49 protein-coding genes and 3 pseudogenes (1 of these 52 running past the window's edge) are annotated in these 57,551 nt (G+C 62.1%); 20 read left to right on the forward strand and 32 right to left on the reverse strand.

The features are described from left to right. Window positions 1-184 (forward strand): aldehyde dehydrogenase family protein (locus ASE71_RS26990; protein ID WP_156411761.1); only part of this gene is annotated, 184 nt, incomplete at its 5' end. Window positions 185-255: 71 nt separating this feature from the next. Here ASE71_RS26990 and ASE71_RS26995 read toward each other — a convergent pair. Together ASE71_RS26995 and ASE71_RS27000 are read right to left on the reverse strand one after the other, a co-directional pair. Next, window positions 256-549 (reverse strand): type II toxin-antitoxin system RelE/ParE family toxin, encoded by a 294-nt coding sequence (locus ASE71_RS26995; protein WP_034798189.1) that lies wholly within the window; start codon window positions 547-549, stop codon window positions 256-258. After that, window positions 549-797: a type II toxin-antitoxin system ParD family antitoxin gene (locus ASE71_RS27000; RefSeq protein WP_034798187.1), complete on the reverse strand. Its 249-nt coding sequence runs from the start codon at window positions 795-797 to the stop codon at window positions 549-551. Before ASE71_RS27000 ends, ASE71_RS26995 begins: the two co-directional genes overlap by 1 nt. 270 nt (window positions 798-1,067) lie before the next feature. Between ASE71_RS27000 and ASE71_RS27005 the strand changes: the two genes are divergently transcribed. Then, window positions 1,068-2,525 carry an MDR family MFS transporter gene (locus ASE71_RS27005; protein WP_244496897.1) on the forward strand — a complete coding sequence of 486 codons (1,458 nt, stop codon included), beginning with the start codon at window positions 1,068-1,070 and terminating at the stop codon, window positions 2,523-2,525. 50 nt (window positions 2,526-2,575) lie between these two features. Here ASE71_RS27005 and ASE71_RS27010 read toward each other — a convergent pair whose 3' ends face one another. The 4 genes from ASE71_RS27010 to ASE71_RS27025 all read right to left on the reverse strand — a co-directional run bounded on the left by ASE71_RS27010 (window position 2,576) and on the right by ASE71_RS27025 (window position 8,005). Beyond that, window positions 2,576-5,269, reverse strand: coding sequence for a TonB-dependent receptor (locus ASE71_RS27010; RefSeq protein WP_060520273.1), 2,694 nt, complete (start codon window positions 5,267-5,269; stop codon window positions 2,576-2,578). 125 nt (window positions 5,270-5,394) lie between these two features. Beyond that, window positions 5,395-6,378 (reverse strand): FecR family protein, encoded by a 984-nt coding sequence (locus ASE71_RS27015; protein WP_060520274.1) that lies wholly within the window; start codon window positions 6,376-6,378, stop codon window positions 5,395-5,397. A 12-nt stretch (window positions 6,379-6,390) separates the two neighbouring features. After that, a complete protein-coding gene (locus tag ASE71_RS27020; protein ID WP_060520275.1) occupies window positions 6,391-6,903 on the reverse strand; it encodes a sigma-70 family RNA polymerase sigma factor in 513 nt (170 codons plus the stop codon). A 265-nt stretch (window positions 6,904-7,168) separates the two neighbouring features. Continuing rightward, entirely contained in the window at window positions 7,169-8,005 is an 837-nt protein-coding gene (locus tag ASE71_RS27025; RefSeq protein WP_060520276.1) for an oxidoreductase, read from the reverse strand. A 116-nt stretch (window positions 8,006-8,121) separates the two neighbouring features. Between ASE71_RS27025 and ASE71_RS27030 the strand changes: the two genes are divergently transcribed. The 4 genes from ASE71_RS27030 (at window position 8,122) to ASE71_RS27045 (ending at window position 12,546) form a co-directional block, all read left to right on the forward strand. Next, the gene (locus tag ASE71_RS27030) at window positions 8,122-9,024 is read left to right on the forward strand and encodes a LysR family transcriptional regulator (protein WP_060520277.1); all 903 of its coding nucleotides are present in this window, start codon (window positions 8,122-8,124) and stop codon (window positions 9,022-9,024) included. 217 nt (window positions 9,025-9,241) lie between these two features. Continuing rightward, window positions 9,242-10,546 carry a sensor histidine kinase gene (locus ASE71_RS27035; RefSeq protein ID WP_063891202.1) on the forward strand — a complete coding sequence of 435 codons (1,305 nt, stop codon included), beginning with the start codon at window positions 9,242-9,244 and terminating at the stop codon, window positions 10,544-10,546. Between the two features lie 259 nt (window positions 10,547-10,805). Next, window positions 10,806-12,158, forward strand: coding sequence for a DUF2778 domain-containing protein (locus ASE71_RS27040; protein ID WP_244496898.1), 1,353 nt, complete (start codon window positions 10,806-10,808; stop codon window positions 12,156-12,158). 121 nt (window positions 12,159-12,279) lie between these two features. Next, entirely contained in the window at window positions 12,280-12,546 is a 267-nt protein-coding gene (locus ASE71_RS27045) for a DUF2277 domain-containing protein (RefSeq protein ID WP_034798165.1), read from the forward strand. Between the two features lie 30 nt (window positions 12,547-12,576). Here the strand turns inward: ASE71_RS27045 and ASE71_RS27050 are convergent, their stop codons facing one another. The 6 genes and pseudogenes from ASE71_RS27050 to ASE71_RS27070 form a co-directional block, all read right to left on the reverse strand. Then, window positions 12,577-13,596 (reverse strand): sulfate/molybdate ABC transporter ATP-binding protein, encoded by a 1,020-nt coding sequence (locus tag ASE71_RS27050; protein ID WP_034798163.1) that lies wholly within the window; start codon window positions 13,594-13,596, stop codon window positions 12,577-12,579. Next, window positions 13,593-14,471 carry a sulfate ABC transporter permease subunit CysW gene (gene cysW, locus ASE71_RS27055; protein WP_060520278.1) on the reverse strand — a complete coding sequence of 293 codons (879 nt, stop codon included), beginning with the start codon at window positions 14,469-14,471 and terminating at the stop codon, window positions 13,593-13,595. Before cysW ends, ASE71_RS27050 begins: the two co-directional genes overlap by 4 nt. Window positions 14,472-14,473: 2 nt before the next feature. Beyond that, window positions 14,474-15,295, reverse strand: a complete 822-nt coding sequence (gene cysT / locus ASE71_RS27060; RefSeq protein WP_060520279.1) for a sulfate ABC transporter permease subunit CysT — start codon at window positions 15,293-15,295, stop codon at window positions 14,474-14,476. A gap of 83 nt (window positions 15,296-15,378) precedes the next feature. Next, window positions 15,379-16,365 carry a thiosulfate ABC transporter substrate-binding protein CysP gene (gene cysP / locus ASE71_RS27065; protein WP_060520280.1) on the reverse strand — a complete coding sequence of 329 codons (987 nt, stop codon included), beginning with the start codon at window positions 16,363-16,365 and terminating at the stop codon, window positions 15,379-15,381. A gap of 165 nt (window positions 16,366-16,530) precedes the next feature. Further along, window positions 16,531-16,821, reverse strand: a pseudogene (locus tag ASE71_RS35275) (type II toxin-antitoxin system RelE/ParE family toxin). Beyond that, a complete protein-coding gene (locus tag ASE71_RS27070) occupies window positions 16,818-17,093 on the reverse strand; it encodes a type II toxin-antitoxin system ParD family antitoxin (RefSeq protein ID WP_060530497.1) in 276 nt (91 codons plus the stop codon). Before ASE71_RS27070 ends, ASE71_RS35275 begins: the two are co-directional and overlap by 4 nt. Window positions 17,094-17,228: 135 nt before the next feature. On the opposite strand from ASE71_RS27070, the gene ASE71_RS27075 reads away from it, so the two are divergent. Both ASE71_RS27075 and ASE71_RS27080 read left to right on the forward strand, forming a co-directional pair. Beyond that, a complete protein-coding gene (locus ASE71_RS27075; RefSeq protein ID WP_034798155.1) occupies window positions 17,229-17,681 on the forward strand; it encodes a hypothetical protein in 453 nt (150 codons plus the stop codon). 33 nt (window positions 17,682-17,714) lie between these two features. Continuing rightward, window positions 17,715-18,161 carry an MEKHLA domain-containing protein gene (locus tag ASE71_RS27080; RefSeq protein ID WP_060520281.1) on the forward strand — a complete coding sequence of 149 codons (447 nt, stop codon included), beginning with the start codon at window positions 17,715-17,717 and terminating at the stop codon, window positions 18,159-18,161. A gap of 42 nt (window positions 18,162-18,203) precedes the next feature. On the opposite strand, the gene ASE71_RS27085 is transcribed toward ASE71_RS27080, so the two are convergent. From ASE71_RS27085 to ASE71_RS27100, 4 genes are all read right to left on the reverse strand, one after another. Further along, window positions 18,204-19,646, reverse strand: coding sequence for a TRAP transporter large permease (locus ASE71_RS27085; protein WP_060520282.1), 1,443 nt, complete (start codon window positions 19,644-19,646; stop codon window positions 18,204-18,206). Continuing rightward, on the reverse strand, window positions 19,643-20,182 hold the full coding sequence (locus tag ASE71_RS27090; protein ID WP_060539291.1) for a TRAP transporter small permease: 540 nt from the start codon (window positions 20,180-20,182) through the stop codon (window positions 19,643-19,645). Before ASE71_RS27090 ends, ASE71_RS27085 begins: the two co-directional genes overlap by 4 nt. 51 nt (window positions 20,183-20,233) lie before the next feature. Next, window positions 20,234-21,289, reverse strand: a complete 1,056-nt coding sequence (locus ASE71_RS27095; RefSeq protein WP_060520284.1) for a TRAP transporter substrate-binding protein — start codon at window positions 21,287-21,289, stop codon at window positions 20,234-20,236. A gap of 299 nt (window positions 21,290-21,588) precedes the next feature. Then, window positions 21,589-27,291 (reverse strand): alpha/beta fold hydrolase, encoded by a 5,703-nt coding sequence (locus ASE71_RS27100; RefSeq protein WP_060520285.1) that lies wholly within the window; start codon window positions 27,289-27,291, stop codon window positions 21,589-21,591. Window positions 27,292-27,637: 346 nt separating this feature from the next. Here ASE71_RS27100 and ASE71_RS27105 point away from each other — a divergent pair, with 346 nt between their 5' ends. Continuing rightward, complete coding sequence (locus tag ASE71_RS27105; protein ID WP_060520286.1) at window positions 27,638-31,651, forward strand: AAA family ATPase; 4,014 nt, start codon at window positions 27,638-27,640, stop codon at window positions 31,649-31,651. 8 nt (window positions 31,652-31,659) lie between these two features. On the opposite strand, the gene ASE71_RS27110 is transcribed toward ASE71_RS27105, so the two are convergent. From ASE71_RS27110 to ASE71_RS27125, 4 genes are all read right to left on the reverse strand, one after another. After that, window positions 31,660-32,160 (reverse strand): NUDIX hydrolase, encoded by a 501-nt coding sequence (locus ASE71_RS27110; protein ID WP_060530503.1) that lies wholly within the window; start codon window positions 32,158-32,160, stop codon window positions 31,660-31,662. A 205-nt stretch (window positions 32,161-32,365) separates the two neighbouring features. Next, window positions 32,366-33,319 (reverse strand): substrate-binding domain-containing protein, encoded by a 954-nt coding sequence (locus ASE71_RS27115; RefSeq protein ID WP_034798145.1) that lies wholly within the window; start codon window positions 33,317-33,319, stop codon window positions 32,366-32,368. A 63-nt stretch (window positions 33,320-33,382) separates the two neighbouring features. Beyond that, window positions 33,383-34,393: an ABC transporter permease gene (locus ASE71_RS27120; RefSeq protein WP_034798144.1), complete on the reverse strand. Its 1,011-nt coding sequence runs from the start codon at window positions 34,391-34,393 to the stop codon at window positions 33,383-33,385. 70 nt (window positions 34,394-34,463) lie between these two features. Then, window positions 34,464-35,990, reverse strand: a complete 1,527-nt coding sequence (locus tag ASE71_RS27125; protein WP_060520288.1) for a sugar ABC transporter ATP-binding protein — start codon at window positions 35,988-35,990, stop codon at window positions 34,464-34,466. 161 nt (window positions 35,991-36,151) lie between these two features. On the opposite strand from ASE71_RS27125, the gene ASE71_RS27130 reads away from it, so the two are divergent. Beyond that, a complete protein-coding gene (locus tag ASE71_RS27130; RefSeq protein ID WP_060520289.1) occupies window positions 36,152-37,174 on the forward strand; it encodes a LacI family DNA-binding transcriptional regulator in 1,023 nt (340 codons plus the stop codon). 116 nt (window positions 37,175-37,290) lie between these two features. Further along, window positions 37,291-37,590: a PRC-barrel domain-containing protein gene (locus ASE71_RS27135; protein WP_034798138.1), complete on the forward strand. Its 300-nt coding sequence runs from the start codon at window positions 37,291-37,293 to the stop codon at window positions 37,588-37,590. 167 nt (window positions 37,591-37,757) lie between these two features. On the opposite strand, the gene ASE71_RS27140 is transcribed toward ASE71_RS27135, so the two are convergent. Further along, window positions 37,758-38,120, reverse strand: a complete 363-nt coding sequence (locus ASE71_RS27140) for a winged helix-turn-helix transcriptional regulator (protein ID WP_060520290.1) — start codon at window positions 38,118-38,120, stop codon at window positions 37,758-37,760. A gap of 337 nt (window positions 38,121-38,457) precedes the next feature. On the opposite strand from ASE71_RS27140, the gene ASE71_RS27145 reads away from it, so the two are divergent. Further along, window positions 38,458-38,808, forward strand: a complete 351-nt coding sequence (locus ASE71_RS27145) for a GFA family protein (protein WP_234852828.1) — start codon at window positions 38,458-38,460, stop codon at window positions 38,806-38,808. A gap of 81 nt (window positions 38,809-38,889) precedes the next feature. Here ASE71_RS27145 and ASE71_RS27150 read toward each other — a convergent pair whose 3' ends face one another. Further along, window positions 38,890-39,792, reverse strand: a complete 903-nt coding sequence (locus ASE71_RS27150) for a TolC family protein (RefSeq protein WP_162251867.1) — start codon at window positions 39,790-39,792, stop codon at window positions 38,890-38,892. A 13-nt stretch (window positions 39,793-39,805) separates the two neighbouring features. Then, window positions 39,806-40,189: pseudogene (locus tag ASE71_RS37660) on the reverse strand (TolC family protein); the annotation flags it as partial. Window positions 40,190-40,455: 266 nt separating this feature from the next. Here ASE71_RS37660 and ASE71_RS27160 point away from each other — a divergent pair. Next, the gene (locus ASE71_RS27160; RefSeq protein ID WP_060520293.1) at window positions 40,456-40,665 is read left to right on the forward strand and encodes a DUF2892 domain-containing protein; all 210 of its coding nucleotides are present in this window, start codon (window positions 40,456-40,458) and stop codon (window positions 40,663-40,665) included. Continuing rightward, entirely contained in the window at window positions 40,662-41,180 is a 519-nt protein-coding gene (locus ASE71_RS27165) for an RNA polymerase sigma factor (protein WP_034798132.1), read from the forward strand. Before ASE71_RS27160 ends, ASE71_RS27165 begins: the two co-directional genes overlap by 4 nt. 52 nt (window positions 41,181-41,232) lie before the next feature. Here the strand turns inward: ASE71_RS27165 and ASE71_RS27170 are convergent, their stop codons facing one another. From ASE71_RS27170 to ASE71_RS37150, 6 genes and pseudogenes are all read right to left on the reverse strand, one after another. Beyond that, window positions 41,233-42,618, reverse strand: a complete 1,386-nt coding sequence (locus ASE71_RS27170; RefSeq protein WP_060520294.1) for a sensor histidine kinase — start codon at window positions 42,616-42,618, stop codon at window positions 41,233-41,235. After that, entirely contained in the window at window positions 42,618-43,289 is a 672-nt protein-coding gene (locus ASE71_RS27175; RefSeq protein ID WP_060520295.1) for a response regulator transcription factor, read from the reverse strand. The genes ASE71_RS27170 and ASE71_RS27175 overlap by 1 nt, the downstream gene beginning before the upstream one ends. A gap of 436 nt (window positions 43,290-43,725) precedes the next feature. After that, window positions 43,726-44,571: a DUF3313 domain-containing protein gene (locus ASE71_RS27185; RefSeq protein ID WP_244496902.1), complete on the reverse strand. Its 846-nt coding sequence runs from the start codon at window positions 44,569-44,571 to the stop codon at window positions 43,726-43,728. Between the two features lie 476 nt (window positions 44,572-45,047). Further along, window positions 45,048-47,165, reverse strand: coding sequence for a carboxy terminal-processing peptidase (locus ASE71_RS27190; protein WP_060520297.1), 2,118 nt, complete (start codon window positions 47,163-47,165; stop codon window positions 45,048-45,050). Window positions 47,166-47,294: 129 nt separating this feature from the next. Continuing rightward, window positions 47,295-47,648 carry a helix-turn-helix transcriptional regulator gene (locus ASE71_RS27195; protein ID WP_082566415.1) on the reverse strand — a complete coding sequence of 118 codons (354 nt, stop codon included), beginning with the start codon at window positions 47,646-47,648 and terminating at the stop codon, window positions 47,295-47,297. After that, window positions 47,640-47,958: pseudogene (locus tag ASE71_RS37150) on the reverse strand (ArsR/SmtB family transcription factor); the annotation flags it as partial. The gene ASE71_RS27195 and the pseudogene ASE71_RS37150, both read right to left, overlap by 9 nt. 176 nt (window positions 47,959-48,134) lie before the next feature. Here ASE71_RS37150 and ASE71_RS27200 point away from each other — a divergent pair. Together ASE71_RS27200 and ASE71_RS27205 are read left to right on the forward strand one after the other, a co-directional pair. Further along, a complete protein-coding gene (locus ASE71_RS27200) occupies window positions 48,135-48,836 on the forward strand; it encodes a DUF899 domain-containing protein (protein ID WP_060520299.1) in 702 nt (233 codons plus the stop codon). 199 nt (window positions 48,837-49,035) lie between these two features. Continuing rightward, window positions 49,036-50,514, forward strand: a complete 1,479-nt coding sequence (locus ASE71_RS27205; protein WP_060520300.1) for a hypothetical protein — start codon at window positions 49,036-49,038, stop codon at window positions 50,512-50,514. A 103-nt stretch (window positions 50,515-50,617) separates the two neighbouring features. On the opposite strand, the gene ASE71_RS27210 is transcribed toward ASE71_RS27205, so the two are convergent. Beyond that, window positions 50,618-51,202 (reverse strand): DUF1801 domain-containing protein, encoded by a 585-nt coding sequence (locus tag ASE71_RS27210; RefSeq protein WP_244496899.1) that lies wholly within the window; start codon window positions 51,200-51,202, stop codon window positions 50,618-50,620. 581 nt (window positions 51,203-51,783) lie between these two features. Here ASE71_RS27210 and ASE71_RS27215 point away from each other — a divergent pair. Beyond that, on the forward strand, window positions 51,784-52,413 hold the full coding sequence (locus ASE71_RS27215; RefSeq protein WP_034798119.1) for a flavodoxin family protein: 630 nt from the start codon (window positions 51,784-51,786) through the stop codon (window positions 52,411-52,413). 30 nt (window positions 52,414-52,443) lie between these two features. On the opposite strand, the gene ASE71_RS27220 is transcribed toward ASE71_RS27215, so the two are convergent. After that, window positions 52,444-52,878, reverse strand: a complete 435-nt coding sequence (locus ASE71_RS27220; RefSeq protein WP_051659405.1) for a winged helix-turn-helix transcriptional regulator — start codon at window positions 52,876-52,878, stop codon at window positions 52,444-52,446. Between the two features lie 116 nt (window positions 52,879-52,994). After that, complete coding sequence (locus ASE71_RS27225; RefSeq protein WP_060520301.1) at window positions 52,995-53,897, reverse strand: LysR family transcriptional regulator; 903 nt, start codon at window positions 53,895-53,897, stop codon at window positions 52,995-52,997. A 166-nt stretch (window positions 53,898-54,063) separates the two neighbouring features. Here ASE71_RS27225 and ASE71_RS27230 point away from each other — a divergent pair, with 166 nt between their 5' ends. The 3 genes from ASE71_RS27230 to ASE71_RS27240 all read left to right on the forward strand — a co-directional run. Then, window positions 54,064-55,269 carry an MFS transporter gene (locus ASE71_RS27230; RefSeq protein ID WP_060520302.1) on the forward strand — a complete coding sequence of 402 codons (1,206 nt, stop codon included), beginning with the start codon at window positions 54,064-54,066 and terminating at the stop codon, window positions 55,267-55,269. A 291-nt stretch (window positions 55,270-55,560) separates the two neighbouring features. Further along, window positions 55,561-56,901, forward strand: coding sequence for an ABC transporter substrate-binding protein (locus ASE71_RS27235; RefSeq protein ID WP_060520303.1), 1,341 nt, complete (start codon window positions 55,561-55,563; stop codon window positions 56,899-56,901). A 67-nt stretch (window positions 56,902-56,968) separates the two neighbouring features. Next, window positions 56,969-57,551, forward strand: partial view of an aldo/keto reductase gene (locus tag ASE71_RS27240; protein WP_034798112.1) — the 5' portion only. Its footprint extends 449 nt past the window's final position; the window shows 583 of its 1,032 coding nt (coding positions 1-583); it begins with the start codon at window positions 56,969-56,971; its stop codon lies beyond the right edge, outside the window.

Consider the following 57,551-nt stretch of genomic DNA (forward strand, 5'->3'; position numbering starts at 1 on the left):
GCGCAGCGCCCACCGCCTGGCAAGCGAGGTCGAAAGCGGAATGATTTCGATCAACCATCTGGGTCTGGCGCTCCCCGAAGTCCCCTTCGGCGGCATCAAGGATTCCGGCTACGGCACCGAGGGCGGATCCGAAGCGATCGAGGCCTATCTGGAAACACGCTTCGTCACGCGAAAGAGCGTCTGACACCGGCCGCAGGCAACTGCCTCGCGACCGAGAAGCAACAGGGGACGGCGCCCGATGGCGCCGTCCCCTGCTTAAAATGCGTTGCTGATCCAGTCCTCATGCCCATGACGGACGCGAACGACGAGGATGTCGCCGTCCGCCTCGACCCGGTAGACGACCAGATGCGCCTTGAACGGATGGATGCGCATCGGCGGCGACAGCTCCGTGCGTTCGCGCGCCATGCGCGGGTTGGCGGCAATCAAGGCGAATACGGCGAAGAGTTCATCGTGATATCGCCGCGCCTGGGCGGAGCCGAAAAGGCGCACCCCATCTGCGGCGATCGCGATGATGTCTTCTTCTGCCGCGACGGAAAGCCGAAACGCCATTATCCGCGCGGCACTTCAGCGCGCGTAAGCGCCGCGGAAAAGAGCTCGTCCTTGGAGCGGGACCCGACGCCGCTCTTCAGACCGTCGTCGACAAAGCGTTGCATCACCGCAACCTTGTCATTTCGCTCCTGATCCCTGCGGATGAGGTCGCGCACATAATCGCTGGCGTTGGCATAACGGCCCGTGCGCGTTTGCGCTTCCACCCAATCCTTCATCGGGTCGGGCAAGGATACGTTCATCGTCGCCATGTCGGTCTCCATTTCCTGCGGGCAAGCATGGCATACTTTGGCAAAGTTTGTCAAATCAGCAAGCCCAGGCTGCAGGTTTTCGCCCCGCACAGCCCCGCATCCTGCTACGCTCGTGCAGACCATCGTGCGGTGCATCGGAGGCGCCGGTCCGGTCTGATCGCCAAGGCGGTTGACTATCGGCATGCCAGCCTTTCTGAATGCCGTCGGCACTACTAAACGTCGGATTGCAATCAGGCCGCAAGAATGACTGAGACGCTTCATCGAAATGCAATGGCAGCAACGGGGTCCGCCCTTTCCGAGCCGGAAAAGAACGTCATCATCGGCGGCGTTCTTCTCTCCATGCTTCTGGCAGCACTCGACCAGACGATCGTGGCGCCGGCGATGCCGACCATCGGCAAGGCGCTGGGACATAGCGACTACCTGCCCTGGGTCGTGACCGGCTACCTCCTGACCGCGACGGCCATGGCGCCGCTTTACGGCAAGATCTCGGATATCTACGGACGGCGGCCGACGATCTTTGCGGCCATCATCATTTTCCTTGCGGGATCGCTGATAAGCGCGCTGGCGCCCAACATGCTGACACTGATCGTAGGCCGTGCGGTGCAGGGTCTTGGTGGCGGCGGCCTGTTTGCGCTGGCGCAGACCGTCATCGGCGATCTCGTACCGCCCAAGGAACGGGCGCGTTACGCCGCCTGGATATCGGGAACCTGGGCGGTCGCGAGCATCGCCGGGCCGCTGCTCGGCGGCACCTTCGCCGAGCATCTGCACTGGTCGCTGATCTTCTGGATCAATATCCCGCTGGGGCTGGTGGCGATGGCGATCATCAACAAGCCGCTGAGGAAGCTGCCGACCGTCGCCCGCGCGCATCGTATCGACGGGGCCGGAGCTCTATTGCTCGTCGCTGCGACTTCGCTATTGCTGCTTGCGCTCAACTGGGGCGGCAGCCGCTATCCATGGCTTTCCGCCGTCATACTCGGCTTGCTTGGCGCTTCCGTCGTGCTCTGGTTCGCCTTTGCCTTGCGGCTGCGCAGGGCGAGCGAACCGCTGATCTCGCTGGAAGTGCTTGCCAATCCCATCGTACGCTACGGAACGCTCGCCATGTTCCTGGCGCAGGGCGCCAATGTCGGGCTCTCGGTCTATATCCCCGTCTATGCGCAAACGTTCCATGGCCTGTCGGCCAGCAGTTCGGGCGTGGTGATGCTCGGCCTGCTGCTTGGGACCGTCTGTGGAGCGACGACCAGCGGGCGGACGATACCGCGCATCGTTCACTATAAGAGGATGGCGCTGGTCGGCGGCGCGCTGGCCTTGCTTTGCCTGGCGGCCCTTGCTGCTCTCGCCGGTCGGACCTCGCTCGTCGTCCTCGAAATGCTGACATTCGCCGCCGGTTTCGGCTCGGGCATGACCTTTCCGGTGGCGACGATTTCGGTCCAGAACGCCGTCGACCAGGCGCATCTTGGCGTCGCAACCGGTGTTCTGACGTTCCTGCGATCGCTCGGTGGCGCCCTCGGCGTCGCGGCATTCGGCGCGATCGCTCTTGGCAACGGACTGCCGCTTGCTGGCGAAGGGGTGGAACCGCTCGGCACGACGGTTACCTCGGCCGTGCCCTTCACCTATATCTTCATCGCGAGCGCCGCAGCGATGGCGGCGGCGCTCATCTTCTTTCATCTCATGCCGGAAAAACCACTGCGAGGCCGCGACGAAAATCCCGTCGCCGCAGTCGTCGAATAGCTGGCCGCGCCGGCGCCGGGGCGGTCATGAACGGCATGCGGTTCGCGGGCTCAGAACTCCGCCTTCAGCGACGCGTAGAAGGTACGTCCCGGGCCGGGCTGCTGCACCAGGCTCAAGGGATCGACATAATAGGCGTCGGTCAGGTTCTCGATGCGGAAGCTCGCCGTCAGGGTCTCGTTGATCCGGTACTCGGCGAACGCGTCCACCAGCGTATAGGGCTTCCAGTCGATCAGCGAGATGAACTGGGAAGCGCCCTGCGCGGTCACGTCGCCATGACCGATCGCGCGCGATCCTGTACGAGAAATCCGCCCGCCAACCGTCAAGGCGTCGTCGAGGAATGTCTGCGACAGCGTCAGCGCGACCGTGTATTCCGGCGGCACCTGGTTGGTGGCGTAGTCGGCATAGAGCGACTTGTGTCCGCAAGTGGTCGCTGTTCGGCAAAACTCGACGTCAGTGTAGTAGTTGGCGGCGAGCTCGGCGGTAAAGCCGCCGCGTTCATAACGACCGGACAGTTCTATGCCCTGGAAGTGCGCGCCGGCAATGTTGTGAATGCGCATGCCGGAGATCCCGCGCGGATCGGTATACCATTCGCGCGAGATGTAGTTGTCGACATTCCAGTCGAAGAAGCCGAGCTTCATCATCGCCTGGTCGTCGGCCGAAAATACGCCTTCGCGCCTCAGGTTGGTGCCCACTTCCCAATTGCTCGACCGTTCCGGCCGCAGGTTGGAATTGACGTTCATGGTGAAGGCCGAAACGCCCTCGAAGATGCTCGGCGAGCGCAGTGCGCTCGAGTAGTTCACATAAAATTGAGTGCCGTCGAAAGGCTCCAACGTCACGCCCACCGAGGGGCTGAAGCCGCCGTCGCTGAGGGCTGTGTCGTAGGTGTAGCCCGGTCGGGCCTGTTCGGGGGCATTTCGATCCTCGGTCCAGTAGTGCTGGTAGCGCAGGCCACCATTGATCGTCAGCCAATCGGTGGCTTTCCAGGCAGCCTTAGTGAAGGCCGCCGCCTCCTGCCGCGTGCCATCGCGAAGGTCGAGCCAGGTCTCCAGTTCCGGTGTGAACTTGCTCGGTCGCGTATCCTCGCTCAGGAACGACAGGCCGTAGGTCAGGTCGAGCCCGCCGTAGTCGGTCGTCAAAACCGACGTGTTTGCGACATCGGCGCCCCACATGAAGGTGTCGGAGCCGGTGCGGAAATCGGCCGGCAGGCCGAAATCTCCGGGCTGCGGATAGAGCACGCCGCTCCGCCGGGGATTGCGCAGCTCCAGCCGCGTGGCCCAGAGATTGGCCTTGAGATCGATGAGGTCGTTGTCGTCAGGCTTCCAGCCGTATCGAAGCGTGCCGGCATCGACCTTCGTTCCCGCCGTCTGGCCCTGCTGCATCGCCTGACCCCGATCCGAGGTCAGGCGCGACGCCAGGAGGTCGCCGGCCTCGCTGCGAAAACCATTGTAGCCGAACTGCAGGCTGTGACCGTTCTCGAAGCGAACTGTGCCCTTGGCGAGATAGGACTTTGTCTGGAGCTGGGTGTTCAGCACCTCCTCGCCGGCGCGGTAGTTGGCGATGCCAATATTGTCGATATAGTCTTTCCAGCCCCGGGCGGGCGGCAGGCATACGCCGCTCTCATAGCAGAAGGGTCGCGGTCCCATGCTGACCGGTACTGCCGAGGGTCCGTTGGTGCCCGCGTGATAGTTGCCCTGCCGGCGATAGGCGTAACCGGCAAGGAGGTCGACGTTTTCTTCCTGCATCGCACCGACGATGCTGCCCGAGCCGCTGGTCGGATCGAAGAACGAGGGGCGGTCCATTCCGTCGCTTTTTGCCGTTGCGACCGGAGGCGCCCAGGTGCCCCCCGGCCAGGCATAGCCCGCCGTGGTGCCGGCCGGCGGCGGCGTGGATGTGTTGGTGCCAAAGCCGCCTTTGACCCGAAGGCCGAATGTGTGCCCCTCCTTCACGATGTCGCCGGCGTCCAGCGTGCGCATCGCCACCGTGCCGGAGATACCGCTCGATGCGACGTCCGATCCCTTGGTGATATCGACGCCCCCCAGGAAATCCGGATCGACGAAGGTCCGGTTGGAGATGCCCTGATAGCCCTGATAGACCGTGGCCGAATTGCTGGCTCCGTCGACGGTGACGGCAACGCGGCCCATACCCTGCATGCCGCGGATGTTGACGTCGACGGCGCCGGCGCCGTTGCGCGCTTCGCCGGAAAGCACGCCCGGCGTGCCGCGGAAAATGTCGGCCGGGCTCGAGCCGCGGAAGCGGTCGATATTTTCTTGCGAGATGTAGGCGGTCGGCGCAGCCGTTTCATAGGGCGCATCCACCGGATTGATGATGCCGCCGCCGGCGACGATCGGCGCAAGCATCGTCTCGCCGTTGGCCGCACCGACCGCGTGCGCACCGGAAACGCGCTCGGTGATCGTGACGGTCCCGCCGTTCAGGCTATAGGAGAGGCCGCTGCCGGACAAAAGCTGGGAGAGCGCCTCTGCCGGGGGGATCGGTCCGCTGACGGCAGGCGCGGATTTCCCCTGGGTCAGCGATGCCGAATAGGCAAGTCTCAGCCCCGACTGCCGCGCAAATGCCGTAAGCGCCGCGGTCAGGGACTGCGCCGGTATGTCGAAGGTGGTGGCGCCGGAACGGGCAGACCGTTCCTGTTGTGCCAGAGCCGGCATTGCCGTTTGAAGTGAACCGACCGCCGTGGTTGCGACCACGACCGCGCCAAGAAGTTTGTTTCGCCCCGTTTGTCTGGACATCTGATCCCTATTCCCATGCTGTGAGCGAGGGATCGTTCTTCCTGCTGGCAGGACACACCCCTCAAAAGCCGAGACGAGGCGTCACCCAAAAACCCGCAACGATGTTCGAAAAAAAATGAAACCGGCTAGACCGCCGAGATCAATGTCACGAAGCGCGTCATGCGCGTGACCCGGATCGGCAGGCCGGACGCAAGTGCTGAAAGCGAGGCGTCAGGGGTTCTGAGATCCAGCACCGCGCTGACCAATGTCGACTTCAAGCGGTCGTGGCTGAAGACGATCCAGCCGCCGTGATAGCGGCTAAGGGCAGCGACGACGTCGCCGAGCCTGCGGTTTTCGGCGACATACATGCCGGACTGCCATGCGAGTGCGATTGCCGGATCCTGCACGACAGGGTTACCGATGGCGCCGTCACTCCCGACCGACACGCGCTCTCCCTCGGCGATCGTAACGCCCATGAGGTCCCCGCCTGCCATTGGCGATACGCGAACGGAATGGCGGGTGACAGCAATGCCGAGCGAACCATCGGCGGCATTGGCGTCCACGTCGAAGGCGGTTCCAAGGGCCTTGACGATGGTTTCACCTGAGGCAACCTGAAAGGGTCGTGCGTCCGCCGCCACGTCGAAGAATGCCTGGCCTTCCTTCAGAACCACCCGGCGCGCCCGTTCGTCGAAATCCACGTCCATCGCAGTGCGCGCGTTGAGGACCACCCGTGACCCGTCGGGCAGGTTGATCGAACGCGTCTCTGCCGTGGTGGTCGCATAGTCGGAGCCGAGGATGCGCAGCCAGGGGCGCGAAGCGGCAAGCCCGCCTCCCAGAACAGCGATGCCGAACGCGCCGGTCAGAAGACGGCGGCGCGAAAGGAGCGCGGTGTCGCGGCCGGGATAGACGAGACCGGTTTGGCGATCGCGGCGCAGGTGTGCCGCATCGTCCCACAAGGCTTCCGCTTCGATCGCCGCCGCCTCGTGCTCGGCACTTTGTCCGCGCCACGCATCATAGGCGCGTTGATCCTCGCTGGTCGCCTCGCCGGAATGCAGCCGGACGACCCAGGCGAGCGCCGCGTCGGAGATGTCCCTTGCGGGACATTGCGTTGTCGCTGATGCCGGTTTCATCGCCGCCCCTTGTCAGACATGGTCCAGCTCGCGTCGCACGTCGCGGCATTGGCTGAGGGCACGCAGCATATGCTTTTCGACCATGCTGACCGAGATGCCCAGCGTTTCGGCTATTTCGCGGTGCGAAAGGCCCTCGACCTTGTTCATGATGAAGGCCGTTCGGCAGGCCACCGGCAACTCGTTCAAGAGAACGGAAAGGGCTGCGACCTTGTCGCGAAATTCCAGCCGCAACGCAAAATCGTCCGACGATGACAGACGGTCTGCCTGGTCCAATTCGACCCGGCGCGACCACTCCCGCTCGAGCTTGATGCGAAAGTCGATCGCCGCATTTCGCGCTGCCCTGAACAGGTAGGAACGCGGGTGCTCGACGCTGCGGCGGTCTACCCTCACCATGCGCAGATAGGCGTTCTGCACAACTTCCTCACCGTCATCCCGATTGCCGATCAGGCGCGATGCGTAGCGCACCACCTCCTTGTGGTGACGCCTGAAGAGCAGACCGAGCCAGTGATTGAGAGAGCTTGCCATCAGCCACCCTTCCTAGCGAAGCGCGCCACGGCGGTCTTGGGGGTGGATTTCTTCAGACATGATGCAAACTTCGCGGGAAAACCTGCGGCTCGTCCGATGCCGCACGCCAATACTTGTCTCTTATACTCATGTTTTAGAGCCCGACAAGCGCCTTTGCGCGAAAACGCGGGGATTGGATCGCCGGCACCGAACCCCGGATGGTTCCGGGCAGTCGGTACCGGCGGCATCTATTGCTGATCAGAAGAAAATCGATCCAGGCTCTGTTTCAAACGGCCTGTTCGAAGTCTGTCGAAACGGAAACCGTGTGCCACTGGGCAAGAAGAGCGCGATCCGAAGCGTGCTTGGCCTCGATCGCAGCCACCGTGTCGCTGCCAAGCGGAAGCCGGACCGGCGGCTGCTCCGCATCGACGAACGCAATCAGTACGTTCGCAAGCGTGTCGGGGTTGCCCGGCTGGTTGTGGCTGATCTCCTTCGCCTTGCTGCGAACGGCACCTGCGGTCTCCGCATAGTCGCTGATCTCGATCGGGCTGATGCTCAGTGACGTCGAGTCGAGAAAATCCGTGCGGAAATAACCGGGCTCGATCGCCGTCGCGTAGATTCCGAGGGGCGCGAGTTCCGCCGCCAAAGCCTCGGTCAGTCCCTCGACGGCAAACTTCGTCGAGCAGTAAACGCCGAAACCAGGTCCGCTGCGGTAGCCGCCGACGGATGAGAAGTTGAGGATCCGCCCATGGCGTTGGCGGCGCATGTGCGGCAGCACCGCGCGGGTCACGGCCAGAAGTCCGAAGACGTTGGTCCGATAGAGCGCTTCAATCTCGGGACCTGTCGCTTCCTCGACCGCGCCCAGGAGACCGTAGCCGGCGTTGTTGACCAGGATGTCGATGCGCCCGAAGCGCGCGATCGCCTGGCCCACAGCCTGATGCGCCTGGGCCTCGTCAGTGACGTCGAGCGCGACGGCCAGGAGATTGGGATGATCCCCGAAGCGGTCCGCGATCGCCCTGGGATTGCGCGCCGTCGCGACCACCTGATCACCCTTCGCCAGGGCCTTTTCAACGATAAGAGCACCAAATCCACGGGATGCGCCAGTGATGAACCACGTATGCATGTGAACCTCCGGTTTGTTTCGCCGCTCCATCGTCGGCGGCTGGGAAGGTTGTACTGCGAGACGTCTGCTGAGATAATCGACTGGATTCTTGTTGAGTTGTTGAATATCATTCATCAATGCGAACCATATCGCCGTCCGACCTGTCGCCTTTCCTTGCGCTCGCCCGCCACCAGAGCTTCCGCCGTGCCGCCGACGAGATCGGCTGCACGCCGTCCGCACTCAGCCACGCCTTGAAGGCGCTTGAGGAGCGCCTGGACCTTAGGCTCTTCAACCGGACCACCCGCAGCGTTGCGCTGACCGAGGCGGGAGAACTTCTGCTCGCCCGCGTGGCGCCCGCCTTCCGCGACATCGAGGACGCCCTTGACGATCTCAACAATTTCCGGGGAGCGCCGATCGGACGGTTGAGGTTCAACACGGCGCGCGCTTCGGCAAAAATGGTTCTCCTGCCAATCGTTGCGCGGTTTCTCGAAAGTCATCCGAAGGTCAACATCGAGATCGTCGTCGATAACGACCTTGTCGACATGGTGTCGGAGGGTTTCGATGCGGGTGTTCGCTTTGGCGAGATCGTCGCGCAGGACATGATCGCCGTCCCGATCGGTCCGCGCCAGCGTACCGCGATCGTGGCAACACCTTCCTTCTTCGAGCGCCACGCAAGGCCGACCGCTCCCGAGCATCTGAAGGCGCTGTCCTGCATCGGACTGCGCTTCGGCAGCGGAAGGCTCTATGCCTGGGAGTTCGAGCGCGGCGGTGTCGAAGTTCAGGTCGAGGTGACCAGTGCCCTGATCGTCGATGACCAGGACATGATGGTCGATGCGGCCCTTCTCGGCGCGGGGATCGCCTTTGCCTTCGAGGACCAGGTGCGCGCGCTCATCGACGAGGGCAAGCTGGTCCGCGTCCTTGAAGACTGGTGCCCCTATTATGGTGGCTTCTATCTCTATTATCCGGGCCGACGCCAGATGCCGGCGGCGCTCAGGGCATTCGTCGATTTCGCCAGGGTCTGGGACAAGTCAACGCCTTGAGCCGTAACGGCGCAAGCGATCGTCGAGCCCGCTCGCTGCCCCCCCCCTTTCCGCGTAATGTCCGTGCAACCTCGCGTTTACAATCGTCTCGGCAAGGTTTTACTGACACCGGTCTATGCCGCCTCAATAAAAGCGTCAGCCGAACGGCGTTGCCGGTCCAACAACATGGTGCGGATAGTGTGGAAGCTCTGGCCACGGTCTCTCAAGCAACGTCTCATTGCACTTGCTGGTTCTGCAGCTGGCGGTGCTTCTTGCGTTCGGCCTATCCTTCGTCACGCTGCTCGTCGTCGCTGACGAAGGCGGCGCGCTCGTCAGTCCCGCCCCGGTCGAGACGGCGTTCCGCGCGATCAAGCGGAGTGCCAGCGGCAAGCTCGAACTCGCTGACACCGCGGAACTGGCACGCGTTCGTCGCGAGCAACCGCATTTCTGGTTCATCGCGCGCAGCGACGGGGGCGAGATCGTTCAGTCCGGCGACGTACCGGACATCTACCGCGGCATGACCGTGGCCCTCGACCGAATGACCTATTCGGACATCCGCGACGACGGCCCGCCATCGAACTATCTCGCCGTCATCCGGCGCATGACAAACGAGGAAGGCAGCTTCACCGTATTCGGACAGGGAACGCTTCTGAGCCAACCTTCGCTCATCCTCTCGTTCTCACGCCTGTTCGTCGCGCCGATGCTGGTGCTGCTCGCGCTCGTCACGATCTTCGCGGTGCCCCGCATCGTCAACCGGGCGATCCGGGGCATCTCCGATCTCGCCCGCGAAACGGATGAGATCAACATTACGCACCGGAGCCACCGGCTGGCCGAAACGGCGGTTCCGAGCGAGGTCCGCCCGCTCGTGCGCGGCATCAACAGCGCCCTTCACCGGCTCGATCAATCCTATGGCCAACATCAGCGCTTCATTCTCGACGCCGCCCATGAGCTGCGGACGCCTGTGGCCATTCTTCAGGCGCGGCTCGACTTGCTCGCCTCAGGGCCGGAGCGCGACCGGTTGATCTCCGACTGCGAAAGGATTTCAGCGCTTGCCGAGCAGTTGCTCGATCTGCAACGGCTGGAAGCCGACGCCAGGCCCTTCACCGCCGTGGACCTCGTCGCGCTCTGCCGCAACGTCGTTGCCGACCTTGCTCCGCTCGCCATCGACGAAGGCTACGACCTGTCGTTTGAACAAAACACCGAGCAGTCGCTGATACAGGGCGACGCAGTCTCGCTTGAACGGACGGTTACCAATCTCGTCCAGAACGCGATCGAGCATGCCGGAAACCAGGGCGTGATCCTCGTACGGGTCGAGCCGGACGGCGTGATCGAAGTCAGCGACGACGGCCCGGGCATCCCGGAGGGGGAACGCGAGCGCGTCTTCGAGGCTTTTTACCGCCTCAAGCCGCGCGAACGTGGCGCTGGTCTCGGCCTCAATCTCGTTCTGCAGATCGCGCAGCGACACAAAGGCCGCGTGAGCATCCTCACCTCACAGAGCGGCGGTGCCTGCTTCCGGCTGGCCTTTGAGAACGGACGCATCTGAGCTGCAATCCGTAGTACCCCAACAGGCAAGTGTGAGCGTAGTCCGAGTACTAGTCGCCCGGAAAGCGGCCGAAATGGGCCTTTTCGGCGGAAAAAAATCGATCCGGGATCTATTTCGGCGGTTGGAAAGCAAAATTTAACCATACTTCTCCATCTTTTGTCCATCAGTCGTCAAGAAGGGGACAATCCAGAAATCGCGCAGCGGCGTTCGCTCGCCGGGCTGAGAGCCTTTGTGAGATTATCTGGCTTGATTTGCGTTGTTGAGTAAGATCATTCGCCCACAGTCTTTGCACCGTCTGTTGCGCCCATTGCTGATCGCTTGCTGCGGCACCGCCCTCGTCGGCGCGGCTGCGTGGTCGCTTGTCGGCATGGCCGCGATCGGCAGTTCCTACGCGCATGGTTCCGGCCGCCTGCTGCCGAAGCCGCAGCTGCATTTGGCCGAGACGACCAAAGAGCGCGCCTGGGACAAGCACGCCAGAACCAACCAGGCGACGCGGCTCGTGGCCGCCGCCGCGGCGCAGCCCGTCATGGTCGCAAGCCTCGCTCCCAGCGAGGCGAGGTTCGGGCACGATGCCCTGTTCCCGATAGATGCGGAAACGATCGGCAAGAGCGCCCGGATTGCAGCCGCGGTGAAAAAGGCTGTTCTCTCGTCCGAGAAAGTCGCGAGCAACCCCGTTCCCGCTACCCAGGTTCACCATCAGATCGCAACGGTAAAGCTCCCGGCGCCAGAACGCTTCGCGCCGGTGGCGTCTGTTGCCATTGCCAAGAACCCGGTCCAGCTCGCCTACGCCACCCTCTCACAGAGCCACGTGGAAGGCAGCGCCTTTTCGGCTCTGTTGACGGCGCCGTCCGAGGACGATCTCGCCGAACAACCGGACCAGGACCAGGCTGAAGACACGGCCGCCCTGCCGAGCCATGAGGACACGCCCTCGGTCGGTCCCATGCCGCAATTCCGCCCCCGCACCGCGCAAGCGGAAAAGCCGCCCGCCGAAGACGAAAAACCTGCGACCAAGCAGGCGGAAGACGCAGCGGTGAAAAAGGAAGAAGAGACAGCCAAGGCAGACGCGGACGAAGCGCCGAAGAAGCAGAAACTTGCCTATGCACGGCCGGAAGATCCGACCGAGAACAGTGCCGGCACCGGTTTCGGCCAGGCGTTGCGTAACATGTTTGGCGGCGGAGCGAAGGCCGGCAACGGGGTCGCCGTCTACGACATCACCGCTGCCAAGGTCTATATGCCTGACGGCAGTGTGCTCGAGGCGCATTCCGGTATCGGCAAGATGGCCGACAACCCGCGCTACGTCGACGTCAAAATGACCGGACCGACCCCGCCGCACACCTACAATCTCAGGATGCGCGAAACGCGTTTCCACGGGGTCGAGGCAATCCGCATGCTGCCGGTCGACGGAAGGAACAAGCACGGCCGCGACGGCTTCCTGACGCATAGCTACCTGCTGCGCGGCAAGCGCGCGGAATCCCATGGCTGCGTCGCCTTCGCCGACTATCCGCGATTCCTGACCGCCTTCAAGCAGGGCAAGGTCAAGCAGATCGTCGTGGTGCCGAGCGGCGGACGCGCGGCCGGCATGCGCCTGGCACAGAACGGCCGGAACTCCTGAGCGGAGCCGGCCAACGGTCGGATTGCAGGCAGCGGACGGTAAAGGTCTTTCGCTGACGAGGAACGGGCACTAAGATCCGGCCCTCGACAGGAGCGAGAACGAAGAGGACCGGGAGCCCGTCATGTGCCGAAACATCAAACCCCTGTTCAATTTCGAGCCGCCGGCGACGAACGCCGAGATCCATGACGCTGCGCTGCAGTTCGTGCGCAAGCTAAGCGGAACGAGCAAGCCGTCCAAGCGGAACGAAGCGGCGTTCGAGCACGCGGTCAATTCGATTGCGGCATGCGCGCAAGAACTGCTCGATGCGCTCGAGACGTCACAGCCCCCACGCAACCGGGAAGAAGAAGCAGCCAAGGCGCGCGCTCGGTCCGCCCTCCGCTTCGCCTGACGGCGGCAAGAGGCTGGCCGCGCGCTCAGCCTAAATCGCAAATACCGTTGCCCGGCGCAGCGTCACGTAACCGGTGTCGCCGGCCTTCACGATCCGCTCCGGCTCCAGGTCCAACTCCAGCGGCACGCCACGCTCCGTCGTCGCGACCACCCGGCGGCCGCCAGGGCGATCCATCACCCGGCTGATATTGGCCGCGATACCCGGGCCTCCCGCCGCCCAGTCGAGATCGACCGGCCGGGCGTAAAGCTCGGCCTTGCCGTCGGCGATCCCTGCGGCATCGATGACCGCGCCATCGGCATAGGCCCGACCATCGCGCACCTCGGCGGGAAGCATGTTGGCATCGCCGAGGAACTTCATGACGAAGGCCGATTTCGGCTCGCGGCAGACCTCCTCCGGCGTCCCCTGTTGAACGATATGGCCATCCTTCAGGATCACCACGCGGTCGGCGAGATCGAGCGCCTCTTCCTGGTCGTGCGTGACGAAGAGCGTGGTGATGCCGAGCTCACTATGGATTTCGCGCAGCCAGCGTCGCAGCTCACGCCGGACATTGGCATCAAGCGCGCCGAAAGGCTCGTCCAGCAGCAGGACCTTTGGATCGACGGCAAGCGCGCGGGCAAGTGCGACGCGCTGGCGCTGACCGCCGGAGATCTGCGCCGGAAACCGTTCGCCGAGCCCTTCGAGGCGAACCAGGCGCAACAGTTCAGCGACCCGCGCATGGATGGCCGCCTTGTCGCGCTTGACCTTCGAGACCTCCATGCCGAAGGCGATGTTCTGCGCCACGGTCATATGCGGGAAAAGCGCGTAGTGCTGGAACACGAAGCCGACGCCGCGGTCGCGCACAGGGATGTCGGTTGCATCCTGGTCGCCGAAATAGATGTGACCGCCATCGGCGAATTCGAGGCCGGCAACCATGCGCAATATCGTCGTCTTGCCAGAACCGGAGGGCCCAAGCAGCGCGACGAGCTCGCCGCTTTCGATCTCCAGGGAGACGTCCTTGACGGCACGGAAGGTTTGGAAAGTCTTGACGACGTGGTCAAGGCGGATCTTCATGATGCATTCTCCGCGGAATTGGCAACTGGGCGGACGCGGCCCGCCCCTTGGCGCTCCAGAGCGACCTTGGCGATGATGGTGAAGACGGCGATGAGCGCCAGAATGGACGCCGACGCAAAAGCGCCCGCCGCCTGATAGTCGTGATAGAGCAGTTCGATATGGAGCGGCAGGGTGTTGGTCTGGCCACGGATGTTACCAGAGACGACCGAAACCGCGCCGAACTCGCCCATCACGCGCGCATTACAAAGGACGACGCCGTAGAGCAGCGCCCACTTGATGTTGGGCAACGTCACCGAAAAGAAGGTGCGGAAGCCGGAAGCGCCGAGGGAAACGGCCGCCTCTTCGAGATCGCGCCCCTGGGCCTGCATCAGCGGAATGAGCTCCCGGGCGACAAACGGCGCGGTGACGAACATCGAGGCGAGCACGATGCCTGGAATGGCAAACAGGATCTTGATGCCATAGGCATCAAGTGTCGGACCAAACAGGCCCTGCAGCCCGTAGACGAAGAGATAGGCAACACCCGCGACGATCGGTGAAACCGAGAACGGGATCTCGATCACCACCAGCAGGAAGTCCTTGCCGCGGAAATCGAATTTGGTGATCGCCCAGGCGGCGGCCACGCCGAAGGCGGTGTTGATGGGTACGGCGATCAGCGCCGCAAGCACGGTCAGCATGATCGCATGGCGCGTGTCGGGATGCAGGATCGTGTCGCGATAGACCTGCCAGCCTTTGGCAAAGGCTTCGACGCCGATGATCAGCAGCGGCGCGAGAATGAGGAATGCGCCGATGATCAGCACGATACCGATAAGGGCGCGGCGGAACACGGGGCCGTCACCGACCCGCGGCAGCGTGCGTACGGTCTTTTTGAAACTCATGGTCAAGACCTCCGCGTGTAGCGCAGCGCCCGCGCCTGCAGCCAGTTGGTTACCGCGAGCATGAGGAAGGCCGTGAGCAGCAGGACAGACGCGATCGCCGCCGCTGCCTGATAGTCGTATTCCTCAAGCCGGATGAAGATCAGCAGCGCGGTGATCTCGGTCGACATCGGCTGGTTGCCGGCGATGAAGATGATCGCGCCGAATTCGCCGAGCGAGCGGGCGAAGGACAAAGAGACGCCGGCGAGAAGCGCCGGTGTCAGCAGCGGCAGAATGACCTTGCGGAAGATTGCGAGGTCCGAGCCGCCAAGCGACTGGGCTGCCTCCTCCAGCGCCGGATCGAGATCCTCCAGTACCGGTTGCACCGTGCGCACGATGAAGGGCAGCGAGGTGAAGCACATGGCGATCATGATGCCGATAGGCGTATAGGCAACCTTGATGCCGTAGTTTTCGATGATTGAGCCAAACACGCCGTTGGTCGTGAAAAGTGCGGTCAGCGAAATGCCGGCAACGGCCGTCGGCAAGGCAAACGGCAGGTCGACCATGGCATCGACGATGCGGCGCCCCGGAAAGCGGTAGCGCACCAGCACCCAGGCGAGCGCCAGGCCGAAGAAGAGATTGAAGAGCGTCGCGCCAAGGGCGGCCGTCACGGTGACGCGATAGCTTGCGAGTGCCCGCGGCGACGAGACGATCTGCCAGTAGTCGAGAGGGCCGAGGCTTGCGGCCTTGAACACGAGGGCTGCCAGCGGCAGAACGACGATCAGGCTCACATAGAGCAGCGTCACCCCCAGCGACAGGCGTAACCCGGGCAGGACATTGCGTCTCAAGCGTTCATTTCCTTGTCATGTCATGGTGAAACCCGGCAGACGGTTCGTCTGCCGGGCTGACTGAATGCGAGTTTAAAGAGCGATCAGCGGCTGCCGTAGAGCTTGTCCAGAATGCCGTCGGAGGCGAAGTGCTCTGCCTGGATCTCGCTCCAGCCGCCAAAGACGTCGTCGACATTGACGAGGCGAATGTCGGGGAACTGTTCCTTGAATTCCCCGGCAACCTTTTCGTTGCGGACGCGGTGGCCGAACTCGGCGGCGATGCGCTGGCCTTCCTCGGTATAGAGGAAATCGAGATAGGTCTTGGCGAGCGCCTGAGTGCCGTGCTTCTCGGCGACCTTGTCGACGACCGCGACTGGGAACTCGGCGAGCAGGCTGACCGACGGGATGACGGCCTCGACCTTGTCGGCGCCATACTGCTTGGCGATGCTGCGGGTCTCTGCCTCGAAGGTGATCAGGACGTCGCCGGTTTCGCGCTCGACGAAGGTGGTTGTCGAGGCGCGGCCGCCGGTGTCGAACACCGGAACGTTGTCGAAGATCTTGGTAATGTAGGCTTCGATCTTCGCCTCGTCGCCTTCATAGGCCTCCTTGGCCCAGGCATAGGCCGCCAGATAGGTGTAGCGCGCATTGCCCGACGTTTTCGGATTGGGGAAGACAGCGTGAACATCGTCACGGGCGAGATCGGACCAGTCCTTGATGTTCTTCGGGTTGCCCTTGCGCACCAGGAAGGACGGGAAGGAATAGAAAGGCGAGGCATTGTTCGGGAACGCCTTCGCCCAATCCTTGGAGACAAAGCCGTTCTTGGCCAGGAACTCGATATCGGTGGTCTGGTTGAAGGTGACGACGTCGGCTTCCAGGCCTTCGAGGATCGAGCGGGCCTGCTTCGACGTGCCGGCATGCGACTGGTCGATGGTCACGCCCGGATGCTGCTTGATGAAGGCCTCGTTCTCGGCAACGAAGAGCTCGCGGGAAACGTCGTAGGAGGCGTTGAGAAGCTTCGTCGGCTCCTGTGCCAGCGCAGGGGTCACAAAGTGCGCGACAAGGGTGGCGCCGAGAATGAGGAGGCGTTTCATGCGGTTCTCCGGTGTTGATGCTGACCCAGAACCTATCGGCAGGCGTGTGGGAGCGCGAGGGAACGCGGACCCTGGTTGTGCCAAGCCTTAGAAATTTCGTCTCGTTTCCGCTCAGTTTCGCGGAGTTTTTGCCTCAGCTTTCCCAAGGCAACCAATAGCTTACAGTCAGGGCTTATTCAGCACGCGCCACACGTCGATATGGTCGGCCCGTTGACGATAGAACACGAGGTATGGGTACCTCTTCAGACCGACACTTCGCCAATGAGGGAGCGCCAGTTCGTAGGCAAAGCGCAACGAACCGGATTCCGGACGCGCAACAATCAACGCATAGGCAGCCTGAAACGCGTCGCCAAAAGCGTGAGCGACGTCAGCCCCAGCCTACGTTGCATAACACTCGATCGCCGCCTCGACGTCGCTGCTGGCCGGTTGACGCGAAATGACCGGCTTGTTGCTCACTTGGCCGATCGACCACGAACCCGGTCACGCAAATCGGCGAAGTAGCCAGCGTCGGTCGGGTCGGCTTGTGCGGAAGAGGCACCATCGAGCAATAGCCGACGCAGATTGAGCCAGTCCTGATCCCGGCGGATCAACTCCCGGATAGACTCGCTGCTCGTACCATAGCCTCGCCGGGCGACCTGCTCGTCGACGAAGCTTTTGAGAGAGTCCGGGAGGGAAATGTTCATGGTGTTCATGGGTGGCAGAATAGCGCATTCGGCAAAAACTGGCATGAATGGTGATCTTTAACACCAGAGCCGATCGCCTTACGCGGGGAACCTCTCGGCCGCAGCATTATGACAATCGGGGACTAGATACATCCTTGGCGCTTTGACTAGATAGGCGTTCAAGGCAGGGTTGGCGATTCGATGACGATATACTTCAAGGCAGGAATTTCCGATGAAATGGCGCTCGGGATGATCGAGCGTTGTTTCTCCGATGCGAACGACTATGACGGCTATCTCGACATTTTTGCCGACTACACCGAAAAGACCGTCTCGTGGAGCAAGGGCAGATCCGTCGAGGAGTTCAAGGACCAGATCACCGAGGCGCTGCGCGCGGCCTGGGAAGCTTCGCCCTTCTGGCAGGTCTATGAGCGCCGCGAAGAGCGGGACGACGCCGGCACCAACGAAATTCGAAGGGCAGCGATCGCCCTGACCCGCACCTATGGCGGCGTGGTCGTGATCACGCTCAGCCTGCTTGGAAGGCGCAGCAGCGCAAATGACCTCGAGCTGGTGTTCGTCTGCTTCCAGGAAGATGCGCAACGCCGGAATTTCCGCGTGCGTTATGACGGGAAGTTCATTCCGTCCTTGAACGCCTGACGCCCCTACCCTGGGCCATGGAGTCGAAGGGCGATGACAACCGAATATGATGCCGATGACGCCTTCGCCCTGATCGTTGCAAGTTTCCGCAAGGTGATCGGCAAGGAGCTGGTCGACCATCCGTTCGACGGCCGCTGGCTTTACGAGAACGCACCCTTTGCGCTTTTGGCGCACGACCGGTCGGACGACCCGCGTTTCTTCTACGCGAACAAAACCGCCCAGGCCTGCTTCGGCTACAGTTGGCAGGAGTTCATCGGCATGCCGTCGCGCCTCTCGGCCGAGGCGCCGAACCGTGAGGAACGGCAGCGTCTTTTAGACAGTGTCTCCACCAAGGGCTTCATCGACAGCTATCGTGGGCTTCGGATCGCAAAATCCGGACGCCGTTTCTGGATCGAGAACGCCATCGTGTGGCAGTTGGTGCGCGCCAACGGCGAACATGCCGGCCAGGCCGCCATGTTCCATAGCTGGAAGGATCTGTGAGCGCGACGTCCAAGGCGGAGGTCGCGCCCTGCCAGCTTCTTCTCAATTCAACAACCGGACGAGCGCCAGAGCGACGCCGGGTGACAGCGTGATGATCACCAGCCTGATGAGGTCGGCGATCACGAATGGCATCACGCCACGATAGGTCTCAACGATCGGAACGTCGGTCGCCAGCTTGTTGATGATGAAGACGTTGAGGCCGATCGGCGGGGCGGAAAGGCCGATGCCGACGACGATGAGCACGAGAATGCCGAACCAGATGGCAACGTCCTCGGTCGGCATGCCCAAGTCCAGCGTCAGGATGATCGGAATGAAGACCGGCAACGTCAGCAGGATCATCGCCAACTCGTCCATGACGGCGCCGAGCACCAAATAGGTGACGAGCATTCCGCAAATGACGACATAGGGCGGCAGCCCCGACTGTCCGACCATTGAAGCCAGCGTCGCCGGCATCTGCGTTAGCGCCAGAAACGCGCCAAAGACCTCGGCGCCGAGCAGGATCAGGAAGATCATCCCGCTCGTTTCAGCCGTCTGCAGCAGCGCGTTTTTCAGGGCGCCAAGGCTCAGGGTCCGTTGCAGCAGCCCCACCAGCAGCGTTACGGCGGCACCCACCGCGGCACCTTCCGTCGGTGTGAACACTTCGCCATAGATGCCGCCGACCACCGTGACGGCAACCGCCGCCGCGGGCACGATCGCAAAGTCCGCAGCCAGCAGCAGCAGGCCGAATATCGCCAGCAATACGCCCCCTACCGTCCCGAGCGAGCCGAGCAGCCAGCCGATCGCGCCACCGGCAAAGATGATCAGCCCTAGGGGCCTCGCCCAGAAAGGACGGGGGGTTCGAACCGCCTCGGTCGCCGTGACCGGCGGCGCGAGATCGGGTTTGCGCCGGACGACGACGGCGATCGCGATCAGATAGAAGGCGGCCGCCAGCAGCCCCGGCACCAGGGCGGCCTGAAACAGCTTGGCGATGTTCTGCTCGGCGGTGATCGCATAGATCACCAGAATGACGGATGGGGGAATGAGGATGCCGAGCGTGCCACCAGCGGCAATCGTCCCGGTGCCAAGACCGACATCGACGCGCGCCCGGCGCAGTTCCGGCAGGGCCGCACGCCCGAAGGTCGCCGTGGTTGCGACCGACGAGCCGCAGATCGCGCCGAATCCGGTGCAGGCGGCGATGACCGCCATTGGCATTCCGCCCTTGAACCGTCCGAAGCCTCGCTCGGCGACGCGAAAGAGCGTTGCGGCGATGCCCGATTGCTCGGCAAGCGCGCCCATCAGGATGAAGAGCGGTATGACCGAAAGCGTGTAGCTGGCAAACTGGCTGTAGGTGTTGGTCTGCAGATAGTAGACCAGCGCATGCGGGCCAGAGAGATAGGCATAACCGGCAGCGCCCACCGCAAGCATGGCAAGGGCGATCGGCATCCGGATGGCGATCAAGAGCAGCATGGCTGCGAATCCGACGAAGGCAATGGCAAAACCGCTCATCGGCCGCCTCCGATTTTCAAGAGGGAAACGGAAACTCCGATGACGGCTGCGAGCGCCGCCAGCGCCGCACAGGTCAGATAGACTGGCCAGATCGGCCAGGGCAGCTGGATCAGCGTCGTCCCGTATCCCCTCGCCTCCAGGCCACCGATAAACAGACCCCAGGCAAAAAACGCCAGGCAGCCGGCCAAAAGCAGGTCCCACAGGCCGTCGATGACCCGCGTGACGCGTGCGGGGAGAGCCAACGTGAAGGTATCGACGGCAATATGGCCGTTGCGGGCCTGTGTGTATGCGAGAAAGGAGAAGGCGGCGACGCCGACCGCCACCTCCACCAGCTCGTAGTCGGCCGGCACCGGCCGATTGAACAGCCATCGGCCCAGCACGCTGACGGTGACCAATCCCGCCGCAAGGCAAAGAAGCGTGCCGCCGATCAGTGCCAAACCGGCCGCGAGGCGTTCGACCTCCCTGCGGCGCGGCACCCTCACCGCGTCCTCGTATCCTACGTCTTCCATTGTTGAGGCCTCGAGCTGTTGGTTCATGCAGCGGCGCGTTCAGGCGCCACGTTCAGGCGAGTACGGCCGGCAGTGCGCTCAGGCGCCCGAATATTTCTGCACAAGCGCCTGCGCCGTGGCGATCAGCGCCTTGCCGTCGAGGTCCTTGGCCTTCATGTCCTCGATCCACTTGTCGTGGACGGGCCTGGTTGCCTCCACCCACTTCGCCTTTTCGTCCTCGCTGATCGTGCTGATTGTTCCTTCTCCTGATGTCTCGATTGCCGCGCGCACTTCGGCACCGACGCTGTCCCACATCTCGCCGGCCTTCTTGGCGAACGCCATGCCGCTGTTGGCGTCCAGCACGTCCTTGAGGTCGGCCGGCAACCCGTCGTACTTGCCCTTGTTCATCGCCAGGAAGAAGGTTGCGGTATAGAGCGTCGGCGAGCCGGGGATTTCGGTATGGAACTTGGTGAGCTCGTTCACCTTGATCGAGGGAACCACTTCCCACGGGAGCACGCAGCCGTCGATCGACCGCTGGGCCAGTGCTTCGGGCACCTGCGGAATGGGCATGCCGACCGGCGTCGCCCCCAGTGCCGCCAGCGCCTCACCGGCAAGGCGCGTCGGATTGCGAAGCTTCAGCCCGGCGAGGTCCGCTCCGGCCTTCACTTCCTTATTGGTGTGGATCAGGCCCTGATCATGCGCCCAGAAGCACAAGAGCTGGGTATCGCCAGTTTCCTTCAGTACGTGCGTCTGGCCATATTCCTGGCAGGCTTGCGCGTTGACGGTCGCCTCCTTGGCGGCGACGAATGGCAGTTCGAACACTTCCGTGGACGGGAAACGTCCGGGAGTGTTGCCGGGCAAGGTCCAGACGATATCGACGACGCCGTTCGACGCCTGATCGTAGAGCTGCGGCGGCTTTCCGCCGAGTTGCATGGCCGGGAAGATGTCGACCTTCAGCCCACCGCCGCTTTGTTCTGCCAGCAATTTCGCCCATGGCGTCAACAGCCGCTGATGAACGTTGGATGCCGGCGGCAGGAAATGGTGCAGCTTCAGCGTGACTGTTTCCTGGGCGCGCGCCGCACCCATTTTCAGAACGAAGGGCGCTGCAAGCAGAGCGCCGCCGGTCTTCATCAAATTCCGTCTGCTCAGTTTCATAGGTTCCTCCCTGTCGACCCCACATTCACGCGCGGCGAACATCGCATGCACGCACCTGATCCTTCACGGCCCATGAAGGTTATCCGGCGGGCAGATCTCCCCGGTCGCTTGAAACTTCCCTTTGCTCCTCATCGGAAAGCTTCAATCCATTAACATGTTAAGTTTATTTTGAACCGACTGTCAAGCGACGGCATCGGGCGACAAAACGGCATGGCGGATCACCCGGACACGTCCTCGTGAACGGGCCCGCTCGAGCCTTCCCGTAAGGATTTGAACCAGTAACGCGCCAGGAGATGGGATCAGAGCGTGAGCGTCTGCACAGTCCCCGCATATTCGCAGTCGAGCTTCCAATCGGCGCCATCCTGCCGGACGTGGAGAAAAGTCGCACCGTCGCCGGGAGCCGGCCGGGTCGCGTCGACGATGCAGTGATAGCGCTTGGCCTTGTAGTCGAACTCGAACGTCTCCTGCTCGACGATATCCTCGTCGATCCCGTTTGCAAAAGGATAAGGCGCATACATTGCCGCGGTGTGGATCGAATGCACGGTCGTGATCGGCGTGCCGTCCATTTCCGTCAGAAGCGCCGTTGCAATGCAGCCCCGGTGTTCATCACCGGAGAGGAGCACGACATGCTTGATCTTTCCGGCGGCGATGGCGCCGAGAACATCACGCAGACTGTTCGGATAGCCATCCCAGCCATCGGAACGTAGCGCACTCAGGTTGTCCGGGCTGAGGCTGGCATCGCGCTGGATCGCCCGGCGATGACGCGGGAGAAACATCGATGGCGACGCTATGAACTTCGGGCCATTTTTTAAAAGCCACGTCTCCAGGTCGCTCATCGTCTCGCCGACGCCCGTCTTGAACAGGGTCGCATTGGCAAGCCCGGCGCCGATCTTGCGGTGCGTCCTTTCGCTGCGCGTGTCGAGCAGGAAGAAATGGAAGCCCTCGTAGTCGAACGTCTTCAGCTTGGGATCCACTCCACGCTGGTATTTCTCGAAGGCCGCGAAGCCCTCCTTCTTCAGCTTGGCATTCGTATCGATATCGTTCGGAGAGGCAAGCGGCTCCCAGTTGTCGTCGATCTCATGGTCGTCGAGCAGCATGAACGACGGTATGCGGCGCAGGACCTCGCGCACGCTGCGTTCCTGCAACCAAGCTTCGTAAGGGAGGCGATACCTGTCATCGCTCGCGGCCGGATCGTAGAGCCCTGCGGTCGGATCCACATAGACCTGATCGCCGACGAGGAGCGCGAACTTCGGCTGGATACCCACCCCCGCCCCTATTCTGTCAGCGACCTCGGCATAGGAGCGATAGGCAACCTTCCTGTCGATGAACCCGGCCGGGTACTGGCACGAAGCCAGGATGAAGCTGGTGCCGGCGGGCGAAGGCTGAACAGGAGGAGCGAGCGGGGAATCGTAGGGGATAACGCCGTCCATCATTGCCCGGTCCTGCTCGACCAGATTTTCCAGAACCGACGCTCCCATAAGGAAGTTGAGGTTCATCGAGGAACTTGCAGGCGTCGCCGTCTGCGGAGCGGCGCCGACCGTCAGGTTGGTCGTCGGGGTCGTGTCCTTGTAGACGAGGCGGTTCGGCGAAAATTTCACAGCCTTGCCCGGATTGATGTCGGGCTGCGGCGCATCCATCATCCGCGAGGCGGCCTGCGAGATCCGCTCGAAACGCTGATAGGGAAGTACCTCCAGCACCCTCTCCGGGTTCTCGTTCGACTCGCGAAGCAGCGCCCGATAGACGACGCCATTCTTGGCGAGCGCGTAGTATGTCTCCTCAATGAACGGCGGCAGAAGCTTGTCTTCCGCGTAGGCAAGCAAGACGAGCAACGCGTTTCCCGGGAAGTTCGGATCATACCCCGGCATTGATGTCGGGAGCGGCGCCTTGAACGCATCCCAGTGGTTGTCGCGCAACGCCGGGGACCAGTAGACCATCATGTGGCTGACGATGTAAGGCAGATCCCAGGGCTGGCCATCCGGACGCTGGATGTCGTCGCCGTTTACCAGCACGCGCAGCATGATCACGCCCTCGGTCTGGCGGATCGACGGCAGCGTGCCAAGGCGAATGGTCAGCTCGCCGTTCTCCTCGGTAATGATCGGCCCGATCCAGGGCGGGTAGGCCGTCATCTCGGTGTCTGCGGCCACAGGCTGGCGTTGGATGTTCTGGTCGAGGAAAGCTTCGATTTTCTGCAAGGTCGCATGCCGGGTCGTCCCGATAAGGGCGTCCTGGTGACCGGCGCCAGGGTTGAGATAGGGTTCCAGGTAGACACGACCTGCATCGTCGAAGACGCGGCGCATGCGGTCGACGGTGGCAGGATCCGTGAGACCGTTGCCCGATCCATGGACGCTAAAGGTGGGGAACTTCCACTTATCCTGCAGGACTTCTCGTGACACCAGTCGGTTTTGCCCCCGGAAGTCGGTGAGCATGGCATTACGCACGAAATGCACCGTCGTGGAAACCGTATTAAGGCTGAGCGCGCCGAAATGCTCGTTGATGAAGCGCAGCATTTCAGGCTCCATGTTGGCGACGTTGAAGTCGCGTCCATAGAGCGCGTCCATCCGGTGCCGGGTTCTTGTCCACGGCGTCCGCTTCCATGGCCAGATCGGATTTTCCACGTCGAACTCCTCGACCGGGTAAGGAAGCGTCGAAAGCACGCGGTCCCAAAGGTCATCGGCGAGCGTCGGCTTATCCGGATTGAAGCTGTAGCTGTCGGGCAGGAAGCCGAGAAGGTAACGCACCGCATAGGCGCGGAAGATGTTGGCAGGCGTAAAGACCACCAGCGGACCGACCTGCGTGAAGGCCACCCGGTCGACGAGGTCCTGGATCTTACCCTCCAGTGTGGCGATGCTGAAAACCATCGTGCCCATGCAATGGGCGATGACGTCGAGTTTCGGCACACCGGTCTGTGTGGCGATCGTCCGCAACACCAAGGGCACGTCTTCCTTGCCGATTTCGTCGAAGCTCCAGGCCGCACTTGCGGTCGGGTGCGCCGGGCTGGTTCTGAGGTCGGCGATCCAGACATCACGCCCCGTCTTCCAGAAATGGCTGGCGAAGTTGGGATTGACGGCGTGGTGGGCAAAGGTCGTCCCGCCGGCGCTGTATCCGTGGATCATCACCAGCGGCCGCTTCGTCGTGCCCGGATAGGGATAGCGGGTTAGCAGTACTTTCCCGACAACCGGCGGGCCGCCGAGTTGAGGCTTGCTCGTTCCGACGACGAGCGTCTGTCGTTGCGCCGCGACCGTGCCGCCGCCCTTGATCTTCAACTGCGCCGGCGGGCGGAAATCCACCGCGTCGTTTGCCGGGTCCTTGTCTTTATCGGGTGCACGGAAACTCCAGATATGCATTCCCAAAAGCAGCCGGAGAAAATACCCGAGGAAAGTCAGGAGCGCTCCGATCGCGGCGACGCCGTCGCGCTGTTCCGTGATGCGCACGAGCGGCACGCCGATGCGGGCGAGATAGTCGAGGTCGAGCGTCAGCACGCGCCCGCCGGACGCTGCCTCCAACCCCGGAAATTGCTCCAGCGCGACTTCCATGAGCTGACGCCATGGATTGGAACGCCGATCATAGGTGAAGCGCTTGATGCCGACGATACGATCGCCCGCAAGCGAGATGCCACCGGTGATCGGGTCCGGCGCGCCGACCTTCAGATCATAGACGAAGGCGCGGATCTCGCCGGACCGGCTGGCGATGGCAAGACCTGAGCGAACACGCTCAAAGAAGCCGGGCCCACCGTCGCCGTCGACGATCGCCTGATAGCTGTCGCGCAGGCCTCGGTTGAGCACCCATGCCTTGCCGGCACGCCAAATCCTGCCGCCGACCCACGTCGACTGGCGCTCGAGGACCCGCAGGCTGCCGGTCAGGGGCGCCGTAAAGACGGCGATCGCCTGGAGCTTCTGCTCCTTCAGACCAGCGGGCGCCCATGTCTGATGGAGATTGTCCCACTGATCCGCCGGAAAAATTCGGATCATGCTACGGGCCAACGGCACGGAGGCGTCGGTCGCGACCTCAAGGGTTCCATCGCCACCATTGCTTGGCGCCAAATCGGCCAGCGCCTTCGGCTCGAAACGCAGTGTGAGCTCGACAACTCGCGTTTCAGAGGCCGTCCCGGGCGCTGAAAACCTGACCCGGCCGGCAAGGCGCTCGATGATCTCGGCATCGGTATCAGGGGCAGATGCAGCGGCATCGGTTTCACGAAACACCGGGCGGGCCAAAGCTAGGCCGGGCGCAGCAGGGGCTGGGGCGACATAATTCCACGCGGCCGCGAGTGTCTCCGAGGCGCGCAGGGCCACTGCCGCTATGGTGAGCGCCGGATTGGTGCCAAGCGCCGTCGGGATAATCGAGCCGTCGAGGACCACGAGGCCATTATGGAAGTCGTTCGGAAGCTCCGATTTGAAAACACGCCCCAAATGATCGACGACGCCCGTCGCGCCGGTGTTGCCCATCACGCAGCCACCGAGCGGATGCACGGTCGTGAGCGGACCGCGCTTGTTTTGCAGCAGCCAGTTCAGGCTGGCCGGCAGGAGCTTCCAGACGGGATTGGCGATGACGCGCCCGCCCGTATTCTTCGCCAGCCGTGCCAGCGCCTCAACCTCGGTGTCGAAGATCGGCAGGGACGGCAGATCGTCCCAGCGCATCCGCGCCGTGCCGTCATCGCTGTCGGAAGCCGTTTCATCCAGTTCCATACGCCCGGCGGCGCCGTCATCGGCCATGACGGCATAGACGGCGGAATGTTCGATCCTGCCGGTCGGCGCCACATAGGCGTCGTCGTCCGGAAAGCCCCGCGTATGCGTCGACCAGTCGAACCGGTCGAGCCCGTGAAGCGTGTTGAGCGTTGCAAAGATCTCGGTGAAGGCGAGGCGCAAGCCAGCTGGAACGGAGAGTTCCTCGATCAGAACACCTGCCGTTTTTCGAAGATCGAGCACGCCGGTGATGGTGGGTCCGATCGCACGCTTGGAGGGCTGCACGGCCTCGTCCGAGACGGTATTGACCGGATTTGACGTGGCATAATCGGTCACCAGCATGTCGCCATTGGTCGAGCAATGGTTGCCGAAATGCACGGAGAGGCTGAGGCCTTTGGCCTGTGAGCGCTTCAGGATTTCGAACGAGCCGAGCGTGCCCGCCGCCAGCACGACCTTGCCTGCGCGCACCTGCAGCACGTCGCCGTCGCGTGCGCGCAGGGCCGCGTCGGTGTAGACGCAATCGACGATCCAGTTGCCGCCGTCCGGCTTGACGCTGAGCACGGTCGCGCCGCTGAAGATCTCTGCCTCGTTGCGCAGCGCCGTCACGAGCAGGTTGACGTCGAGCGAGTTCTTTGCGCCGAAATTGCAGCCCGTCGCGCAGTCGCCGCAGCGCACGCATTTATTGAGCCTGACATTTCCCGAGCTCACCGTGTCGGTCATCGCGACCGTAATCGCTGCCTCGCGAAAACCCGTCGACGCGATGCTGCGGAAGGACTTGTGTTTCTGGGGAATGCCGTCGGGATGTTTCGAGATGCTGTTCGGGACGCCGTTTGCGGTGCCGCCCAGAAGCTCGCCCGCACGATCATAATACTGCCGCCAGGTCGTCAGGTCCTTGAGGTCGTCGGGCCAGCGCGTGTGAAACACGCTCTCGTCGGGAACTTCCATGACGCCGGCATTGATCAGCGAACCGCCGCCGACGCCGTTTGCGACCACCGTGACGACCTCCGGGCCGATCCGCACGTCGACCAGCCCTTCCTTGTTGCGATCGCGGCGGATATGGCGAGGCAGTTCGGCAAGACCTGTTGGAAACGCGCCCGGCAGATACTCCTTGCCCCGCTCGAGCACCCCGACCTTGATCGGAGCGCCTCCCTTCGTGCGGCCGGCCATGGTGGCGGCAGCGATTGCGCCGCCATAGCCACTGCCGACGACCAGAACATCAAAGTGGAGCGCCGCCGGCGTCTTCCGAACCCGGTCGACCAGCCTTTCGAAACCCTGGGAAATCCACGCGGTATGCGAGGTGTTGTCGAAGTCAATGCTGGCCATGGTCGCCTCCGGGACGTCGGTCTCGGGCCCGGTGCAGGTATCCGTAGCTCCAATCGGACATAACGCTCTCCATAAGATGCGTCTGACGCCTGAACTCGGTGTGCGAGCCGCGATGGCTCATGTCTTTCGGTGATCCCCAACAGGGGGCATCGACATCCGGGAAGAATGCAAAAATCCGAAACGTGTGCGGTTTCCGCCAAAGCCGATCGATCGAAGTCGGCTAGCCCTCTTAGCGATTGCTAAATAATATGCGAGAGTCAGCAAATCGGCGAGGGATAAATGCACTTCTGCGCGAAGATGGCCCCTGTTTCGCGCATTTCGTGATCAATCACCGCGCGAAGGAAACATGGAGACGATCGCAAAATCGCTCGAAGGCTTTTTGCCGCTGAACTTGCTTGGCCGGCTTCACGGCTCTCACGGAGAGCGGCCGTCGGCGGTAGAGTTTCCGGCCGCCGTGATCTTTGTCGACGTCTCGCGCTATACGGCCCTCGTCGAGCAACTGGCGCGGCGCGGCAAGGAAGGGCTGGTGCAGATCCCGAAGCTGCTCGGTATTTCCTACGCGCGCTGCGCCGACCATGTCTGCGACCGGGGCGGCGAAGTCCTCCTCTTTGCGGGTGACTCGCTTCTGGCCTATTGGCCCGCCGACGAAACGGGTCTGGCGCGCGCGGTCAAGAGTGCGGCCGAGTGCGCCGAAGCGATCTGCAAGGAGAGCCGCGAGCAGCGAAATCCGGGTGCAGGCGAAATCGGACCTACCCTACATATCGGCATCGGCGCCGGGCAGCTCTGGGCGGCCGCCATCGGCGGCCAGCCGGTCTGGAACCTTGTGGCTGGGGGGGATGCCGTCGTTCAGGCCGCAAGTGCGCAGACACTTGCCCATCGCTGGGAAGTCGTTCTGTCACCAGAGGCGGCAAATGCCCTGACCAATGGCGAGGCAAATGCGCGCGCGCCCGTCGCCGCTCCGGCGCATCCGCACATCGCGCACGAATGGCTCGTCGCATTCCTGCCGATGCAGCTTCAGGAGTTGCTTGGCCCCTCGCCGACGATGATGGGCATCGAGCCCGCATCCCCCAACGCCTTAGCCGAAGGCAATGTCCATCGCGATGCACGGCTGGACACGCTTGCGGAGATCAGACCAGTGTCCGTCATTTTCGTCCGGATAATCGGTCTGCAACACCAAGATGCCCAAGCGCTCGTCCGACACCAGAACCTCTGCGCAACGCTTCAGGCGATTTCGCACCGCTACGGCGGTCCTCCGGGCGAACTCCTCTTCGACGACAAGGGGCTCGTTTACCTCTGCGCTTTCGGGACACGCGGGACGTTTCACCGCGACGACCCGGCCCGCGCCGTGGATGCCGCCCGCGCCATCGGTCGCCATATCACGGAGATGGGGCTTGCCGTCTCGGTCGGCGTGGCGACGGGCGAAGCCCTGTTTCGAGTCGTCGGCAGCACGCGCCGCCGACAGCTGATGGTTCTCGGCACGCCGGTCAATCGCGCCGCGCGCCTCGTCACGACCGTCTCCAATGATGTGCTGTGCGATGCGCCGACCGAAAGGGCAAGCCGGGCGTCCTTCGATTTCGAGCAACGCGGAACCGTCCAGCTGGCGGGACTTGGCGACGTGGCGCCGGTCTTTCGTCCTCTTGAGCCGAAGTCGCGGGCCCTGTCTGCGGCAACGCTGATTGGCCGAGAGCGGGAACTCGCTTTCCTGCAGCATGCTTTCGAAGAAACGCGCGGCGGTTCGAGCCGTCTTGTCGTCATCCTGGGCGAACCCGGCATCGGCAAGAGCAGGCTGGCTGCCACCTTTACCGACAATCTTCACGCCGCGGGAGTGGCGATTGCCGTGACGCTCGCCGAACGGGACGACCGGCGAAGCTCGCTTCTGGCCTGGCGACGCGTTCTTGAAAGGCTTTTGGGATTGCCCGCCGAAAGCGATGGCCTCGTCCTGCTCGAAAGCATTACCGCGCGCATCCGCACGGCGCCGTGGATCGCAGACCGCCTGCCCCTTCTTAACGACCTGCTGGCGATCGAGATCGAGCAGAACGAGGGAACGCGCCACCTGGAAGGTGCCCACCGCGCCGATGCGACCATGCGCCTCCTCGGCGATATCCTCGGCGTCTTGGCGCCACGGCCGTTCGCCCTCGTACTCGAAGACAGCCAGTGGCTGGATTCCGCCTCCTGGCGGCTGGTCGAATGGGTGCTCGGTTCTGTGCCTTCGCTGCTGCTCGTGCTCTGCGTGCGCTCCGAAGAGGTGCCCGAGGATCTGAAGCAATTGCGACGACGGGTCGAGGCGGCAGGCGAAGCCGGGACCGAGACAGAGGAGCCGGCACGGCGCTACCGCATCCTCGAACTCGAAGAGCTCGACGACGGCACTGTTTGCGAACTCGTTTCGCGCACTCTTGGCGAGGTTCCGCCACAACAGGAACTCGCGCGCAGGGTCGCCGCCCTTGCCGGAGGCAATCCCTTCTTTGCCGAGGAGATCGCGCTGACGCTGAAGAGCGAAGGCTTGATCGCCGTGCGCGATGGCCTCTGGCGCTCGATCCGCCCCCTTGAGGACCTCCAGTATTTCGAGGGAGTCGAGCGCGTCATCCGAGAGCGAGTGGATCGCCTCGACTCGACATCGCAGGACGTGATCAAAGCGGCGGCCGTCATAGGACGCTCGTTCACCTTTGCCGAGCTGGAGGCATTGCTGAAAGAAGAGCTGAATGCGGAAGGGCTCGGCTCCGCCGTCGAAAGGCTGGTCGATGCCCATCTGGTGCGCCGGCTCGGCCAAGCCGGAAGCTACGAATTCCGTCACGACCAGACGCGCGATGTGGTCTACGGATCGATGCCGGGCGACTTGCGCAGCCGCCTCCACGCATCGCTCGCCCACTGGCTGGAGCGCAGCCGCATTGAAGCAATGGGTGGAGATCTAGCGGTTCTCGTTCAGCATTTCGAGGCGGCGGACAACAAGGAGAAGGTCGTGAAATACGCGGACCTGGCGGCCGCGAGGGCTTTGCAGGTCGGCGCCTTCCGCGAGGTCGAGTTCTTTCTCGGCATTTGCATGGCGCACGAGCCGAAGCCGCAGGACTGGACGCCCGAACAGCGACTGCAGGCGGTTCGCTGGCGGCGCAAACTTGCCGAAGCGCACTACAGTCGCGGCGACATTCACGCGCAGGGCATTGCCGTCAGGAATGCGCTGAAAGCGGCCGGCCAACCGGTTCCCGTCTCTTCGTCTGCGACGCTGGTACGGCTTGCCGCGCGCAGCTTGCGGCTTGCGGCGCAGCAGATGCTGCCGGAAACAGCGAAGCTCGCCCGCCGCGAGGACCGGCTGTCCTGGGAGAGGGAAATGGCGCGGTGCCTGAACCAGGCAGCGCTGGTTGACTACTTCGAGCTGCGCTTCACCCGTGGAATGTGCAATCTCGTTGGCGCGGTGGCGCGCGCCGAACGGACCGGACGGACGATCGAAATGGCCGTCGCCGCCTCGCAGCTCGGCTGCGGCTTCGGGATGATGGGCTGGCGCTCCGGGTGCCGCTATTTCATGGAAAGGGCGGAGCGGATCGCGACCGAGCTTTCAGACACCGCGATCCATGCGCATGTCTGCAATCTCGACGCGCTCTGGCAGCTCGGGCGCGGAGAATGGGCGGGGGTGGACGCAAGGCTGGAACAGGGCCAGCAGTTCTGCCTTCGAGCCGGCGACCAATTGCGGTGGTGCAATGCCCAGGGCATGCGCTTCTGGTCGCTCTATTACCGTGGCGAGCAGGCCGCGCTCGAACCAACGGCGACCGCCCTGCTCTCGCGCGCGCAGAATGCCGGCAATATCCAGCAGGAAATCTGGGCGTTGCGGTGCAAGGCGTTGTGCGTGCTTCACACGGATCAGCCGCGCGAGGCCGTCGACATTCTCCGGCTGATCGGCTCAGCGATGCTCGGGTCGGTCGATCTGGCCGCGCAGATCTCGGCGAAGGGTGCGCTGGCGCTGGCGCTCGCGCGCACGGGGCGGCATGCGGAGAGTGTCCAGGCGGCCGCCGAAACCTTGCAACTGGTCAAATTGATGCGCCGGCCTTCGTCCCACAGCACTTTGGTCGGCATCTCCGGCGCCGCCGAGGTTTTCCTGCGGGGCCGCGAGGCCGGCCTCGCACACGCTTACGACGAATGGCCGCGCTGGGAGGCCCAAGCGCTACGCGAACTCAAACGTTATGCCCGAGCCTTTCCGATCGGCGTGCCTCAACTCGCGCTGTGGTCGGGCGTATCGCTCTGGCTGGAGGGCAAGGAGGCCGGCGCAATGTCGGTGTGGAAGGATGGCATGGCGGCCGCGCAACACCTCAGTCTTCGGCGCGACGAGGCCATGATCGCCGCCGAGCTGCGTCGCAGGCGGGACCGGCTTTAGGGACGTGACTAATCGGCGCAACTCGCGAGACTATCGTTTCCAAGCCCGCCCAGCCGTTCGGTGAGAAGCGTTTTAAGGCCAGGCTGCCCGACAAGCGACGCCGCGAGGGATGCCGGCACCCAGCGCATCGCGCGCGCGCCCTTTTCCGGAAAGTCGGGCGCCATGGACACAACGGCGATCAGGTGAACCTGGACGTGATAGACGGCGGTCTTGCCGACCTTGCTGTAGGTGTAGCCGCCGATTTCGTCGTTTAACGCCGTTCCGATAACACCGGCCTCTTCGAACGCTTCCCGGACGGCAGCGCCAGGGGTGTCTTCACCATACTCCAGGTGCCCCTTGGGAATGCCCCAGAGCCCGGTGGTGCGGCCGCAAATGAGCAGCACCTCGAACCGGTCCCCGCCGCTTTCCTTGCGAATGCAGATCGCACCAGCCTGGTCGACGACGACCGGCTCTGCGTCGGAAGCGGCTATCGCGTCAGATGACAGACGTGACACAGCGGGTGTTTGCATCATCGCTCTCATGTTGAACTGACTGGAAGCCAAGGGAAGATCAGGCGGCTATGTGACGGTTTTATGACGATTCATAGTGAGATTCAACAGCATGCTAATGCAATTGAAAGGCCGGCAAGATGGCCGGCCGCGGGGCAGTATTCTCAGCCTCGCCGAGCCTGATGACGGCCCACAAATCGCGGGCCGTCATCACATCAAAGCTTAATCAGAACGGCGAATCCGGGAAGTAGAAGTCCTTCGCATTGTCCTTGGTCACGAGCGTTGCATCGATCGTGTAGACGCCGCGCACCGGAACCTGGCCGTAGAAGTTGGCGACGGTCATTTCGAGCGCCGTGCCGACCATTGCCGGCGGATAGAGCACGTCGACCGGGATCATCTTGTCGCCGTCCATGACCTTCTTGATCATTTCCTTCGAGCCTGCGCCGGCGACGACATACTGGATGTCGGTGCGCTTGGCCTGCTCGATCGCCTGCAGCACGCCGACGGCCATGTCGTCGTCCTGGCACCAGACAACATCGATCTTCGGGTACTTGGTCAGGTAGTCCTGCATGACCTTGAAGGCATCGTCGCGGTTCCAGTTGCCGTACTGGCGGTCGAGAACCTTGACCTTCGAGCCTTCGATGCCCTTGTCGAAGCCGTCCTGGCGCTGCTGGTCGATCGGGATCGGCAGGCCGCGGATGACGACGACTTCAGCTTCCGGCGTCGTTGCCTTGATGTACTCGCCAGCGACCTGGCCAAGCGCCGGATTGTTGCCGGCAACGTAGAGGTCACGCACCGAGTTGTCGTTGACACTCGGGGCACGGTCGACGAGAGCGACGAAGGTCCCCTTGCCCTTCACTTCCTTGATGGCGTTGACCAGTGGATCCGGATCGGTTGGCAGGATGACGAGCGCGTCGATGCCTTGCGTCTCAAGATCCTGCACGGCGTTGGCCTGGCTTGCCGGATCGGGTGAGGTCTTGACGATGACGTTCAGGCCGGGATTACGCTCCATCAGGATCTTGGCGACCCGTTCGGCATGGAACACCACGCCGGCCGTCCAGCCATGGTCGGCCGCCGGGATCGAGACGCCGATGGTTACTTTCTTTTCCTCTTGCGCGTGAGACACGCCGGCAAAGGCGGTCATCGCGGCAAGGGTCAGGCCGAATAGCTTCTTGTGCATTAAGTTCCTCCCAAATTTCAGGTCAGCCTGTTCAAGGCCGGGAGACCTGTAGGCCCGGCCGTCTCACGACTTCCGCACCAGCGAACGCTGGACGAGCATCGCAATGATGATGATCGCGCCCTGGATGGCACCGATCAGATATTCGCTGATGAAGTTGGAGAGCAGCATGATGTTGCCGACCAACTCGAGGATGAACGCGCCGCAGATCGTGCCCCAGACGCGCCCTGCGCCGCCCTTCAGCGCCGTGCCGCCGACGACGACGGCGGTGATCGCCTGCAGCTCCCACAAAATGCCCGTCGTGGCCGAGGTCGAGCCGAGGCGCGGCACATAGAGGAGAACAGCGACCGCAACGCAGAGCCCTTGAATGACGAAGGCGATGGTGCGCACGCGATTGACTGAGATGCCCGAATAGCGGGCAACGTCGCGGTTGGAACCGACAGCAACGACGTGGCGACCGTAGCGCGTGCGGTAGAGGACAAAGGCAGCAACAGCAGTCACCGCAAGGATGACGACGATCGGAACCGGCACGCCGGCGATCGTGCCGAAATAGGCTGGCCGGTACATTTCCTGCAGCTCAGGCTCCTTGAGCGTGATCGCTCCGCCCTGCGAGAGCCAGGTCGTCAGCCCGCGATAGATGCCCATCGTGCCGAGTGTCGCGATGAAGGGCTCGATCTTGCCGACGGTGGTGATCAGGCCGTTGGTGAGGCCGCAAAGCGCACCGGCGACGATGGCAAAGAGGATTGCCGCCAGAAGCATGAGAACCGGATCTGCAATGACGCCGGAGTTCATGAACAGGATCATCAGGCTGGCGATGAACGCGACCATGGCGCCCACGGAGAGGTCGAGATCTCCGGACGAAATCACGAAGGTCGCGCCAACCGCGATGATCGCAATGAAGGCGCTTCGGGTGGCGACATTGGCGAGGTTGGTGATGCTGATGAAATTGGGATTGACCAGCGCGCCGACCAAGAGAAGCAACGCCAGCGCAACGAATGGCGCCACTGCCCTCAGATCAATGTCACGCCAGCTGCGGCGGCGGATGGCTTCCTGGCTGCCTTCCTGGTTCACGCTCATGTCCAATCGAACCTCCCCCATCTGTCGGGAATCTTGTTGTTGTTGCCGTCGGCCGCGCCGCTGGTGCGGCTCAAGCCGCCGTCTTTTTCTTCAGGCCTGCGGCGTAACGCATGATCTCCTGTTCGCAGATCTCGTCGCCTTCGAGAATGCCGGCGATATGGCCTTCCCGCATGACCGCGACGCGACTGCAAAGGCCAATGATCTCCGGCATCTCGGAGGAGACGACGATGATCGAGCGGCCATCCCGGGCGAGCGCCGAAATGAAGTGATAGATCTGCTGCTTGGTGCCGACGTCGATGCCCCGCGTCGGCTCATCGATGATGATGATGCTGGGGTCGGTTTCCATGACCTTGGCGAGAAGCAGCTTCTGCTGATTGCCGCCGGACATGCGCCCGGCTACGATCCTGTCGTCCCGCACGCGAATGTCGAAGCGACGCCGCGCCTTGATCAGGGCCGCCTCTTCGCTGCCGGGATCGAGATAGCCGAGGCGGCTGTGGCGGCCGAGCGATTGCAGCGTCAGGTTCGCCATCATGCCGGCATTGAGCAGGAGCCCCTTGGCCTTGCGGTCCTTGGTCATATAGGCAAGGCCAGCCTTGTTGGCCGCATGCACGTCGCCGGATGGCACCGGCTCGCCACGCACCAGCACCTCGCCGGCCGTGCGCGCGCGCAAGCCGACGATCGCCTCCATCAGCTCCGTCCGGCCTGAGCCGATCATGCCGGAAAAGCCGAGGACTTCGCCGCGGCGCACCTCGAAGCTCGCGTCGCGGACATAGCCGGTCGATACCGCATCGACGCGCAGAACCACGTCTTCGTCGACATCCGGCTCGTTCTTTGCGGGATAAAGGCTCGACAGCTCGCGCCCGACCATCAGCTGGGCGATCGCCTCGCCGTCGAGAATGGAGGTCGGCGACGTCTTGATCCACTGGCCGTCGCGCAGCACCGTCACGCGGTCGGTCAGTTCCATCACCTCGTCGAGCTTGTGCGACACGAAGACGAAGCTCGTTCCCTTGTCGCGCAGCTTGCGCACCAGCCGGAACAGGAAGTTCGTCTCCTCGCGCGACAGCACAGCCGTCGGCTCGTCCATGAACACGACGCGCGCATCGCGGCTGATGGCCTTGGCGATCTCGACCATCTGCTTTTCGGCAATCGAGAGCGATCCGATCATCGCGCTCTCATCGACATGCGAACCGAGGAGATCGAGCACACGACGGGTCTCGGCGCGCATGAACTTGCGGTCGAGCACGCCGAAACGGGTTACCTCGCGGCCGAGAAACAGGCTCTCGGTAACGGTCAGATGTTCGGCAAGATTGAATTCCTGGTGGATGATGACGATGCCGAGCGCTTCCGCAGCGCCATTGGCCGGCAGCTTCGTCGACTTCCCGTCAAGCAGGATCTCGCCCGATGTCGGCTGCTCGAAGCCCGACAGGATCTTCACCAGCGTGGATTTTCCAGCCCCGTTCTCGCCCATGAGCGCATGGATTTCGCCCTGGCGAAGCTCGAAATCGACGCTGAACAGGACCTGCACGCCGCTGAACGATTTGCTGATGCGGCGCGCCGACAGCACGACGGGAGCCCCGTCGACATGCTCCGTGGTCATTATCCCCTCCCTGCGGCCTCCACCGCTATTTCAATGATGTAAACCTTTACACTCGCCGATGTAAAGGTTTACATCGTGATTGCTCGACAATTTTTTTGGCTTCTTCGTTTGACCGTCGGGCGAACCTGTGTAACGTCCTCGCAGCAAATCCGAGGCCAAGTGTGTCCAATTCCCAGCCCGCAACCATTGAAGACGTCGCACGGATCGCCGAAGTGTCGATCGCGACCGTATCGCGGGCCATTCACATGCCGGAAAAGGTAGCCAAATCGACGCGCCTCAAGGTAAACCAGGCGATCGCGATTACCGGCTACACGCCCAATGCGATGGCGCGCAGCCTGCGGCTCGGGCGGTCGAACATGATCCTCGTTGTCGCACCGGATATCGGTGATCCGAACTTTTCCAGCATTCTGGTGGGTCTCGAAAACGAAGCGCGCGCGCATGGTTACGGCGTCCTGATCGGCCATACGCAGAACGACGCCCAGCGTGGCCTGGAATATTTGAAGTTCTTCAATTCCAACCAGGCGGCGGGCATGATCCTGTTTACGGGCATCCTTCCCTTCGGCCATCAGACGCTAACGGCGCGGCTGCCGCCGACCGTCGGCGTTTTCGAGCCGGTCTTTAACGGCGGCATCCCCTATGTCGGGGTCGATGACGTCGAGGGCGCTCGCAAAGTCGTCGATCTCCTGATTTCCGAAGGCCACCGGCGTATCGCCTTCATCGGCGATTCCAACACCCGCCTTGCCTATGGTCGCCGGCGGCAGGGATATGAAGCGGGGCTTGCAGCGGCCGATATTGCCATCAATCGCCGTCTGATCATGGAAGGCGACGGCACCGTGGAAAGCGGCAGGCTGGCGCTCGAACAACTCTTCATGCGTGACGACCTGCCGACCGCCTTCATGTGCGTCAACGACCAGACCGCACTTGGCGTGACGCTTGGCCTGCGCGCCCGCGGCTACGACATCCCAGATGATTTTTCCGTCACAGGCTTCGATGACGTCCCGCAGGCGAGTTTCATGACGCCTTCGCTGACGACCATCCGCCAGCCCCGCACCGCCATCGGCAAACACGCGATGGCGCTGCTTCTGGAACTGCTTTCAGACCAGGCCCCTTCCGAAACCGAAATCCTGCTGCGACCGGACCTCGTCATCCGCAACTCCGTTGGCCCCCCGCCGGCACGGCGATGACGCGACATTCGCAGCCCTTCTGGAAACTCCTGCCCGTGCTTGAACCTGTGACACGGTGATGGAACCGTTTGCGCTCGAGTCGGTTCTCCCACTATCAAGTCAAAGGAGCAACGAAGATGGATCACACTGGTCACGTACGCCTTGCAGCCACGGAACTGACACCGGCGATTTTGGAAGGGGCAACGGTTTACGGAGCGGACGACGATAAGGTCGGCACGGTCGACCACGTCCACGGCGTCGGCACAGCGAGCACCGTCGTCATCGACGTCGGCGGGTTTCTGGGCATCGGAGCAAAACCCGTTGCCGTGCCGCTTGCCGATCTCGATTTCATGCGTGACGAAGACGGCGACGTCCACGCCGTGACGACGTGGACCAAGGATCAACTCAAGGAAATGCCCGAGCATTACGACTCGTAGCTTGTCCGACATAAAGGCCTGAGGCTTCCAGTACCCAGGCTCACATTAGGATTGCGGCGGCGGCCAAAACATATCCGGCCGCCGCATACGGCTGAACACCCCGTCTCGCTGCGCCATCACTCCTGGAGCGAATGCCAGCCATTCCTCATCACCCAAGGGCTGCAGTTTCAGTTTCGGCCGGGATCGGCGCCATATCCTTCGCCCTTCGCGGCAAGCCTTGCCTGATGTTCCTTGCCCCACGTCGACAGGACCGTGACCGCCTCGTTCAGGGTCTTGCCGAACTCCGTCACCGAATACTCGACCCTTTGAACGGCGGCCGGAAAAACCTCGCGGCGAACCAGACGATCGGCTTCCATTTCGCGAAGTTGTTGTGCCAGGACCTTTTCGCTGATCCCCGGCAGAAGACGTCGCAACTCGCCGAAGCGACGCGGTTCGATGTTGACCTCCCACAATATCAGGGTCTTCCATTTGCCGCCGATCGCGTTCAGCGCCGATGCGAAGCCACAATCGTCCTGCTGCAACCGTTTCACGCGCCCCGCTCCCTACTTTCGAGTTACCGCTTACTTTAAAGTGCGTAATTTACAGGCTCCGAAAGCCGCTCCTATTAGACGGCAGCTTTCAACCGGAGTTGTCGTTCATGACCCATATAGGTGTTGCCGGCGGCGGGCGCATTGGCCCCGCGCGCGCCCGGATATTTCTGAAGCCTGGCGCGTTTGCTTCAAGTTATCTGCCGAGTGAACGCGCGGCCCTGGCCAGGTCGGTGCCATGACCACGAGCGATCGCCTGCAAGACAATGGACGGCCGCAGGCGCTAGAACGTGCCTGCAAGAGAACGGCAAGCTGTGCCTGCGGTGGCCTGAAGATTACCGTGAACGGACCCCCTGCCCGTGTCTACGCCTGCGCCTGTCTGGAATGCCAACGCGCAACGGGATCGGGCTTCGGCTATCGCGCCCGATTTTCCAGAGCGTCCGTCATCGGCATCGAAGGGGAACGCCGGGTGTGGCGACGCGGCAGCGACGCCGGCCGCTGGGTGGACCAGACCTTCTGCCCGACATGCGGAACGCTGGTCTACATGGAGGCGGAGGCGCTGACGGACGCGGTGATGATCTCCGCGGGCTGCTTTGCCGACCCGGACTTCCCGCCGCCCGCCGCCGTCTTCTGGGCCTCGCGCCGACATACCTGGTACGACCTGACGGAAGGCATCGAGACATTTGGATAGGTGGCCGATTTCCCCTCAGACGCAACATGTCGCAATCCACCGCGGCGAGGGCCACGGCGCAACATTAGGGAGCTTGTCCGCTCATCGTGTCTCGGTATCCGCCCGTCGGGCCACGAGGCCCAGGTCCTTGGCCCCGAGCCTGCCGATGGCCGACAGGATGCGGTAGCCTCCGACGACGGTCTCCCGCTCAGCGGTGGCGAGCTTCACCTGCGCCTTCACCACGTCGGCCTGGGCTTCCAGTACGTTGAGTAGCGTGCGCTGGCCGATCGCTTGTTCTGCCATCATGCCGTCCTTGGCCATTTTTGCCGCCTTGACGGCGGCCCGGTTGGCGGACGCGGTTGCGAGCGCTCCCTGGTATTGCGCCCAGGCAGAGGCCGCCTTCGACTGAACTTCGGCGTGCTGAACGTCGACGGTGAAGTTCGATTTCCCGAGGTCCTCCTTCGAGCGCCGTACCTCGGCCGCCGCCTTTCCTCCCTGATAGATGGGTACCTTGAGCTCGATGCCCGCCTTTTGCTCCGTCGCCGATCCGTCGAACGCCATTGCGTCGATCGCGCTCACGCGCTCACCTCTGCCAATCCCGATCGCCCCCTTCACGGTCGGCAGGAGCTTTCCCTCGCTGACGGCAACATTGAACATGGCGCCTTCGGCGAGGTGCCGTTTCGCCAGAAGAGCGGGATGCTGCTTGGCGGCAATCGCCAGCGCCTTATCGATGTTGGCGGGCAGCATTTTCACGGGAACTTTTCCACCGGTTAAATTGCCCGGTTCGTCGCCGATGACCTGCCTGTAGGTCGCTTGGGCACGCTTGGCTTCGGCATGGGCGAGGCTCAGTTCCGCCTGCGCCGCAGCGCGGCGCGCCTCGGCCTGAGCGATGTTTGTTCGGGTCCGTTCGCCTGCTTGGTGGCGGGCGATCTCGGATCGCGTGAGCTCCTTGAGGAAATCCAGATCCTGTTTGCGTAGCGCGACGATGCGGCGCGTCAGCACCACGTTCCATATATGCCTCGGTCGCCTCGAACAGGATGTTCTGCTCGGTGTTGCGGGTGTTTTCCTCGGCGGCGCGCTGTCGCGCCTTATTGACCTCGACATTGTTGGTCGTCTGCAGGCCGTCGAAGACGGTCTGATCGAGAACGATACCAAACGTGCCGCGATTGGTCGCCGCACTGGAATTGTACCCGATCCCGCTGCGCCAGGTGATTTTCGGATGCATCGCCGACCGTGCGATGTCGATGTCGTACGCGCTCGCGCGCACTCCGGCCCGCGCTGCATTGAGCGTCGGGTTGTTGTGGTAGGCCTTCGCCAAGGCACTTGAAAGCGGCTCGGCATGAGCCTCAGCCATGGCAATCGGCGCAATCATTGCAACCAGGGTCACCAGTATTCGTTTCATCGAACAGGAATCTCCGTTGGGAACCCGGATGGCTCGCAAGCGAGATAATCCGGATCGAGGGCACGGAGACGCTCGGCGGACGGCGTCAAGGGACGGCCAACGGCCGAACAGCACTTGGCCGGCGCCATGGCAGAAGTACAGCGGCCCAAATTTGGTATCGATGGATCAGCCGTCACGAAAAAAGTCGTGCCGTCGCGAATCCTTTTCCGGGTTCCGCGCCTCTTGTGACTGAGACGATGGGTCTCGGTTTGCACCGGAGGTGTTGCATGACATTTTTTCGCAAGAATATAGGTAAGGGGCAGCAGATCGTGCGGATTGGACTTGGGGTTGGCGCGGCTGTGATGGCATACAGTTTCCTGAGCGGGTGGATCGCCCTCTTGGTGGGCGTATCGGCCCTCACCTTCGTCCTCACCGGCCTCATCGGCTATTGCCCGGCCTGCGCCGTTGCCGGGATCCATGATCGGATCAAGCCATGAACACAAAGGCGGTGACGACTGAAACTTTCGAAGCCGCCCGCCACGGCGATCGCAATGCGATCGTCCGGCTGCTCGAGCGGACGCAGCCGGATATTCGCCGATATGCCCGAGCAACCTGCCGGACCGCCGATGTCGACGATGCGACACAAGAAACGCTTTGGCTTCTGTCGCGCCATGTCGGCGCGATCCGGGCACTCGCGACCCTGTCGAACTGGTTGTTCAGCGTGGTGCGGCGGGAGTGCCTGAGGCTCGCCCGACGTACCGGCATGATCGCCGCCGTAGACGAGGACGCACTTGAAACAAGTCTGGTGCAGCGGCCCGAACATGTGTTGCGGCTTGATCTGGCAGCGGCCTTCGAGGCTCTGCCGCCGCACTATCGCGACGTGGCTCTGATGCGCGACCTCCAGGAGATGACGATCGACGAGATCGCCGCGGCTCTCGATCTTTCGCGACAGGCAGTGAAAGCGCGGCTGCACCGTGCACGCCTGCTGTTGCGCGAATATTTGGCGGAGTGAGCGAGCCGAAGAGATTGTGCGCGAGCGGCTTCAAGGAACAATGGCGCGGCTATCACGAAAACGCGGATTCCTTCGCAGTTTTCGGAAACGCCAGATCGACGACCAAACCGCCGTTCGCTGCTTCTCCGAGCGCCACGGAGCCGTTGTGTGCCGTCATAATCTGGGCAACGATGGCCAGTCCCATGCCTGTTCCCTCACTCGCGCTGGTATTGCCCCGCACAAACGGCCTCAGCATTTTCTCGCGCTCCGCGGCCGGGATTCCTGGGCCCTCATCGCTGACCCGCACGATCCGGGCTTGCAGAACCTCGACTACAAGCACTTCCGTTCCGCGTGCGTGTCGCATCGCATTGATGATCAAGTTGTCCAAGGCCAGGCGAATGGCCGGTTCGGAACCGGGGACAATGACCCGCCCCTCTGCTTTGAACTCGATGTCCATGCCCTGCTTCATCACGGATGGCACATGCTCGGCAATGGCCGCGCGCGCGATGGCTGCGAGATCTACCATGGTGAAGGTCAGCGCCTGGCCTGACAAACGCGCCAACTGCAACGATGTCGTGACGATTGATGCAAGCCGCGCCGTGTCGCGAACAAGGACCTCCCGCACGTCCGGGTCCTGAACAAGGTCGAGCTTCAACCGCAATTTGGTCAGCGGCGTCCGCAATTCGTGGGATGCGTTGGCAAGAAAGTTTCGCTGCGCTTCGAACGCGTTGTCGATACAACCGAGCGCCGTGTTGAACGCGGCAACCATCGGCTTCAGTTCTATCGGAGTGTCGCGATCCGATATCCGGCGACCATTGGGAAGCCCGTCGATCTGCTCGGCTGAATCGACAACCCTTCTTACAGGGGTTGCGATCGTGCGCTTGACAGCAACGACAGCGATCGTGGCCGTGGCAACAAGAACAATACCCAGAAGATGGTAAAGCCCCTGCGGCCAAATTTCGCGCAGGACCACGAGCAGCGTTTCAGCATTCGAAAATGTCACTCCGCCGACCACAACGAGTTTGGGTGGATCCTCCGCGTTCAGTTTTCGGAGCCCGAGAAATCGCTGCTGGCCCGCCATGTAAGAAAACTCAGAGGAAAATACCTGGGGAGAGGTCGTATCGATGATGTCTTGAACCGATGCCGGCACGGCGCCGTGTATGATGTTTTGGGTTCCGTCACTGACAAAGTACCAGAATTCGGACTGCTCTTCAGAAAGCCTGATAATCTTTTCCGCAATTACGCCTTCGACCTCGAGCACAAACTTCCCGGTGTGATCGTAGCTCACACCATCCTGGAGAAGTTCGACGACACTTTCGACTGCGATTTTTTTCCTGCTCTGCCCATCCGTCAACAGGAACACCGCGACGGTGAGGACGGTGCTGATCACCATCATCAGCGCCATGCCCAAGATGAGCACGATGGCCACCGGAAAGGCGATTGAATTCGGACGCCTCATTACTCTTGCACCAGCATGTAGCCGATGCCGCGAATGGTCCGGATCGTTGCGCTGCAATTGCCCTCGCGCAGACGCTTGCGTAGCCGCGAGACATGGGAATCGAGCACGTTGGACTCGATCTCCTCGTCGATATTGTAGACGGCAGCTTCAAGATTGTCGCGCTGCACGACGCGCCCTGCCCGCCGGATCAACGCTTCCAGAACGGCGAGTTCGCGTCTCGGAACGCTCAGCGCGTTCTCACCGATCATGGCGGATCGATTGATGAGATCAAACGATAGATTGCCGAATTGCGTGCAGCCGGTCTCGTCCAGGCTGTAGCGACGAAGAACCGCGCGCGCCCGTGCAATAAGCTCCATAGGCTCGAATGGCTTGCCGACATATTCGTCTGCGCCCTTGTCGAGCGCAGACACGATATCGGTCGGATCGTCCAATGCCGTCAGAACGAGCGTTGCCGGCCTCGGGCGGAGTTGCCGCAGCGTCGGCAGCAGCGACAGGCCGTCACCATCAGGTAGGTTGCGGTCGATGACCACGAGATCGAACTTGAAGGTAAGCAGTGCCGCCTCGGCATCCGCAAGCGTTTCGAATACATCCGCAACGCCGATCGCGGCTTCCAGCATGGTCTTGAGCGAAGACGCCAGCTCACGATCATCTTCTACGATCAGAATTCGCATGTTGCCTGCCAGTGTCGACTAGAATTGAGTTTTGAAGATGCGAATATTCATGAAGGAAACAAAAGAGGATTCTAAACAACACGACGTAAGTCAGGTCGCAATCATCCCAATCGAAACAGCCCTATCTAAAACATCCGGCATCCCTGCGGAATTACTCGTAAGAATACATGGGAGGATCGTAATCGCGTCCTCTACGGCGTTCATCGGACATATCAAGACGTTGCACGCAATTAGCATGAGCATCGGTTCCCGGCACGAATCCGTACTCGGCACAACGGTTTCTGTATTCTACGGTTTCGCATCCCGCCAGCACGATCAGCAGGCCCGCTGCAATAAAAAGACGCATAAAATGACCTCGGTTTATTTCTCGTTTTGTCGATGCCTGGATCCCATTGCCACCTTGCGACAATGTTACGAGACACAAGCGTAGTCCGCCTCAGCGGCTGCCAATGGAAGGGATTGTTTTTTCGGCAGAAACGGCTGTTCCGGTTGCCGCGACGGCGAGCTTGCCTCCCCTGTCCGTCCAGGACGGCGGCGCTCCGATGGAGGCGCCGATCATGCCGACCACACCCGGCGCACGCCCGAAGTCCTCACAGATCGCAGAACCGGGTTTCCCACCAAGCGACGTGCGAATGTCATAAACGGACGGCAAGTACAGATCGAAATCTCCAGGTTCTTTGCCGGCGACGACCATTCTTGAGAAATCCTTGCCGAAAGCCGCGGCCAGGTCATAGGCGTCACCAACCTGCGAAACGCGCGCTTCACTCGTAAACGAGTTCGCGCCCTTCGACCAAACGATCGCCGCCGTTTGTTTGCCGGTTCGATCGACGGCCTCCGCTTCGACGGCCAGCCCGCCGAGCCCGAAGGGCAGTCGTGGTATGCCGACCGGCAAGGCAAGCGAACTGCCGATGGAAATCGCCTTGCCGGCACCAGCGACGGACGGCTCGGTCGGGACAATGTCGGTAACAACCGTTCGGACCGTCACATCTGCGGGCGTACCGAACGGGACGATCCGATACTTCTCGCTCATTGTGATGCAGATCGCGCGGTCAATCGCGTTCGTTACCAGCAGGCGGTCCTTCTGCTTCTCGACACGCTGCAGCGCAGGCGGGGCCAGAGACGTCGGCGCGATGCTCACCGTTTTGACGTCCTTCAGGCCATCCTTGCGGAAATAGACTCTCTTCTTCTCGAACTTCCCCTTCGGAGCACTGAGGTTGCTGTAGGAGGTAAGCGTTCCTGCTTCCTTCAAGGGAACGGTCGTACATCCCCCAAGAGTGAGCATGATCGGCACTATTCTTGCGATTCCCCGCCCCCCTGCCACGCCCCTTCTATGGCTGTTTGTCTTCTCATTGCATGTCATTCGCCCAGAACCCTCGTTGTCAAAGACGAGCGCCGATTGGGGTCCTGCACCTTGTGAAAACATTACGAATTCAGCTCAAACGCGCTGACTACCATTTGAATTCAATATCCGGGAAAAATCAGGTCTCTGACAGCGTAATGTTCCTGCAAAAGAACAATAGGAAAAGGATGTACGGTGATTTTACGCGGAGCACATTGATGTACCTTTTTATGTTTTTTAGCGCGATAATCGTATTCAGCATTCTGTTCCTGAGCGCATACTCCATTTACTCGCAGCTCAGCGACGCCAACGATATTTTATAGGCTTGTACGTCTGCCCTGAGTGCTGGACACAAAAAAGGTCGACAACGGAGTGCTTTGTCGACCTTTCCTCAGGTACCCGCGCATCGGCCGAGCAGACTACTTTCCGGTGGCGCTTGCCGGTGGCTGCGTGGCTGCCTTCAATCCACCTTCCTGCAAATCCGCCTCATCGGCCAGAATGGCGGTCGCCTCAGCAAGGAGAACGTCCTTTGCGTTCTTGCGGGCGTTTTCCATTGCGATATCGGCACTCAGGCTGCGTTCGTCCGCATTCAATCCATCGTCCTCACCGGTATCCTCGCCATCGCTTCCCTGGGCTCGAGCCTTAAGACGATTTTCGCGATCCTTCATTTCCTTGCGACGTTCGGCTTCGTTGAGGGAGACAACGCCTTTTTCGCGTTGCGCCTTGATGTCGGCGATGTCTTCGAGGAGGCGCTGGAAATCGGGGTCGCTTGCAATGCGCGCATTATGGCGGTCCTGCAGTGCCGGCAGCAGCGCCGTGACGGTATCGGCCGGCGTATAATCCGCAGGCTTGATCTCTGACCACGGCAGGGCGTTATCATAGCTCGTCTCGCCAAAGCGCGTCGGGTCGGAAAGCCCCGGCAGACTGATATCGGGCGTTACGCCGTGCAGCTGCGTAGTGCCGCCATTGACCCGGAAGAACTGGGCGATCGTCACCTTGAGTTCGCCAAACGCAGGCTTGCTGTTGCGGACCATCTGGTCGAGGTCGACGACGGTTTGAACCGTGCCCTTGCCGAAGCTGGGCTCGCCGATGACGACACCGCGGCCGTAGTCCTGGATGGCCGCAGCAAAAATCTCAGAGGCCGAAGCCGACCCGCGATTGATCAAAACACCGACAGGCCCTGACCAGAGAGGCTCAGGAAACTCCGAGCTTGTCACCACGACCTTGCCGTCGCCACTGCGTTGCTGAACGACCGGTCCAGAGCCGATGAACAGGCCGGTCAGGGCAATCGCCTGGTCCAGCGAACCGCCGCCATTGTTGCGAACGTCGATCAGAACGCTGTCGACCTGTTCCTGCTTCAGCTCTTCGAGAAGCTTTGCGACGTCGCGGCTCGCGCTGCGATAATCCTGCTCTCTTTTGCGCCGGGCTTCGAAATCCTCATAGAAGGCCGGAAGAGTGATCACCCCGATCTTGCGGGTGGTATCGCCCGCCTTCACAGACAGAACGCTCTTCTGCGCCGCCTGCTTTTCGAGGCTGATCTTGTCGCGCACGAGGGTGACGATGCGATGGGCGGCGTCTGCTCCCGCATCGGCCGGCAGGACGTCGAGGCGCACGACCGACCCCTTCTTCCCGCGGATCAACTGCACGACTTCATCGATGCGCGTGCCGACCACTTCCTTTATCGGGCCGTCGTGACCCTGCCCGACGCCGGTGATGCGGTCTCCGACCGCAAGCTTGCCGGACAGCTGCGCCGGCCCACCAGGCACGAGCTCGCGGATCGTCGTGTGGTCGTCGCGTTCCTGCAGCACCGCGCCGATCCCAACCAGCGAGAGCTTCATGGCGATATCGAAATCGGCCGAAGCGCGGGCGCCAAAGTAATCCGTGTGCGGATCGACCGACGTCGTGTAGGCGTTCATGAACGACTGGAAGACGTCGTCGCTCTTGTACTTGGAGGCACGCTCGAGCGCGTTTGCATAGCGCTTGTCGAGCGTTTCGCGAATGGCCGCATCAGTCTTGCCACTGAGCTTCAAGCGTAGCCAGTCGCTTTTCACGCGCTTGCGCCACAGCTCGTTGCTCTCGGCTTCCGACTGCGGCCAGGGCGCCTTCTCGCGCGACAGGGAATAATCCTCCTGCTTCGTGAAATCGAAGTCCTGCTTCAGCAGCTCGCGCGCGTAGTTCATGCGGTCGACGACACGCTTTCCATAGACGTTGAAGATCGCAAACGGGATCTTCAGGTCCTTCTTCTTGATGGCGTCGTCGATCTCGTTGCGGTCAGGTTTGAAACTGTCGATGTCGGCCTGCAGGAAGAGCCCACGATCCGGATCGAGGGACTCGATGAAGCTGTCCATGATCTTGGCCGACAGGGCGTCGTCTAGGGGAACGGGCTTGTAGCTGTAGCGCGTCAGAAATTTTGCGCTCAACTGTGCGGCCTGTGCCTGCTGCTTCAGCGGCTCCAGAACAGGAGGCGAGGCAACGTCGGCATAGGCGGACGGCGCGATTGCAAGAAATGCACCAAGGAAGACGTATGAAATGCGCATTCAGCGTTGACCCAATTCTTAATGCCGAGTGTCGAAGAGGGATCTAGGTGAAGCAATTATGGCTTTTTGGCAACCGGATTGATCCGACGCCGAGGCCGGCCTTACGTCAAGGCAGGCATCCGCCCGGGACTAATGGAGCGAGCCTGCCGCCCGGAATTCGCCCGGCGCCATCCCGTAAGCGCCCGTGAAAAGTCGGTAAAACCTTGCAAGACTATCGAATCCGCAGGCATAGGCGACCTCGGTGACGGGCAAGGCGGGCCGCTCGACGAGAAGCCGCCGCGCCTGCGAAGTCCGCATCGATGCCAGCGTGCGAGCGAAGGTCAATTCCGCGTGTTCGAACAGGACATGCAGCTGGCGCACGGAAATACCGAGCTCGAGCGCGACCTTTGCCGGCGTCAGTTTCTGCTGGTTTTTGTCGCGCGCCATGATCTCTTCGGCGGCATAGCGCAGGCCCGAACGAAGGGCCGCACGCACCTCGGGCATACCGGGTTTCAGTCTGTCGAGAATGGTCACCGGGTGGGCGGCATGTTCACTGATCCAGCGGCCGTGAATGCGCTTGATCGGCAGCGCATTGAGATAGTTCCAGCGCTCTCCTGCCCGGCTGACGATGATCAGGTCGGCCTCTTCCAGCACCTTCAGATGCTGCATGATGGTACAGCGATCCATGTCTGAAAAGGGCGGCGCAGAGCATGCCGGTGGTCTGCGCCTCGCCCTTGAGGCGATCGAGCATGGCCCGCCGGCGTGGATGGGCCAATGCCGAGAAAACCAAGACTTCTTCCCGCTCGCTTGACATGTTATTGTTTTACAACATATTGACGCCAGATGGGACGGAGACCGCGCCGGTAAGATCGGATTGAGAGCTTTTCGGGAGCAATCGAACCGAGCCGGTTGGCTGGACGTCGCCGACCGGAGTTCAGCGTTGCAACGATGCCCCCACGCAAGTTGCCCAAAAAAGGGAGATCATTGAGAATGTTGCCTAAGATAGTTTCAATTGATGAGTGGCAAGCCGCAATCGAACAACAGATTGCCAGGGAGAAAGCCCTCACCCGCGCACGCGATGACTTGAGCGCCGAGCGACGGCGCTTGCCGATGGTCAGGATCGACAAGGACTATTCGTTCGAAGGCCCCACGGGCACGTTAAGCCTTGCCGACCTCTTCGATGGTCGGCGGCAACTGATCGTCTATCACTTCATGTTCGCGCCCGGATGGAAGGCGGGCTGCGACGGCTGTTCCTGGGTCGTGGACGCGATGACCCACCCGGCGCATCTCAACGCACGCGATACGTCCATCGTGCTGATCTCGCGCGCGCCGCTCGAGAAGCTGCAGAAATATCAGGCCCGGATGCAGTGGCAGCACCCGGTCTGGTACTCGTCCATGGCGAGCGACTTCAACCACGACATGGGGGCCACGGTCGCCGACCCGGATGACCCGACCAGGACCAGCGAGCGTCATGGCGTCAGCGTTTTCCTCAGGGACGGCGACGATATCTACCGCACCTATTTCAACGGTGCGCGTGGCGTGGAGTATCTCGGCAGCATGTGGACGTATCTGGACCTGACGCCCTACGGTCGCCAGGAAACATGGGAAGTGTCTCCCGCGGGATGGCCACAGACCGAACCCTACGTTTGGAACCGGCGCCACGACGAATACGGGACCGAACCGGCCTTCTGATTTTCCCCGGCGGCGAGCATGGAATTGTCGTGCTGCCGTTCCTACGTCTTGTCTTGCCGATCGTCCGACCTCCGTCATTGCTGCGGGCCCGAACAGGGCTCGGGCGCGATGCTGAAGGAATATCGCCGGCCCTGGCTGGAGCGCCGAATTTGTGGATGGACGCGCCTTGAAGAGGGGCGCTGTTGGGGGCCGTCAATCGATGGGAAACGAGACTCAAATCGGCAAGGAAGGTCCGGCGCCGAGAGGCAAGAGGTTTTGGCGGCGGCGCGGCGTTCGGATTGCATCGATCGCGCTTGCCGCCTTGCTTTTCCTGCTGGTCGCGCCGCTTGCGGCTATTCTCTATCCGACGCTGAAGAGCTATCCCCGAAGCGACTTTCCGGCCGCGACCTTGCAACTGGAGCGCAACAGGCAGGACCTTGCCCATCTGCGGCGCCTGATCGAGGTCGACCGCAGCTTCTCGCCGACCGCCCAGGTCGCGTTTGCCGATGCCCTCGAAGTGACCGAACAACGGGCTGGTGATCTCGACCGCGCCGGTCTGGCGATCGCGGCTGCAAAAGCGGTCGCGCTCGCCGACAATGGGCACACCAGCGTGGTCGGCCTCGTCGGCGGCCACAGCTTCAATGCGGTTCCCATCCGGCTTGGCTGGTTTGCCGACGGCCTGTTTGTGATCGCCACGACAGGCGAGCAATCGCACCTTTTGGGCGGAGAGATCCTTGAGGTAAATGGAAGAGCGACGGAGGCCTTTGTCGATGCGCTTCGGCCCTATTTCGGCGGCCCCGCCAATCTCGCCAAGGAATTCGTCCCGAATGTCGCGATTTCGCCGGAATTGCTCCATGCCGCCGGCCTTGCCGAAAGCCCGCAGGAAAGCGCCTATTTCATCCGTCGCGAGGATGGAAGCGCTGCGCAGATCGCTCTTGTCGCCACGTCCGGTGCGCCGGAACCCTTGAACGCCCATGTCTGGCCACGACGCGATTTCAGTCCCTTGTCACAGACCGGTCGCGGCGCCGGGTGGCGGCACGTGCTCGACGATGTCACGCTACCGGCCTATCTCACGCGCCCCGACGCCAATGTCTGGCACCACTATCCCTTGCCCGATCTTCTCTACATCCAGATCAACCGCATCAGGGATGCGACGCCGGAGGGCCTGTCGCAGGGGCTCGCCAAGGTGCTGGACGAAGCTGAGAAAAAACCGATACGCAATGCAGTCGTCGACCTGCGGTTCAACAATGGCGGCAATTACGAACTGACCGCCGATTTCTCGCGAAGGCTCCCGGCCATCCTGCCGCCGGAGGGACGCCTGTTTGTGCTGACCAGCGCGAACACGTTTTCGGCCGCGATCAGCACGGCGGCGCGACTGAAGTACTTCGGCGGCCCGCGCACGGTACTTGTCGGCGAGCCGATAGGAGACCGGCTGCAGTTTTGGGGCGAAGGCGGCCGCACGGTTCTGCCGAACTCGAAGATCACCATCCGTTACTCGACGGCCTATCACGACTGGGAACACGGTTGCAGCCTGTCGGAGATCAGGACCTGTTTCCTGCTGAATTACGTCTACGACGTCCCGGCAGGTCCCCTTCAGCCAGACGTCGCGCGCTCCACGAGCTTTGCCGACTATGCCGCTGGCACCGACCCGGCAATGGCCGCCGTCATGAAGATACTCATGGTGGGCAATGCCGATTGAGAAGCAGGTTGTGGGGAGGCAAGGCCGCGGCCGTACACCGCCGTGGCCGCTGACATCCGTTGGCCCGGCCATTCCCGGCGGCGAAGGATCTGCGGCGACGCTTTTACATCTTCTCGCCCGGCAGTTCGCTGGCCTGCTTGACCCAATCCATGAACTGCGCCTCGTCGAGTTCGTCCGTCTCATAGATCTCGAGATAACGAACATCCGGCTGTTTTGAGGTGCCGGGAGGTAAGGGGCTGAATTGCGCCCCGCGGAAGAAAGCAACCTTCACGTATTTCGTCATGCAATGAAAACTGAGGAACCAGACATCCTTTTCCACGCCATAAAAGGGAGAGTTCCACTTGACCGCTTTTTCGACGCCGGGAACGGTCTTGACGACCAGCCGGTCCAGCCGCTTGCCTAGATCGCTTTTCCACCCCGGCATCGCAGCGATGTACTGCTGCACCGGCGCATCTCCGTAGCCCTTTGCGATCTGCGGATTGCCGCCGGTTAGAAGGACGACGCCATCGGCCGATTTTGTCGGCGGCGTCTTGCGTCCGATCTTTGAGCGTGGCGCAGGGGAAGCGGCTTTCGGTGCGTTCTTTCCGACTTTCTTCTCAGACATCCCGGACCTCGACTGTTCCGTCAGTTCGTTCAGGGTCGGATCCACCGTGATGGGCGCGGAGCCCCATGCCAAATGGCTAAGCACGATACATAGCCATCCAGCTATGCATCGGTCAAGAATAAACCTCCGGTGTCAGCTGCATTGCGGGCCGCAACTCGATCAGAAAGCCGCTTCGCCAAGTATTGGCCATCGGCACGGCATCCCTCCACAGCCGTAGGGTCATGGCATGCAAACGGTCCGGATCCCCTTGCGATCCCGACCTGTGCAGCAGCGGCTCTCGTGACGAGCCATCATTCGGGATCTCGAGCGTGCTCTCCACCAACACCTTGACCGCCGGACAACACCCATGCCCAAACGGCTGTAGACCTGCTGAACTGAAAAGACGCTCTGCCGACACGACTGCGCGCGCTGTTGCAGCCTGCTCCGGTCGATTTGCCACGTGGGCCCAAGGCCACGGCCGCGATCCCTTGCCACCAGCATGCGCCTCTACCCGGCATGTGCCGAACTGGCCGTCGCGGCCCGAACCGAATAGCGAAAGAGCGAAAGCACCCGCAACATAGGCACCCCAAGGTGCGTACTTGTAGGTGGCCCTTGCGCCCGATAGGCCTGCAGCCAAGCCCTGGAGTTTGCCTTTCCAGGTTGTCCGCTGCTTGAGGAAGATATCGATGAAGGCAATGGTTCTCTGCTCCAGCCCGCGGCGCGATGGAAACTCGACGACGATGGCGAATGCCGTGGCCGATGGCCTGCTTGAGGCGGGCCACGAGGTCGAGACCGTTCACGTCGACGACGTCCTGTCGGCGCTGCTTAGAGACTGTCGCCAATGTCGTATGCCGGATGGCGAATGCGCGATCGACGACGGTTTCCGGCGGGCGTTCTTTGGTTCCTACCTTCCCGCTGACGGCTTTGTCGCCGCAAGCCCGATCTACTGGTATGGCGTCTCTGCGCAGTTGAAGGCGTTCTTCGATCGAATGTTCTGCTACGTCGCCGCGTCGCATCCACAATCGGCGTCCGTTGTCGCGCAGATGACTGGAAAACGGATCGGCCTCGTCCTCAGCTCAGAAGAGACCTACCCCACCGTTTCGTCCAGCCCGCAGCATCAGTTCCAGGAATTCAGCCGCTATACGCGTTCGACCTTCGTCGGCGTCGTTCATGGCCATGGCAACGCACGCACAGATATTTGCCGCGATCCGAGTGACCCGATCGGACGGGCACGCGTGTTCGGTCGGAATTTCTTCAGCGCTCACACCTCCGACTACCAGATCGACACGCCGCGATCAGGTCGCGTCTGGGCGTGAGCCGTCTTGCGTGCGCGCAATATCTTTCGGCTAGGCCAGGCGGACCTTCCGCCGCCTGGCCGCCTTTGCCTCGCTCGCGGCCGCATCGTATTGCTCCCTGAAGTAATCAAGCTCCGGAAAGTTCCGCTCCGCCCATCGGTCGAGGCTGATGAGCGTTTCGCTGAGAGACAGGCCGACCGAGCTCAGACTGTACTCGACATGGGGCGGGTTCGTCTGGTGATCGTGACGCTGCACCAACCCGTTGCGCTCGAGGTCCTTCAACGTCTGGGTCAGCATCTTTTGCGAAATGCCCTCGATCTTGCGCAGCAACGCGCCATTGCGCATCGGGCCCGCCGCGAGCGCCGACATGATGAGGATCGCCCATTTCGTCGATATCAGTTCGAGCGCATGCCGAGCCGAGCAGGATGCGTCGAACACGTCGGGATTGCTCGCAGGCGGGGCTCCAGCTTGCGGGGGCAGTTTCATCATCACCTCAAGGACATGCCGTTGCGGCCGCCGCTCTTCACGCCTCACAGGTAGTGCGCGTGATCGCGCCCCACAAGTTGCGAGTAGCACAGCCGAAGGCATGAGGGCGCGCCGGGCTACGCCCAGGGCGCACCGGCCGCCCATTCCGCTCGGATGGCCTCAATAAAAAGGCGGACCTTTGGAGAAACGTGCTTTCGTGTCGGATAGACGACGCAAACAGGCGGCTCGTCGCGTTCGAATTCTTCGAGCAGGGGGACAAGCCTGCCTTCCCTGATGTCGCGGCCCACCAGGAAGGCGCCGAGTTGCGCAAGGCCCGTTCCGGCGAGGCAAGCGTCGCGAATGGCCTCGGTGTTTCCGAGACGCAAGTTTCCCTGAACACCGACGTCCCGGTCTCCGCCGCCGACCCTGTAATGCCACGGTACCGGTCCGCCTGCGTGCTTGAACCCGATCCTGTCGTGGCGCGTCAGTTCGTCGATGGTGCGCGGCGTTCCGCGCCGCTTTAAATACTCCGGCGCAGCGCAGGTTATGAGCCGATGAGAGGCCAGGACCCGCCGCACGAGGCGACTGTCGGTGGGCCCGCCGATACGAACGGCAACGTCGATGCCGTCGCCGACGATGTCGCGATACTCATCCGAAAACGAAACCTCCGCTTCCACCTCGGGCCAACGGTTCAGGAAGCGCTGGAGAACGGGCAGAATGTGCAGCCTACCGAGGGCGATCGGCACATCGATGCGAAGGCGCCCTCTTGGGGCCTGGTGCCGTTGTGCCAAGGCGAACTCCGCGTCGTCCACTTCTGACAGGATCCTGATCGCATGCTCGTAGAAGAGCTGGCCCTCCTCGGTGAGGCTGACGCTACGCGTTGTTCTATGGATCAGCCGCGTTGCCATATTGTCTTCAAGACGTGCGACACATTTCCCGACCGCGGAACGGGAGAGGCCGAGCCGTTCCGCCGCCAGGGTGAAGCTCTGGTCATCGGCGACACGAACAAAGGCGCGCACATCGCCGAGATGGTCCAGCATCGCAAGATCCTATTGGGGACGATTCGTCCCTTTTGTTTCCATAAGGCCGAAGTTTATCTGAATATCGGAAACAGTAAAGAATGCCTCGCAACGTCCCGGCAACGGGACATGAAGGATTGGCTGGGCGCCACAACGTGCCTCGCCCCAGAATGAAAGAGGCAATTAGATGAAACTCCAGGAAAAAACCGACGGACTCCAAAGGAAGGGAGGCCCTGACCGGGAGAATTGGCTACCGGTCTATGCCGCCGGCCTGTCGACCTTTTGCGTCGTGACGACGGAGATGCTGCCCGTTGGGTTAATGACGCCGATCGCAGACGACCTTCAAACGTCGATGGGGACCGCCGGTTTGACGCTCTCGCTGCCGGCGTTGCTTGCCGCGCTCTTTGCGCCCACCGTGGTACTCTTGGCCGGCAGGATCGACAGAAGGCGCATCCTGACCACCCTTCTCTTGCTGCTGGTTGTTGCAAACATCATTTCGGCGCTGGCCAGTACGATCGGTTTGCTCCTGGCGGCGCGTATCATTGTCGGCCTTTGCATGGGCGGCATCTGGGCCGTTGCCGGAGGCCTTGCGCTACGGCTGGTTCCGGGCCGATCGATCGGTGTCGCAACGGCGATCATTTTCGGCGGCGTTGCAGCAGCTTCGGTTCTTGGCGTTCCGGTCGGAGCCATGATCGGTGACGCGGCGGGCTGGCGCTTCGCGTTTGCCGCGATGGCGGTCTTTTGTGCGATCGTGCTTGTGGTCAATCTCTTTGCGTTGCCTGCGCTGCCCGTCCACCAGTCCGTCCGGCTCAGCCAGTTTGGCCATCAGCTCTTGAACCGCCGGATCCAGCTTGGTTTGGCGATCACGTTCCTGTTCGTTGCGGGGCATTTCATGGCCTACACCTTCATACGTCCGCTTCTCGAAGTTGTTTCGGGCATCGGCACACAATGGGTCGGGCTCATGCTGTTTGCCTATGGAGCCGCTGGTATTGGCGGAAACTTTGTTGCTGGCCCTGTCGCCGCCAGGCGTACCGGCGCGACCTTGTTGTGCATTGCCGGTGCCCTTGCTGCTGTCCTCTTCGGCTTTGCTCTCTTCGGAAACTCCGCTCTTGGCGGTGCGGTCGTCCTCATCTTGTGGGGCATCGCCTATGGTGGCGTCTCGGTCTCATTGCAAACCTGGATGATGAAGTCGGCACCCTCCGACATCGAAGTCGCAACGGCGCTGTTCGTCGCAATCTTTAATATCGCCATTGCCGCCGGATCCTTTGCCGGCGGTTGTATTGTCGATCAGTTCGATCTCGGCACCAACCTGCTCGTAGCGGGCATCCTGCCTTCCCTCGGAATTCTGCTCGGATTGAAAGCGCAACGTCTGGCCACTGCTAAGGTTGACTGATCATCGGACATATATCGAGCGGATCGCACTTACCATCTGTGCGCAACCGGATGGACCGGGACGGCTTTCGTCCCGGCTCCGGCGGATCAGGAACAATCGCTTGAGGAAATTCCTACTCCGGCCGGGAGGAGAGCAGCAAAATCATTCCGCAATACTACATAAAATACATAGACGATATGTGTATGAGCCCAGGATTCTCACGCATGATGCTGGCAACAACACGTGCGCCGGACCCGTTCCGCCTGCAACGAATGACAACGCCGGCCAGCCCAGCTTTCGACGGAGGATCCCATGTCCAGTTCCATTTTCGGTCAGGCCTATCGCCGCCGCAGCGTGCTGAAATCGCTCGCGGCTGCCGGCGCCCTGCCCTTCATCGCGCCACTTGCCTCCTCGACGGCCCTTGCGTCCGGCAACAAATATGCCGGCCGCACGGTCAATCTCCTGATCATCCAGCCGCATGTCGTCACGGGCAAGAAAATTGCCGAAGATTTCGAAAGGCTGACCGGAGCCAAGGTCAACGTCACGGCGGTGCCCTACGACCAGGTCAGCGTCAAGGCGACGCTGGACGTGCAGTCGGGCGCCAACCAGTTCGACGTCATCGACTATTTCTATACCTACAAGGGTCAGCTCGCCGAAGATGGCGTGATCGAGGACGTGACCGATCTCATCGAGCGTGACAAGGCCGAGATCCAGCCGGAAGACTTCATCCAGACGATCTACGACCAGTACACGCTGCATGAGGGCCGTCGCTATGGCCTGCCCTATGACGGCGACAGCCATCTGTTGTTCTATAACCGCGAGCTGTTTGATCGCTACGGCCTGAAGGCGCCGGCAACCTGGGACGAATACAACGAGAACGCCAGGGTGATCACCGAGGCGGAAAAGAAGAACGGCATCTATGGTGCTGCGGTTCTGGGCGCGAAGATCCCGGTCATCATTCTTTCCACCTATGCCAACCGGCTCACCGGCTTCGGCGGCAACTTCTTGAAGGCGGACGGCACCTCGGCGCTCGACAGCACCGAGGCCGTCGAAGCCCTGAAGTCGCTGCTTGCGTCGGCTCCCCATGCGCTGCCGACCCCACTTGAAACCCGCTTCGAAGAAGGGCTGCCCGCGTTTCTCAACGGCAAGGCTGCACAGATCGACTTCTGGACCGATCTCGGCGGCTATGCACAGGACCCCAAGGGCTCGAAGATCGTCGACAAGTGGGGGGTGACGCGCATTCCCGTCGGCGGCAGCAACAAAACACCCCGCCTCGCCTTCAATGCCGGCTTCGGTTTTGCGATCACCAGCGGATCGAAAAACAAGGACGTCGCCTGGGACCTGATCAAGCTTGCGACCGGCAAGGACTACCACCAGGAGCTTCTGGCGCTCACCGGCTCGGGCATCGACCCGGACCGCCAGTCTGGCTTGAAATCTAAGAATTTCAGAGACTTCCAGCCGTTGGTGCAACCGCTGCTCGATGATGGCGCATTGGAAAACAGCCTGGCCTGGCCGACCGCCGTCTATGCGCCAAAACTCGAAAATGCGCTGACCGACGAACTGGCCCTGGCGCTCGCCGGCACCAAAAGCGCGGAACAGGCGATCGCCGATGCCCACCAGGCCTGGACCGAAATCATCGAGACCAACGGCTGATTGCTTGCGGGGTGGCGCTTCCTCCCGGCGCCGCCCCGCCACTTTTTTTGAAACGAGGCAAAAGACCATGAGCGCAAGATCCTTGCCGAAACGCAGGCTCGGCCGAACCGATTTCGACATCACGCCCGTTGGCTTCGGCGCCTGGGCCATCGGTGGCCCCGATTGGGGCTGGGGATGGGGAAGTCAGGACGATACCCGGTCGATCGCCGCCATCCGTCATGCGGTCGAGCGCGGCATCAACTGGATCGACACGGCACCCGTCTATGGTCTCGGCCATTCCGAACAGATCGTGCGCGAGGCGCTTTCGACCATCCCACGCTCCCAACGTCCGTTGATCTTCACCAAGGCCGGGCTGATCTGGGACCCGGACAACCGCAACGCCCTTCCCGCCCGCATCGGCAATGCCCAATCCATTCGCCGCGAGCTGGAGGCTTCCCTGAAGCGGCTCGGCGTTGATGTCATCGACCTCTACCAGGTGCACTGGCCTGCCAATGACGGCACGCCGGTCGAGGAATACTGGGCGACTTTTGCGGAGTTGAAGAAAGAGGGTAAGGTACGGGCCATCGGGCTTTCGAACCACGATCGGGCGCTTCTGGAGCGCGCGGCAACGGTGGCGCCCGTCGATGTGGTGCAACCGCCCTTTTCGGCAA

Source organism: Ensifer sp. Root954, assembly GCF_001429005.1.
GTDB classification, from domain to species: Bacteria; Pseudomonadota; Alphaproteobacteria; order Rhizobiales; family Rhizobiaceae; genus Ensifer; species Ensifer adhaerens.

Bases quoted from the DNA above. Each gene is read 5' to 3' on its own strand.
- ASE71_RS26995 (WP_034798189.1), bottom strand. From the start codon at position 549: ATGGCGTTTCGGCTTTCCGTCGCGGCAGAAGAAGACATCATCGCGATC.
- ASE71_RS27000 (WP_034798187.1), bottom strand. From the start codon at position 797: ATGGCGACGATGAACGTATCCTTGCCCGACCCGATGAAGGATTGGGTG.
- ASE71_RS27005 (WP_244496897.1), top strand. From the start codon at position 1,068: ATGGCAGCAACGGGGTCCGCCCTTTCCGAGCCGGAAAAGAACGTCATC.
- ASE71_RS27010 (WP_060520273.1), bottom strand. From the start codon at position 5,269: ATGTCCAGACAAACGGGGCGAAACAAACTTCTTGGCGCGGTCGTGGTC.
- ASE71_RS27015 (WP_060520274.1), bottom strand. From the start codon at position 6,378: ATGAAACCGGCATCAGCGACAACGCAATGTCCCGCAAGGGACATCTCC.
- ASE71_RS27020 (WP_060520275.1), bottom strand. From the start codon at position 6,903: ATGGCAAGCTCTCTCAATCACTGGCTCGGTCTGCTCTTCAGGCGTCAC.
- ASE71_RS27025 (WP_060520276.1), bottom strand. From the start codon at position 8,005: ATGCATACGTGGTTCATCACTGGCGCATCCCGTGGATTTGGTGCTCTT.
- ASE71_RS27030 (WP_060520277.1), top strand. From the start codon at position 8,122: ATGCGAACCATATCGCCGTCCGACCTGTCGCCTTTCCTTGCGCTCGCC.
- ASE71_RS27045 (WP_034798165.1), top strand. From the start codon at position 12,280: ATGTGCCGAAACATCAAACCCCTGTTCAATTTCGAGCCGCCGGCGACG.
- ASE71_RS27050 (WP_034798163.1), bottom strand. From the start codon at position 13,596: ATGAAGATCCGCCTTGACCACGTCGTCAAGACTTTCCAAACCTTCCGT.
- cysW (WP_060520278.1), bottom strand. From the start codon at position 14,471: ATGAGTTTCAAAAAGACCGTACGCACGCTGCCGCGGGTCGGTGACGGC.
- cysP (WP_060520280.1), bottom strand. From the start codon at position 16,365: ATGAAACGCCTCCTCATTCTCGGCGCCACCCTTGTCGCGCACTTTGTG.
- ASE71_RS27070 (WP_060530497.1), bottom strand. From the start codon at position 17,093: ATGCCAGTTTTTGCCGAATGCGCTATTCTGCCACCCATGAACACCATG.
- ASE71_RS27075 (WP_034798155.1), top strand. From the start codon at position 17,229: ATGACGATATACTTCAAGGCAGGAATTTCCGATGAAATGGCGCTCGGG.
- ASE71_RS27080 (WP_060520281.1), top strand. From the start codon at position 17,715: ATGACAACCGAATATGATGCCGATGACGCCTTCGCCCTGATCGTTGCA.
- ASE71_RS27085 (WP_060520282.1), bottom strand. From the start codon at position 19,646: ATGAGCGGTTTTGCCATTGCCTTCGTCGGATTCGCAGCCATGCTGCTC.
- ASE71_RS27090 (WP_060539291.1), bottom strand. From the start codon at position 20,182: ATGAACCAACAGCTCGAGGCCTCAACAATGGAAGACGTAGGATACGAG.
- ASE71_RS27095 (WP_060520284.1), bottom strand. From the start codon at position 21,289: ATGAAACTGAGCAGACGGAATTTGATGAAGACCGGCGGCGCTCTGCTT.
- ASE71_RS27100 (WP_060520285.1), bottom strand. From the start codon at position 27,291: ATGGCCAGCATTGACTTCGACAACACCTCGCATACCGCGTGGATTTCC.
- ASE71_RS27105 (WP_060520286.1), top strand. From the start codon at position 27,638: ATGGAGACGATCGCAAAATCGCTCGAAGGCTTTTTGCCGCTGAACTTG.
- ASE71_RS27110 (WP_060530503.1), bottom strand. From the start codon at position 32,160: ATGCAAACACCCGCTGTGTCACGTCTGTCATCTGACGCGATAGCCGCT.
- ASE71_RS27115 (WP_034798145.1), bottom strand. From the start codon at position 33,319: ATGCACAAGAAGCTATTCGGCCTGACCCTTGCCGCGATGACCGCCTTT.
- ASE71_RS27120 (WP_034798144.1), bottom strand. From the start codon at position 34,393: ATGAGCGTGAACCAGGAAGGCAGCCAGGAAGCCATCCGCCGCCGCAGC.
- ASE71_RS27125 (WP_060520288.1), bottom strand. From the start codon at position 35,990: ATGACCACGGAGCATGTCGACGGGGCTCCCGTCGTGCTGTCGGCGCGC.
- ASE71_RS27135 (WP_034798138.1), top strand. From the start codon at position 37,291: ATGGATCACACTGGTCACGTACGCCTTGCAGCCACGGAACTGACACCG.
- ASE71_RS27160 (WP_060520293.1), top strand. From the start codon at position 40,456: ATGACATTTTTTCGCAAGAATATAGGTAAGGGGCAGCAGATCGTGCGG.
- ASE71_RS27165 (WP_034798132.1), top strand. From the start codon at position 40,662: ATGAACACAAAGGCGGTGACGACTGAAACTTTCGAAGCCGCCCGCCAC.
- ASE71_RS27170 (WP_060520294.1), bottom strand. From the start codon at position 42,618: ATGAGGCGTCCGAATTCAATCGCCTTTCCGGTGGCCATCGTGCTCATC.
- ASE71_RS27175 (WP_060520295.1), bottom strand. From the start codon at position 43,289: ATGCGAATTCTGATCGTAGAAGATGATCGTGAGCTGGCGTCTTCGCTC.
- ASE71_RS27185 (WP_244496902.1), bottom strand. From the start codon at position 44,571: ATGCTCACTCTTGGGGGATGTACGACCGTTCCCTTGAAGGAAGCAGGA.
- ASE71_RS27190 (WP_060520297.1), bottom strand. From the start codon at position 47,165: ATGCGCATTTCATACGTCTTCCTTGGTGCATTTCTTGCAATCGCGCCG.
- ASE71_RS27195 (WP_082566415.1), bottom strand. From the start codon at position 47,648: ATGCCCGAGGTGCGTGCGGCCCTTCGTTCGGGCCTGCGCTATGCCGCC.
- ASE71_RS27200 (WP_060520299.1), top strand. From the start codon at position 48,135: ATGTTGCCTAAGATAGTTTCAATTGATGAGTGGCAAGCCGCAATCGAA.
- ASE71_RS27205 (WP_060520300.1), top strand. From the start codon at position 49,036: ATGGGAAACGAGACTCAAATCGGCAAGGAAGGTCCGGCGCCGAGAGGC.
- ASE71_RS27215 (WP_034798119.1), top strand. From the start codon at position 51,784: ATGAAGGCAATGGTTCTCTGCTCCAGCCCGCGGCGCGATGGAAACTCG.
- ASE71_RS27220 (WP_051659405.1), bottom strand. From the start codon at position 52,878: ATGAAACTGCCCCCGCAAGCTGGAGCCCCGCCTGCGAGCAATCCCGAC.
- ASE71_RS27225 (WP_060520301.1), bottom strand. From the start codon at position 53,897: ATGCTGGACCATCTCGGCGATGTGCGCGCCTTTGTTCGTGTCGCCGAT.
- ASE71_RS27230 (WP_060520302.1), top strand. From the start codon at position 54,064: ATGAAACTCCAGGAAAAAACCGACGGACTCCAAAGGAAGGGAGGCCCT.
- ASE71_RS27235 (WP_060520303.1), top strand. From the start codon at position 55,561: ATGTCCAGTTCCATTTTCGGTCAGGCCTATCGCCGCCGCAGCGTGCTG.